This window comes from Paraburkholderia guartelaensis (genome assembly GCF_004353905.1).
GTDB classification, from domain to species: domain Bacteria; phylum Pseudomonadota; class Gammaproteobacteria; order Burkholderiales; family Burkholderiaceae; genus Paraburkholderia; species Paraburkholderia guartelaensis.
Window position 1 is genome coordinate 57,672 of record NZ_SMOD01000002.1, and the last position, 57,329, is coordinate 115,000.

55 protein-coding genes and 1 pseudogene (2 of these 56 cut by a window edge) are annotated in these 57,329 nt (G+C 60.8%); 18 read left to right on the top strand and 38 right to left on the bottom strand.

Translation table 11 applies throughout. From position 1 onward, the window contains the following. On the bottom strand, positions 1-253 hold the start of the coding sequence (fdnG, locus tag E1N52_RS02460) for a formate dehydrogenase-N subunit alpha (RefSeq protein ID WP_165979319.1). It extends 2,816 nt beyond the left edge of the window; 253 of the gene's 3,069 nt are visible here — the first part of the coding sequence; it begins with the start codon at positions 251-253; its stop codon lies beyond the left edge, outside the window. 240 nt (positions 254-493) lie between these two features. Here fdnG and E1N52_RS02470 point away from each other — a divergent pair, with 240 nt between their 5' ends. Then, complete coding sequence (locus E1N52_RS02470) at positions 494-1,426, top strand: helix-turn-helix domain-containing protein (protein WP_133179875.1); 933 nt, start codon at positions 494-496, stop codon at positions 1,424-1,426. 26 nt (positions 1,427-1,452) lie between these two features. Here E1N52_RS02470 and E1N52_RS02475 read toward each other — a convergent pair whose 3' ends face one another. The 5 genes from E1N52_RS02475 to E1N52_RS02495 form a co-directional block, all read right to left on the bottom strand. Next, positions 1,453-4,338, bottom strand: a complete 2,886-nt coding sequence (locus E1N52_RS02475; protein ID WP_133179877.1) for an ATP-binding protein — start codon at positions 4,336-4,338, stop codon at positions 1,453-1,455. Positions 4,339-4,389: 51 nt separating this feature from the next. After that, complete coding sequence (locus E1N52_RS02480) at positions 4,390-6,111, bottom strand: FAD-dependent oxidoreductase (RefSeq protein ID WP_133179879.1); 1,722 nt, start codon at positions 6,109-6,111, stop codon at positions 4,390-4,392. A 25-nt stretch (positions 6,112-6,136) separates the two neighbouring features. Beyond that, entirely contained in the window at positions 6,137-6,556 is a 420-nt protein-coding gene (locus E1N52_RS02485; protein WP_133179881.1) for a GlcG/HbpS family heme-binding protein, read from the bottom strand. Positions 6,557-6,691: 135 nt separating this feature from the next. Next, complete coding sequence (locus tag E1N52_RS02490; RefSeq protein WP_133179883.1) at positions 6,692-8,155, bottom strand: mechanosensitive ion channel family protein; 1,464 nt, start codon at positions 8,153-8,155, stop codon at positions 6,692-6,694. A 14-nt stretch (positions 8,156-8,169) separates the two neighbouring features. After that, entirely contained in the window at positions 8,170-9,075 is a 906-nt protein-coding gene (locus E1N52_RS02495; RefSeq protein ID WP_133179885.1) for a LysR family transcriptional regulator, read from the bottom strand. 575 nt (positions 9,076-9,650) lie between these two features. On the opposite strand from E1N52_RS02495, the gene E1N52_RS02500 reads away from it, so the two are divergent. After that, positions 9,651-10,736: an NADH:flavin oxidoreductase/NADH oxidase gene (locus tag E1N52_RS02500; RefSeq protein ID WP_205965562.1), complete on the top strand. Its 1,086-nt coding sequence runs from the start codon at positions 9,651-9,653 to the stop codon at positions 10,734-10,736. Between the two features lie 15 nt (positions 10,737-10,751). Here the strand turns inward: E1N52_RS02500 and E1N52_RS02505 are convergent, their stop codons facing one another. Both E1N52_RS02505 and E1N52_RS02510 read right to left on the bottom strand, forming a co-directional pair. Further along, entirely contained in the window at positions 10,752-11,051 is a 300-nt protein-coding gene (locus E1N52_RS02505; protein WP_133179889.1) for a putative quinol monooxygenase, read from the bottom strand. A gap of 44 nt (positions 11,052-11,095) precedes the next feature. After that, positions 11,096-11,878 carry an enoyl-CoA hydratase/isomerase family protein gene (locus tag E1N52_RS02510; RefSeq protein ID WP_133179890.1) on the bottom strand — a complete coding sequence of 261 codons (783 nt, stop codon included), beginning with the start codon at positions 11,876-11,878 and terminating at the stop codon, positions 11,096-11,098. Between the two features lie 328 nt (positions 11,879-12,206). On the opposite strand from E1N52_RS02510, the gene E1N52_RS02515 reads away from it, so the two are divergent. Then, on the top strand, positions 12,207-12,557 hold the full coding sequence (locus E1N52_RS02515) for a BON domain-containing protein (RefSeq protein ID WP_133179892.1): 351 nt from the start codon (positions 12,207-12,209) through the stop codon (positions 12,555-12,557). Positions 12,558-12,872: 315 nt separating this feature from the next. Here E1N52_RS02515 and E1N52_RS02520 read toward each other — a convergent pair whose 3' ends face one another. From E1N52_RS02520 to E1N52_RS02535, 4 genes are all read right to left on the bottom strand, one after another. Next, entirely contained in the window at positions 12,873-13,547 is a 675-nt protein-coding gene (locus E1N52_RS02520) for a response regulator transcription factor (protein WP_246088928.1), read from the bottom strand. A 156-nt stretch (positions 13,548-13,703) separates the two neighbouring features. Next, positions 13,704-14,123 (bottom strand): SRPBCC family protein, encoded by a 420-nt coding sequence (locus E1N52_RS02525; RefSeq protein WP_133179894.1) that lies wholly within the window; start codon positions 14,121-14,123, stop codon positions 13,704-13,706. A 9-nt stretch (positions 14,124-14,132) separates the two neighbouring features. After that, positions 14,133-15,149 (bottom strand): aldo/keto reductase, encoded by a 1,017-nt coding sequence (locus E1N52_RS02530; protein WP_133179895.1) that lies wholly within the window; start codon positions 15,147-15,149, stop codon positions 14,133-14,135. A gap of 187 nt (positions 15,150-15,336) precedes the next feature. Then, positions 15,337-16,017, bottom strand: coding sequence for a response regulator transcription factor (locus E1N52_RS02535; RefSeq protein WP_425467992.1), 681 nt, complete (start codon positions 16,015-16,017; stop codon positions 15,337-15,339). Positions 16,018-16,262: 245 nt separating this feature from the next. Between E1N52_RS02535 and E1N52_RS02540 the strand changes: the two genes are divergently transcribed. Beyond that, positions 16,263-16,652 (top strand): response regulator transcription factor, encoded by a 390-nt coding sequence (locus E1N52_RS02540; protein ID WP_133179899.1) that lies wholly within the window; start codon positions 16,263-16,265, stop codon positions 16,650-16,652. A 30-nt stretch (positions 16,653-16,682) separates the two neighbouring features. On the opposite strand, the gene E1N52_RS02545 is transcribed toward E1N52_RS02540, so the two are convergent. Next, positions 16,683-17,903 (bottom strand): MFS transporter, encoded by a 1,221-nt coding sequence (locus E1N52_RS02545; RefSeq protein WP_133179900.1) that lies wholly within the window; start codon positions 17,901-17,903, stop codon positions 16,683-16,685. 269 nt (positions 17,904-18,172) lie between these two features. On the opposite strand from E1N52_RS02545, the gene E1N52_RS02550 reads away from it, so the two are divergent. Then, positions 18,173-18,646 (top strand): hypothetical protein, encoded by a 474-nt coding sequence (locus E1N52_RS02550; RefSeq protein ID WP_133179902.1) that lies wholly within the window; start codon positions 18,173-18,175, stop codon positions 18,644-18,646. Positions 18,647-18,674: 28 nt separating this feature from the next. Here E1N52_RS02550 and E1N52_RS02555 read toward each other — a convergent pair whose 3' ends face one another. Next, positions 18,675-19,469, bottom strand: coding sequence for an SDR family NAD(P)-dependent oxidoreductase (locus E1N52_RS02555; RefSeq protein ID WP_133179904.1), 795 nt, complete (start codon positions 19,467-19,469; stop codon positions 18,675-18,677). Between the two features lie 212 nt (positions 19,470-19,681). On the opposite strand from E1N52_RS02555, the gene E1N52_RS02560 reads away from it, so the two are divergent. After that, complete coding sequence (locus E1N52_RS02560) at positions 19,682-19,876, top strand: hypothetical protein (protein ID WP_133179906.1); 195 nt, start codon at positions 19,682-19,684, stop codon at positions 19,874-19,876. 13 nt (positions 19,877-19,889) lie between these two features. Beyond that, positions 19,890-20,174, top strand: a complete 285-nt coding sequence (locus E1N52_RS02565; protein ID WP_133179908.1) for a DUF4148 domain-containing protein — start codon at positions 19,890-19,892, stop codon at positions 20,172-20,174. Here the strand turns inward: E1N52_RS02565 and E1N52_RS02570 are convergent. The 9 genes from E1N52_RS02570 to E1N52_RS02610 all read right to left on the bottom strand — a co-directional run bounded on the left by E1N52_RS02570 (position 20,159) and on the right by E1N52_RS02610 (position 28,803). Next, entirely contained in the window at positions 20,159-21,865 is a 1,707-nt protein-coding gene (locus E1N52_RS02570) for an ATP-binding protein (RefSeq protein ID WP_165979320.1), read from the bottom strand. The two genes, E1N52_RS02565 and E1N52_RS02570, sit on opposite strands and share 16 nt — an antisense overlap. Positions 21,866-22,016: 151 nt before the next feature. Then, positions 22,017-22,340 carry a Rieske (2Fe-2S) protein gene (locus tag E1N52_RS02575; RefSeq protein WP_133179912.1) on the bottom strand — a complete coding sequence of 108 codons (324 nt, stop codon included), beginning with the start codon at positions 22,338-22,340 and terminating at the stop codon, positions 22,017-22,019. Continuing rightward, positions 22,340-24,367 carry an AraC family transcriptional regulator N-terminal domain-containing protein gene (locus tag E1N52_RS02580; protein ID WP_133179913.1) on the bottom strand — a complete coding sequence of 676 codons (2,028 nt, stop codon included), beginning with the start codon at positions 24,365-24,367 and terminating at the stop codon, positions 22,340-22,342. Before E1N52_RS02580 ends, E1N52_RS02575 begins: the two co-directional genes overlap by 1 nt. A gap of 45 nt (positions 24,368-24,412) precedes the next feature. Next, complete coding sequence (locus tag E1N52_RS02585) at positions 24,413-24,700, bottom strand: MmoB/DmpM family protein (RefSeq protein ID WP_133179915.1); 288 nt, start codon at positions 24,698-24,700, stop codon at positions 24,413-24,415. A gap of 12 nt (positions 24,701-24,712) precedes the next feature. Next, the gene (locus E1N52_RS02590; protein ID WP_133179917.1) at positions 24,713-25,003 is read right to left on the bottom strand and encodes a toluene-4-monooxygenase system B family protein; all 291 of its coding nucleotides are present in this window, start codon (positions 25,001-25,003) and stop codon (positions 24,713-24,715) included. Between the two features lies 1 nt (position 25,004). Beyond that, positions 25,005-26,510, bottom strand: a complete 1,506-nt coding sequence (locus tag E1N52_RS02595; RefSeq protein ID WP_133179919.1) for a ferritin family protein — start codon at positions 26,508-26,510, stop codon at positions 25,005-25,007. Positions 26,511-26,559: 49 nt separating this feature from the next. Next, complete coding sequence (locus E1N52_RS02600) at positions 26,560-27,042, bottom strand: nuclear transport factor 2 family protein (RefSeq protein WP_133179921.1); 483 nt, start codon at positions 27,040-27,042, stop codon at positions 26,560-26,562. 37 nt (positions 27,043-27,079) lie between these two features. After that, positions 27,080-27,520, bottom strand: coding sequence for a nuclear transport factor 2 family protein (locus E1N52_RS02605; protein ID WP_133179923.1), 441 nt, complete (start codon positions 27,518-27,520; stop codon positions 27,080-27,082). Then, a complete protein-coding gene (locus E1N52_RS02610; RefSeq protein WP_133179925.1) occupies positions 27,517-28,803 on the bottom strand; it encodes a type 1 glutamine amidotransferase domain-containing protein in 1,287 nt (428 codons plus the stop codon). The genes E1N52_RS02605 and E1N52_RS02610 overlap by 4 nt, the downstream gene beginning before the upstream one ends. Positions 28,804-28,880: 77 nt before the next feature. Here E1N52_RS02610 and E1N52_RS02615 point away from each other — a divergent pair, with 77 nt between their 5' ends. Continuing rightward, the gene (locus E1N52_RS02615) at positions 28,881-31,745 is read left to right on the top strand and encodes an ATP-binding protein (RefSeq protein ID WP_165979321.1); all 2,865 of its coding nucleotides are present in this window, start codon (positions 28,881-28,883) and stop codon (positions 31,743-31,745) included. Positions 31,746-31,789: 44 nt separating this feature from the next. Here the strand turns inward: E1N52_RS02615 and E1N52_RS02620 are convergent, their stop codons facing one another. Continuing rightward, a complete protein-coding gene (locus E1N52_RS02620) occupies positions 31,790-32,203 on the bottom strand; it encodes a GFA family protein (RefSeq protein WP_133179928.1) in 414 nt (137 codons plus the stop codon). Between the two features lie 78 nt (positions 32,204-32,281). Beyond that, on the bottom strand, positions 32,282-32,707 hold the full coding sequence (locus tag E1N52_RS02625) for an OsmC family protein (protein ID WP_133179930.1): 426 nt from the start codon (positions 32,705-32,707) through the stop codon (positions 32,282-32,284). 203 nt (positions 32,708-32,910) lie between these two features. Here E1N52_RS02625 and hpnN point away from each other — a divergent pair, with 203 nt between their 5' ends. Next, the gene (hpnN, locus tag E1N52_RS02630) at positions 32,911-35,523 is read left to right on the top strand and encodes a hopanoid transporter HpnN (protein WP_133179932.1); all 2,613 of its coding nucleotides are present in this window, start codon (positions 32,911-32,913) and stop codon (positions 35,521-35,523) included. 44 nt (positions 35,524-35,567) lie between these two features. Here the strand turns inward: hpnN and E1N52_RS02635 are convergent, their stop codons facing one another. Beyond that, positions 35,568-36,092: a DsbA family protein gene (locus tag E1N52_RS02635; protein WP_133179934.1), complete on the bottom strand. Its 525-nt coding sequence runs from the start codon at positions 36,090-36,092 to the stop codon at positions 35,568-35,570. A 388-nt stretch (positions 36,093-36,480) separates the two neighbouring features. Between E1N52_RS02635 and dinB the strand changes: the two genes are divergently transcribed. Next, positions 36,481-37,626: a DNA polymerase IV gene (dinB, locus tag E1N52_RS02640; RefSeq protein WP_133179936.1), complete on the top strand. Its 1,146-nt coding sequence runs from the start codon at positions 36,481-36,483 to the stop codon at positions 37,624-37,626. A 204-nt stretch (positions 37,627-37,830) separates the two neighbouring features. Continuing rightward, complete coding sequence (locus tag E1N52_RS02645; protein WP_246088930.1) at positions 37,831-38,730, top strand: helix-turn-helix domain-containing protein; 900 nt, start codon at positions 37,831-37,833, stop codon at positions 38,728-38,730. 2 nt (positions 38,731-38,732) lie between these two features. On the opposite strand, the gene E1N52_RS02650 is transcribed toward E1N52_RS02645, so the two are convergent. The 4 genes from E1N52_RS02650 to E1N52_RS02665 all read right to left on the bottom strand — a co-directional run bounded on the left by E1N52_RS02650 (position 38,733) and on the right by E1N52_RS02665 (position 43,564). Beyond that, positions 38,733-39,947 carry an MFS transporter gene (locus E1N52_RS02650; RefSeq protein ID WP_246088931.1) on the bottom strand — a complete coding sequence of 405 codons (1,215 nt, stop codon included), beginning with the start codon at positions 39,945-39,947 and terminating at the stop codon, positions 38,733-38,735. A gap of 190 nt (positions 39,948-40,137) precedes the next feature. Then, positions 40,138-40,941, bottom strand: a complete 804-nt coding sequence (gene scpB, locus E1N52_RS02655; protein ID WP_133179942.1) for a methylmalonyl-CoA decarboxylase — start codon at positions 40,939-40,941, stop codon at positions 40,138-40,140. A gap of 4 nt (positions 40,942-40,945) precedes the next feature. Next, the gene (locus tag E1N52_RS02660; RefSeq protein ID WP_133179944.1) at positions 40,946-42,205 is read right to left on the bottom strand and encodes a CaiB/BaiF CoA transferase family protein; all 1,260 of its coding nucleotides are present in this window, start codon (positions 42,203-42,205) and stop codon (positions 40,946-40,948) included. A gap of 39 nt (positions 42,206-42,244) precedes the next feature. Continuing rightward, positions 42,245-43,564, bottom strand: a complete 1,320-nt coding sequence (locus E1N52_RS02665; RefSeq protein ID WP_133179946.1) for an MFS transporter — start codon at positions 43,562-43,564, stop codon at positions 42,245-42,247. 153 nt (positions 43,565-43,717) lie between these two features. Between E1N52_RS02665 and E1N52_RS02670 the strand changes: the two genes are divergently transcribed. Then, positions 43,718-44,668, top strand: coding sequence for a LysR substrate-binding domain-containing protein (locus tag E1N52_RS02670; protein WP_133179948.1), 951 nt, complete (start codon positions 43,718-43,720; stop codon positions 44,666-44,668). 16 nt (positions 44,669-44,684) lie between these two features. On the opposite strand, the gene E1N52_RS02675 is transcribed toward E1N52_RS02670, so the two are convergent. Beyond that, on the bottom strand, positions 44,685-46,460 hold the full coding sequence (locus E1N52_RS02675; protein WP_133179949.1) for a phospholipase D-like domain-containing protein: 1,776 nt from the start codon (positions 46,458-46,460) through the stop codon (positions 44,685-44,687). Positions 46,461-46,583: 123 nt separating this feature from the next. Beyond that, entirely contained in the window at positions 46,584-47,327 is a 744-nt protein-coding gene (locus E1N52_RS02680; RefSeq protein ID WP_133179951.1) for a FadR/GntR family transcriptional regulator, read from the bottom strand. Between the two features lie 327 nt (positions 47,328-47,654). On the opposite strand from E1N52_RS02680, the gene lhpI reads away from it, so the two are divergent. The 6 genes and pseudogenes from lhpI (at position 47,655) to E1N52_RS02710 (ending at position 52,057) form a co-directional block, all read left to right on the top strand. Further along, a complete protein-coding gene (gene lhpI / locus E1N52_RS02685; RefSeq protein ID WP_133180521.1) occupies positions 47,655-48,572 on the top strand; it encodes a bifunctional Delta(1)-pyrroline-2-carboxylate/Delta(1)-piperideine-2-carboxylate reductase in 918 nt (305 codons plus the stop codon). Between the two features lie 82 nt (positions 48,573-48,654). Continuing rightward, positions 48,655-49,775 (top strand): annotated as a pseudogene (locus E1N52_RS02690) (branched-chain amino acid ABC transporter substrate-binding protein). 20 nt (positions 49,776-49,795) lie between these two features. After that, positions 49,796-50,803, top strand: coding sequence for a trans-3-hydroxy-L-proline dehydratase (gene lhpH / locus E1N52_RS02695; protein WP_133179953.1), 1,008 nt, complete (start codon positions 49,796-49,798; stop codon positions 50,801-50,803). 194 nt (positions 50,804-50,997) lie between these two features. Next, the gene (locus E1N52_RS02700) at positions 50,998-51,303 is read left to right on the top strand and encodes a hypothetical protein (protein WP_133179955.1); all 306 of its coding nucleotides are present in this window, start codon (positions 50,998-51,000) and stop codon (positions 51,301-51,303) included. Between the two features lie 38 nt (positions 51,304-51,341). Continuing rightward, on the top strand, positions 51,342-51,593 hold the full coding sequence (locus E1N52_RS02705) for a hypothetical protein (protein WP_133179957.1): 252 nt from the start codon (positions 51,342-51,344) through the stop codon (positions 51,591-51,593). A gap of 122 nt (positions 51,594-51,715) precedes the next feature. Next, positions 51,716-52,057 (top strand): H-NS family nucleoid-associated regulatory protein, encoded by a 342-nt coding sequence (locus tag E1N52_RS02710; RefSeq protein ID WP_133180523.1) that lies wholly within the window; start codon positions 51,716-51,718, stop codon positions 52,055-52,057. A 42-nt stretch (positions 52,058-52,099) separates the two neighbouring features. Here the strand turns inward: E1N52_RS02710 and E1N52_RS02715 are convergent, their stop codons facing one another. From E1N52_RS02715 to E1N52_RS02740, 6 genes are all read right to left on the bottom strand, one after another. Beyond that, entirely contained in the window at positions 52,100-52,738 is a 639-nt protein-coding gene (locus tag E1N52_RS02715; protein WP_133179959.1) for an NUDIX hydrolase, read from the bottom strand. 10 nt (positions 52,739-52,748) lie between these two features. Continuing rightward, positions 52,749-53,474 carry a haloacid dehalogenase type II gene (locus E1N52_RS02720; protein WP_133179961.1) on the bottom strand — a complete coding sequence of 242 codons (726 nt, stop codon included), beginning with the start codon at positions 53,472-53,474 and terminating at the stop codon, positions 52,749-52,751. A gap of 63 nt (positions 53,475-53,537) precedes the next feature. Next, positions 53,538-54,245: a GntR family transcriptional regulator gene (locus E1N52_RS02725; protein WP_205965558.1), complete on the bottom strand. Its 708-nt coding sequence runs from the start codon at positions 54,243-54,245 to the stop codon at positions 53,538-53,540. A 72-nt stretch (positions 54,246-54,317) separates the two neighbouring features. Continuing rightward, entirely contained in the window at positions 54,318-55,349 is a 1,032-nt protein-coding gene (locus tag E1N52_RS02730; protein ID WP_133179963.1) for a proline racemase family protein, read from the bottom strand. A gap of 12 nt (positions 55,350-55,361) precedes the next feature. Next, positions 55,362-56,843 (bottom strand): aldehyde dehydrogenase family protein, encoded by a 1,482-nt coding sequence (locus E1N52_RS02735; RefSeq protein WP_133179965.1) that lies wholly within the window; start codon positions 56,841-56,843, stop codon positions 55,362-55,364. A 56-nt stretch (positions 56,844-56,899) separates the two neighbouring features. After that, positions 56,900-57,329, bottom strand: the 3' portion of a protein-coding gene (locus E1N52_RS02740) for an NAD(P)/FAD-dependent oxidoreductase (RefSeq protein ID WP_133179967.1). It continues 860 nt past the right edge of the window; 430 of the gene's 1,290 nt are visible here — the last part of the coding sequence; the start codon falls outside the window, past its right edge; it ends in the stop codon at positions 56,900-56,902.

The window sequence follows — 57,329 nt, forward strand, 5'->3', positions numbered from 1 at the left end:
GGTCGGGGTCGCCTTCGATATGGATGATGCTGCCCTTGGCGTTTTTGGCGTTGTCGCCAAGCGAGTACATCAATATCCCACAGCCGACCGAACAGTACGTGCAGGTGTTTCTCACCTCCGTGGTGCGCATGAGTTTGTATTGGCGCACCTCCGCCAGCGCGGTGGCGGGCGAAAACCCGGTGAGTGCGAGGCTCGAACTCGCCAGCGTGGTTGCAGTGAGCTTGAGGAACTGGCGACGGGTCAGGTTATCCATGAAGACTCCCGCGAGGGTCTGCTCGTGGCCGCACAAGGGCACGACACAAGCCATTGTTCCCGATACCCGTCACCACGTATTTTCTGAACGCACGCTTTTTTTATTTCGATGCTTTCCTATACCTTCGTTTAATACCGCGGAGGTTCCACTGCGCCGGCCCATACCCCCGTAGACTACCCGCGCCGATCGCCACGCGATATCTTGCAGACAGGTTCCCGCACGGACACGGAGGGTAGATCCATGAACGCGCCACTTCTCATCGGTCAATATGCGAGGTCATCGGAAGCCGTACCGTATGAACCGGATCGCGGCTTCGAGCTACCCGAAGTGCTGCGCTGGACGAGCGGAACGCCCAAGGCATGGGGTACGCGCATCGACAGCCGTTGCATTCTCGTCGCGCTTTGCCTGAATCAGTCGCTGCTGACGCTGACGATAGACGGCGCCTCATTTCATGACGGCGTCGTCGATCGGGGCGCGGCGCTCGTGATACCCGCCGGCTCCCAGATCGATGCGCGTTTCGCCACGCCGAGCGACTTCCTGCATGTCCATGTGCCCCCACACTGGCTCACCGAATGGCTCGACAACGACGACGTGCCGGATATCGATTCCATGTTGTCCGAGCCGCAGCATCTTCGCGATCCGGTGGTATTCAAGCTGACCGGCACGCTGTTGCGCGCGATTCACGGCAAATCCTCCACGAGCACGCTTTACGCAGACGGCATCACGTTATCCATTCTCGCGCGCCTGCTCGAAATCATGGCGCTGCGCGCCACGATCAAGCCCGCTCGCGCGCCCTCGGTCTCGCCGCTCGAGGCGTGGCGCGTGAAGATGGCAATCGACTTCATCGATCAGCGTATCGACCAGAGCATGACGTCGGCCGAACTGGGCGCGGCGGTCGGTCTGTCGCCCATGCACTTTGCAGCACGCTTTCGCGCCGCAACGGGCACCTCGCCCCATACGTTCATTCTTCGCAGGCGCATCGAGCACGCCCAGACGCTCCTCGCCACCACAAAGTCCACGGTTGCCGATATTGCCTTTAGCGTGGGATTCCGCACGCAAGCGCACTTCACCACCGTGTTTCGCCGCCATGTCGACGATACACCGCATCGCTGGCGCGGCAAGCACGGGGCGACCGTGCGCCTGGGAGTTCGTGACCTTGCAAAAGTCGCATGACGGGCCACGCCCGGCACGCTAAAGCGCTACACGTGCGTTCTGCGCAGGCTATCGAGCTTCGCTTTCGCCGCCTCGAGGTCCGCCGTCTCGAATCCTTCGGTGAATTGCTCATAGACCGAAACCAGCACGGCTTGTGCGTGGTGCGTCTTGCCAAGCCTGTGACTCAGTCGAGCGAGGCTCGTCGCCGCGCGCAGCGCCCAGGAAAGGGCACCTTGCTGACAGGAAAGTTCGATTGCCTGCTGATAAAGGCTCTCAGCGAGGCCCAGCATATCGAGGGCGTCGATCTCTTCGAGTATTTCACCCTTGATACGCAGCAGTTCCGGCACGCACCACAACTCGTCGTGCGCCATCGCCCAATTCAGTGTGTCTTCGATGACCGTGTGCGCCTCTGCGTTGCGCCCAAACGCTCGCAGCCCGCGCGCGTAGATTCCCGCGTACATCGAATAGCGCAGACCGATATGCTCGCGCTTGAACTGCGCGAGCCCGGCACGCAGTATCGGGAGACCGGACGGCTCGCCGCACTCGATCAGCACGGCCCCGTGCAGGCAACATGCCATCGCGTCGAAAATGACGAGCCCATGCTTTGCCAGATGGTCCTGCAACAGCTTGAGATGGGCTTGCGCGGCCACCAGGTCGCCCACCTGAAGCGCGATCGGCACCGATGCAAGCGCGAGCACGTAGCCGAGCGTCAACGGATGGCCGCTGGCCTGCGCGTCGCTTCTTGCTTCGTGTTCCGTTCGCAGCGCCTGATCGGCCAGGCCCTGAAGCCACAATACATTGGACAGGATGGTTCGGGAGCCGTTACGCCAGTCGACGTGAACCGGCGAGAGTTGCGGCCGCTGAAGCGGCGCGAGGTGGCGGCTCAGCACGCGCTCGAGCAGTTCGCGCGTTTCAGCCTGCTTGCCCATGTGATGCCACGTGAACGCGGTGAGCCTGTCGCCATCCGAAAGCGCGACGACGTTGCCCGACGACGACGCCGCTGCGTGAAAATTCTCGAGCAGCGCATCGGCTGCGCGGTTCCTGCCTGCATAAACCAGCGCGCAACAGCCGGCAAATAATGCGCGCAATTGATATTCCTTGTCGTCGAGCGCTTGCGCAATGGCCAATGCCGTTCTCCAGGCAACGTCGACGTCGGGAATCAAGCCGCACGTGTACATGGCCGCTGCGGCCAGCGCCGAATGCAACTTCATGCGATAGCGGTCCAATGCGGGCGACCCGCCGTCGATGCTCGACAACGCCTGCTGTACGCGCTTGCGGCACTCCTCGAGCGACGACAGGCGCAGCCACGCCGGAATGGCCGATACCGTGAGCGCCGCGCCAAGCTCCGCCTCTGTGCGTGCCGCAAACGCCCAGTCGAGCGCCGCACGCACATCGTCGATCGCGCGCAAATGCTCCTCCACCCAGCGGCGCTCCGGCAGCGTGCTCCATTGATCTTCGGCGCGTGCGTACATGTCGAGGAAATGTCCGGCGTGACGGCGCGCGACCGCGTCCAGTTCGCCCGCATCGGCAAGCTTGCGGCGCGCGTAGTCGCGCGTCGAGTCGAGCAGCCGGTAGTGCACGGTTTCGCCGCGCACGTCCGCCGTCACCATCGACTTCGCTACGAGGCTCGCCATCGCGTCGATCGCGCTCCGGCTGGAAATGCCGTCTCCGGTCGCCACCGCTTCGGCCGAGCGCAGCACGAAGCTGCCCGCGAATATCCCCACGCGGCGCAAGACGACGCGTTCGACCTCGGGCAGCAATTGATGACTCCAGTCCAGCATCGCCGCCAACGTTCGGTGCCGCTCGGGCGCCGTGCGCCGCCCCTGCCCGAGCGCGAAAAAGCGGTCGTTGAGCAGGTCCAGCAGTTCACGCACGCCGAATGCATCGAGACGCGTGGCCGCGAGTTCGATCGCCAGTGCAATACCGTCGAGCCGCCGGCAAATTTCGCCGACCACGGGCGCGTCGTCGTCGTTGAGCTCGAAGTCGCCGCGCCTCGCGCTCGCACGCTCCATGAACAGCTGCACCGCCGGATAGCGCAGCGCAACGTCTGCGGTCAGCCCCTCAGTGGCAAGCGGGCTCGCCAGCGGGTCGAGGCGATACACGTGCTCGCCGGCAGCCGCCAGAGGCTCGCGGCTGGTAGCGAGCACCAGCACCCGCGGCGAGGCGCATACGATGCGCTCGACGATGGCGCAAGCGGCTTCGATGACGTGCTCGCAACTGTCGAGCACGACGAGCTGTGGGCGCTCGCGCAGCGCGAAATAGCTCGCCAGCGCCGAGGCGACATCATTCGAATGCACGGCCAGCCCCAAGGCCGCGGCAACGACATTGGGCACGAGTTGCGCGTCGGCAATCGTGGAGAGATCGACGAACCAGACTTCGTGTTCACCCGCTTCGAGCAATTGCCGCGCGACGGCCAGCGCCACCGTCGTCTTGCCGATGCCGCCCGGACCGGCAACGGTCACGAGCCGCGAGTGGAGCAATGGCTTAAGAAGTGCTTGAATATCGGATGCACGCCCGAGGGGGCGCACGAGCGCCAGCGGAATCGTATCGCCGCGGCGAGCCCGCTCGCCCCCCTGCGTTTCATCCCGCGCCGCCAATACCCGCTTCACCGGTGCGACGAAGCGATACCCGCGGCCCACCACCGTGGCCAGATAACGTTGATCGTGCGGGGCTTCGCCAAGCGCCTTTCGCAACGCCGTGATTTGCACCTTGAGGTTGCTTTCCTCGACCACGGTGTTCGGCCAGGCACGCGCCATCAATTCCTGTTTCGTGACGAGTTCGCCGCAACGCTCCACGAGCACGACGAGGATCTCCAGCGCGCGATTGCCCACACGCACCGCACAGCCGCCATTGAACAGCATCCGCTGCGCGGGTATGAGCTGGAAAGAGCCGAACAGAAAGGCTTCGCCCGCGGCATCCGGATGATTGGCCACCACGCTTCACCTGATAACTGGCTGACACCAGCCAATATACCAGCAGCATGATCACACCACCCGGCGGATGGCCTCCTGCGCGCGCGATTGCCGTTCGGGCAGTACACCGTGGACTTGCGGCACCACGCCTGCTCCCTCGCCGACCGCGGCGGACACGCGCTTGATCGATCCCGAGCGTACGTCGCCGATCGCAAACACGCCGCTCACGCTCGTCTCCAATGTGTGACTGCCATCGTCGCGCTCGCCGTGCGCCTCTGCGCCCGTCAACACGAAGCCCTTGGCATCGGTCTTGATGCTGCAATCATCAAGCCATTGGGTATTCGGCTGTACGCCGGTAAAGAGAAAGAGATGCCGGATGTTGAATGAGAGTTCACCCTGCGCGCCTTCGCACCGGACCCCGGCGAGCCCGCCGTCGTCCTCCGTGAGTGACGTCACTTGCGTGTCCGTATAGAGCGTCACGTTGGGTAGCCGGGCGATCCGGTCGATCAGATACTGCGACATATGCTCCACGAGACTGTGATCACGCACGATGAGATGCACGTGCCGCGCACGAGACGCCAGATACACCACACCTTGCCCGGAAGAGTTACCGCCGCCCACGACCACGACTTCCAGCCCCTGGCACAATTTCGCCTCGACCGGCGACGAGCCGAAGAACACACCCCGTCCCGTCAAACGCTCCAGACCTTCTATGTCCGGTCTCGAGTAGACAGCGCCGCAGGCAATCACTATGGTATGCGAAGCAATTCGCTGGCCGCTGTCGAGTTGCACTGCAAGCGGCACGCAATCGCAGCAAAGCGATTTAACGCTCGTCGGTATCGAAATATGGACGCCGAACTTCTGTGCCTGCATGAAGGCCCGGCCGGTCAACGCTTCTCCGGAAATGCCGGCCGGAAAGCCCAGATAGTTTTCGATCCGTGCACTCGTGCCCGCCTGCCCACCGGGGCCCCAGCTGTCGAACATCGCCACCGACAAGCCCTCAGAGGCCGCGTACACGGCCGCAGCAAGCCCGGCAGGCCCGGCGCCGACGATGAGCACGTCGTAGACATGCCCGGGATCGAAATCGGGCAGCCAGCCAAGACGCGTTGCAAGCTCGCTCTGGTCCGGTGCGCGCAGCACCGTCCCGTCCGGACAGACGACGATCGGGAAATCAGCCTCGGTTGCCGAGAGGCGTTGCAGCAGCGTCACGGTTTCGGGATCTTCGCGCGCGTCGATCAGCGAATACGGATACGAGTTTCGTCTGAGCAAATCCTGTAGCGCGATCAGACGGGCGTCGGTCGAATCGCCGATCAGCACGGGGCCGCTGCCGCGCTCGATCAAGCCGACGCGCCGCAGGATAAGCGCGCGCATGATCTTCTCGCCCAGCTCGGCCTCCATGACGAGCAGCCGGCGTAGATCCGCGGACTGAATCACGATGGCTGTCGTATCTTCGATGACGACGCCGTCACCGAGGCACGGATGGTCGAACAGTTGGGCGATCTCCCCCATGAATTGCCGCGCACGATACTCGAAGGTGCGATGGACGCGCCCCATCGCATCGCGCCGGATCACACGCACATGGCCTTCGAGCATGACGACGAGGCCGGGCGCAATATGCCCCATCGAGAACATCAGTTCGCCGGCCCGCCACTGCATCACCGTTCCGAACGCTCGCGCTCTTTCTATTTCGCGCTCCGGCAGCAGCGGAAACATCTGTTCCTGCGGGCTAGAAAGCACCGATATCGGCGCGTCCGTTTCAGTCGAGCGGGTCATTTCCGGCTGATCGTTTTCCATGGATGCCTCAATTCGACATGAGCGTTCAGAAGTCGAGCGCGGCGAGCGCCGCCTCGGCAACCTCGATGTCCTGCTCGACGGTTCCCGCGCTCGTGCCCACCGCGCCAATGACGTTCCCCTTGAAAACAATCGGAATCCCGCCGCCAAAGATCACCACCTTTCCGGCGTTGGATTCCTGGATGCCGTAGAGCGGCTTTCCCGACTGGGCGAGCGTTGCCAGCCTGGAGGTCGCTGTGTCGAAGATCCGGGCAGTCGCTGCCTTGTCGATCGCAAGATCGATGCTGCCGATCAGCGCGCCGTCCTGGCGAAGAAACGCGATGAGATGCCCGCCCGCGTCGACCACTGCGATGTTGTACGCAATGCCAAGGCTCGTGGCTCGCGCTTCCGCGGCGCAAACCATCTTCTTCGCATCTTCCAGCGTGAGGCTATCGTAGGATCGTGGCATGTCGGCCCTCGGTTTTCCGTTCCGTGTCATGTGATGCTCTGCTAACGATAATCAAACAGACTAATTCACGCCGAATTCCATGCAAGTTCGCAAAAGACGTTGCAACCGGAAAACGTCGATGCCGCTTGGCGCCACTCAAAACGTCAGGTCATGCAACTCGCGGACTCTGTCGATCAGCCACTGAAAGAACGACTCTTCCGACTGAGCGGCAGGCTTCGACGTGCCCATCTTGTCGAGCGTCTGTTGACGTCGCGAAAGCAATCCGCACATCGACTGGACGATATGCGGGTAGTTCTTGAAGACGGGCGTCAGCGCGTCCTTTTTCGCGCGATAAATCACGCCATTCGTGAGGGCCGTGACCGTCACGCGTGCCGGCAAGCCTGCAAGCAGGCCATCTTCGCCGCACGTTTCGCCCGGCCCGAACCGCGCAACCTCGATCTGTTCAGCGCCCTTGCTGGCAACCGCGGAGAGCACGCCGGAATCGACGATCGTGAGCGCGTCGGACACGCTGCCCGATGTAATCAGCACCTCGCCGGCTTCGTATGCGTGGCAGGACAGCGCTTGTGCAAGCCGTGCGAGTTCGTCGAGCGGCAATGCGGCGAACAGTTGAACGCGGCGCAGCACGTCAATCCGCCCATCGCCCGAGCCCGCAGCCAGGTCGTACGGGCGCGGATCGCCGGGCGCTCTGAGATCGACGCCCGCCGCTGCGAGGTGGCGATAGCAAAGATCGTAGAGTTCGTTGGCCACTGCGCCTTTCTTGCCCATGTCGTCCACGAAGGCGGTCACTTCGTAGGAGAGCGACTGGACGCTTGCCCCCTTCACGACCACGGACGGCGCCGGCTCGGCGAGCACCGCGCGCACGCCCTCGAGCGCGAGGCGCAGCGCATCGAGCACGACACCTGGCCGCGCCTCGGGCGTGATTTCGAGCGTGATGGTCAGCCCGTGCAGCGCCGCAGGGCGGCTGCTGTTGGTGATCTTCGCCTTCGCGGCCACGGCGTTCGGCACGATGATGACGTCGCCCTGGCCGGTCAGCAGATGCGTCGCGCGCCAGTTCATCTCCAACACCTTGCCTTCCACACCGTCAATCGAAACCCAGTTGCCGACTTCATAGGGCTCGGTGGTATTGATCACGATGCCCGCAAACACATCGCTGAGCGTACTCTGGATTGCGAGGCCCAGAACGATCGCAAGCGCACCTGACGTGGCAACGAGACCGCGTACCGGTAGTTCGAGAACGAAAGCCAGCGAGGCGACCACGGCGGCAAGAAATGCAACAGCGCCGAATACATCTTCGAAAAGGCGTTGACGGCGCCACGTCTTCGGCAGAAGCAGAGTGTCGAGCACGATGCTCAAGAGGCGCGCGCCGGTCAGCCACCAGATGATCTCGAGCACCGCGCCAGCCACATACAGCGCGCGTGAGCCGAAGAACGGCGGCTCGGAAAAAGGACTCAGCCCCGAACTGAACAGCAACGCACTCAACGCGCCGTAGATGCACAGCCGCGTGAGCAGTCTCGCGACTTCGTTGCGCGGCATGGCGCTGCGCCACACTACGACGTCGATGGCCACCAGTGCGAAGCCGAAGATCAGCGGATTGTCCACACGGACTCCATGGCTCAGTCGAGCGAAATGAGCGTGTTTTTCAGGCGTGATTGAATGAAGTCGAGAAAGCACTGAATGCGGATTGAGAGCGTCAGATTCCGGTAGAACACGGCGTGCACGGGTTGCAGTTCGTTGTCCAGGGTGTCGAACGTCAGCTTCATAAGGCGGCCCGCGGCAATATCCTGTGCGGTCATGAAGTTGGCGAGGCAGGCGATGCCCTGCCCCGCCAGCGCCAGTTGGCGTATCGTCTCTCCGCTCGAGGCGCTCAAGGCGGGGCGCACTTGCAGGCATTTCCCATCTGCGCTGCGCATGGGCCAGACATTGCGGCACTCGCGTTCCGTGAAGCCGATCAGCAAATGGCCAACCAGGCCTTGCACACTCGCTGGTTTGCCGTGGCGAACGATGTATTCGGGGCTAGCCACCACCTGCATTTGAACCGCGCCCAACGGACGCGCGCGCAACGTCGAATCGCTCAATGCGCCCATACGAATCGCAATATCGGTGCTCTCGGCCAACAGGTCGATATCGAATTCGCTCGTATTGAGCTGAAGTTCGATGTCCGGATACATACCGCGAAATTCCCCGACGTGCGGCACGATCGCATGCAGCATGAACGCCGAAGCGGCATTGATGCGCAGCCTTCCCACCGGCGCCTGCAAACGCCATGTGAGACGCTCTTCGAGGTCTTCCATACGGTGCAGAATTTCTCTTGCATGGCCGAGGTAAAACGCGCCTTCCTCGGTGAGATGCATGCGGCGTGTCGTGCGGTTGAGCAGGGTCGCGCCGACTTTCTCTTCGAGCTTCGACAGCGAGCGGCTGACCGCCGACGGTGCAAGGCCAAGGCTTTGCGACGCCGCCGTAATCGAGCCCGACTCGACAACGCTGACGAAGACGGTGAGATCCTCAGAGGTGGCTTTCATTGGAATGACATGCAGGCTGCGCCATGACCTGTCGAACCTGTTGCACGCGGCAAATACGAACGCTATTGCAGGCAAACGTCCCGATAATCGACTGTGCGCCGATAAACATTTCGACCAAGCCACGGGACGAAGGTAAATTCCATATACGCATCGCTGCAGACGATGATCCAGTTGTGTAAAGTCACCTGCTCAGACTGATACATGTTCACTGACTCCGAAAGACCCGCCGCGAGAGCCGCATATCGGCGCTCTCCACGACGATTTCAGAGTAGTCGTCCGCTGCAAGCAAGTCCACGCTACCATGGCATACGTCAATCGCCGCCCTCCGTACAGTCACTATACGTTCGTATGGGAAGCATCTTCGCGAGCAGCGAACGAAACGACCCACGTCGCCTCAGGCTCGAAAAGCGCGAATCCGGCAACGCATTAAACCTTGGTATAAGCTTTATACGGTTTGCGCGAACGCATCGAACCCATCGTAGGGCTAGGCGGCTGCCATGCGCCGCATTATCCTGGTCCCTGCCTGATTCACGTCTACGCGTACGGAGGCCATCTTGGCGAACCCTGCCTTGTTTATGCCGCTGAGAGTTGGCAATCTCGAGTTGGCAAACCGCATCATCATCGCGCCGATGTGCCAGTACTCAGCAAAGCACGGGTGCATGAACGATTGGCATGTCGTGCATCTGGGCCACCTGGCCATCTCCGGCGCGGCGCTGCTCACCATCGAAGCGACGGCCGTTGTGCCCGAAGGCCGTATCACCTACGCGGACGTGGGGCTCTACGACGACAAGACGGAAGCCGCGATGCGGCGCACGCTCGACGCGATCCGTCATTGCTCGGACATTCCCGTTGGCATACAACTGAGCCATGCGGGGCGTAAAGCATCAACGGAGGTGCCGTGGAAAAAGCCCGGCCAGTTTCCGCCGGATCACGCGCTCGGCTGGCAAACGGAAGCGCCCTCGCCGGTGGCCTATGCAGAAAACTACGTCCCGCCCGTCGAACTCGATCATGAGGGGCTGCGCCGTGTGCGTAACGCCTTTGTCGCCGCGACGCAACGTGCACATCGCATCGGCATCGATCTGATTCAGTTGCATATCGGTCACGGCTATCTTCTGCATCAGTTTCTTTCGCCGCTCTCCAATCGGCGCACTGACGAATATGGCGGTTCGCTCGAAAACCGCATGAGATTTCCGCTCGAAGTATTCGACGAAGTTCGTGAAGTCTTTCCGGGCAACAAGCCCGTCACTGTCCGTATATCGGGCACCGATTGGGTCGAAGGCGGCTGGGATATCGAGCAGACCATCGCATTTGCCGAGGCGCTCGAAGCGCGCGGATGTGACGCCATACACGTAACGAGCGGCGGCTTGCACCCCGACCAGAAGATACCAGTAGGACCCAATTACCAGGTGCCGCTCGCGCGTGCCGTCAAAGCAGCCGTTTCGATGCCGGTGGTCGCGGTTGGATTGATCACGGGCTTCGAGCAAGCTGACGCGATCGTAGCGACGGGAGACGCCGATTTCATCGCCCTGGCACGAGCGATACTCTATGACCCGCGCTGGCCCTGGCACGCCGCAGCAGACCTCGGCGCACATGTGCGCGCGCCGAAGCCCTATTTGCGCTCGCAGCCTCGCCGCTTCAGAGACCTCTTTGAAAGCGAGTGAGCGCAAGCAATATCGTTAACTGGCGGCTTCGACGGCGCTCAGCACTTTGACGTCGGGCGTCGAAAGCAGCCAGTTCACGACCTTGGCCCGATAGTTCTGATAGTGCGCGCTCGCCCTGTGCGCATCCATTGCGGCAGGACCGTCGTAGGTCTCGAATAAATGGAAGCTCGTTGGTCCTTCCGAAATGCGATAGAGGTCGTAGCGCAAGTTGCCAGGCTCCTTGCGAGACGCGCTCACCATCCTGAGCAGTTCTTCTTCCACGTCCTTGACATGCTCCTGCTTGGGGACGATGCTTGCGAAAACGCTGATATTCATAAGTCAGATCCCGTGAATCATTGAGCCAATGCGGCAAGCGTCCATCAGTTCTCGCCGAGCGCTTCCATTCTTTGCCGATAGTCGCCGGGATTGCGCACCCTTGCGTTGATATGTCCTTCCAGCGTGATCCCCATCGATAGCGACGCGTCGTCGACGGCATTCAGCAGGCGCTTTGCCGCGCGCTGCGCCGATGGCGAGCACGCGAGCAGTTCGCCCACCATTTCGTCGGTCGCGCTCTCCAGATCGCTATCGGGCACGAACTCGGTCGCGATGCCCCAGTCATAAGCCTGCGGTCCGGGTATCTGCCGCGAACGCATCACGATGTCCTTGGTACGGCTCGTTCCCACCATTTTTTGAAGCCGCGCCGAACCTCCCGATCCAGGCAGCTGGCCAAGTCTTTGTTCCGACAACGCATACAGCGTCGTTTCCGTTGCAAGACGAAAATCGCAGGCCAGCGACAGCTCGAATCCTACCCCGAAGCAGTAGCCGCGATTCGCGGCGATCACGGGCTTGCCGCAGCGCGCGGGCGCGGAGACGCTCCACGCCAGCCGCGATATGCGTTCCGCAGAGGCATCGACGAGCCCACTGATATCACCGCCCGCTGAAAAGTGCTCGCCTGCCGAGCGCAGCACGATCACTCGAATCCGGGGATCTTCGTCCAGCGCCTCGAAAACCACACGCAGTTGTTCGCGTTGTTCCAGGTTCACGATATTGAGTGGAGGCCGGTGCAACACAATATCGGCTCGAGCATTCGATTCCGAGAATTCCAGCCGAAAACCATCGAGCTTGCTGAGCAAGATTTGCGCCGGGTGAACGATCTGGATCATGAATCTGCCTCTCGCGTCTGCATGTCGAATCGTTTGAATAGACCGCATCCATCGCGAATGGATGGGGGGCAAGCCGAATGGTCAACTGAGGGCCGGGTGCTGAGCCCAATATGCCACCCGCGCACCTGGACAGGAAGTTAAAAGTGGTAAAGCGTCGTAGTATCGCGGTCGGCTCGCACCAGTGCGAACGAAAGTGATGCGCCGCTTAAAATGCGGTGCGATTGGGAAAGACTTCGGGAAACGAAGCAGCTGAAAATGCTCCCGGAGGGCGACGTTCAGACGCGATTCTCACGAAGCGTGGCCCCTCTTTCTCCCAAGGAGCACAGCGATGTTCTCACGCAAGCTTTTGCCCATCGTGGCGTTGACGGTCACTTCCGCTCTGGCTATCGCCCCGTCATTTGCTCAAACCGATGCCTCGGCACCGACATCGACCACGGTCAGCAAAAAAACCGTCCGGGCCCAGAATCGCCAACTCGAAAACCAGGTGAGGCGCACGCTCACGAAGACCAAAGACCTCGATGCGGGCGGCATCATCGTCGTCGCGCGCAGCGGCAAGGTCACGCTGGACGGAACCGTACCGGACGAGGATCAGATCCAGCTGGCCGGCACGGCTGCCGCTGGCGTGCCCGGCGTGTCGAACGTGACCAACAACGTACGTATGCGCGAAGCCGGTCACTGAAGCGCGTCGTGTGGGGCCGGGTGGCGGCTGGATGCGCCGCCTGGTTCGCACGCGGCACATGGCGCAATGGCATCATGAAAATCGCATTCGTGATATCGGCTTCTCTCGCGACACTTGTTGTGGGCGCCACGCCCGCATTTGCGAGCGGATATGGGCCAGCGCCGTTTTATCGGCCCGATGTGAGCAGCTATACGCCGCATTGGCGGCATGCCCGGCAGAAGCCAGGCGATAACGCGCCGCGAGAGGAGGACAAAGCGACAGACTCAGTCGGGCAACCGCCAAGCGATCCGGCACCCAGTGCTCCGGCCAGGCCCGTCAATTAGCGCCGAGCAGATCGTGCGACGTCCCGATTCCGAGCATCTCCGCCTTGGAGAGGAATTCGCTGAGGGTTTTGGTTCCGAGGCGTCGCATTCCCTCGCCGCGATAGATCTTCACCGTGATTTCGGTGATGCCAAGCTCTTCGGCGATCTCACGATTCGATGCGCCACAGGCCACGCAATGCATGACCTGTCTCTGCCGCGGCGTCAATTCGAGCCAGCGGCTCTTGATGTCCTGTGCCGCAGCAGCATCCTCGATCCGTCGCCGATCGAGATCGACGGCTTCCGCTATCGCTTCGAGCAGATCCTGGTCGCGAAAGGGTTTAGTCAGGAAATTGACCGCGCCGGCCTTCATCGCTTTCACCGTCATCACGATGTCGCCATGACCTGTGATGAAAATGACGGGATGCGCAATACCGCGCTGCGAAAGTGCTTGCTGAACCATCAGTCCGCTCGCGCCGCGCAGGCGGACATCCAGCACGATACACGCGGGGCTGCGAATGGTGCCGCTTTCGAATGCATCGATCAGCGCCTCGCCGCGCGAGAACGCGCTTGCCTTCATTCCCACCGACCGGAGCAGTTGCTCCAGCGACTCTCTGACATCGTCGTCGTCGTCGACCAGGAAGACAGTTGGCGCCTCACCGCTGTGGGTGACAGCATGCTTATCGCTCACTGAAGTGCCCCAAAGGATTCGACAGAGCTAATATATACCGGCGCTTTCGCCACCGCCATGCAAACCCATTAGCGCGATCGAATCAGCGATGCGCCACACCAACTAAAATATGGCGCATCGGTATGAGGATAGTTATTTAGAAGATACTCGCCGCAATCATGTTTTCTTTGCCAGCTGTGCTTTGAGCGCGTCAAGTCCGTCTTCATAGATTTTCGCGAAAAGGCGCGACGCTTCCTGCTCCGTCACACCGGCCGGCACGAATCTGCCCGACCACTCGACGCGGCACGCCGTTGCGCCCTTCTCCACTACGCTCAGTGTCGAAACATAATCGGTCACCGGAAATGGCGCTTTCATGATTGCATAGCTGTAGCTACGCGAAGCTTCGCTGAACGAAAGCATGCGCTCGACAATCGGATCACCATCTGGATTGGAGAGATGACGCACACGGCCGCCATCGGTTATTTCGCTCTTCGGAATATAGGGCAACCAATCGGGTAAGGAACCGAACCCGCCTATCAATTGCCAGACCTTTGCGGCCGGCAACGCGACATCGAGCGCTGCGAAAGCTTCCGCCATGATGTCCCCCTACTTGCTGTCGATGGGTAATGGCGCCAGCCGCGATACCAGGCCCTGCTCCCGCATTTCATGCCAGAAGTCGTTGGGAATGGAGACCTTCAGTGCGGCGACATCTTCCGCGATACGCTCGGGCCTGCTCGCGCCCGGTATGACCGCGGCCGTGGCGGGATGCGCAAGCACGAACTGCAAGGCCGCTGCCTTGATTGGAATCGCGTAGCGATCCGCGAGCGCCTGGATTCGCGCGACCTTTGCGAGGATTTCCGGTGAAGCCTTCTGATATTCGAAATGCGCACCGCCGGCCAGCACGCCCGAGCTATACGGGCCACCCACGACAATATCGACCTTTTTCTCGAGCGCGGCGGGCATCAAGCGCTGCAGCGCGACTTCGTGATCCAGAAGCGTATAGCGCCCCGCGACCAGCATGCCATTGGGCTTCGCATCCGAGAGCCCGAGCGTCAGCTCGATCGGTTCGACGCGATTCACACCGAGGCCCCAGCCCTTGATCACGCCCTCGTCGAGCAACTTCGACAACGCGCGAAATGCGCCGGTGTGCGCCACTTCGAATTCCTTGAGCCACGCATCTCCATGAAAGTCCTGCGCGATATCGTGCACCCAAACGAAATCGATGCGATCGACCTGGAGCCGCTTCATGCTGTCTTCGAGCGATTGCATGGTGCCGCGCTCGGAGTAATCGTAAAGAATCTTGTTCGGCAGCGCGAACTCGAACAGTCCGCCCTTTTCGCCAAAATCCCGCTTACCGGTTTCGACTTCATCGAGAATCAGACGGCCAACTTTGGTGCTGAGAATATAGTCGTCGCGTTTGTGCTTCGACAGAGCTTTGCCAATACGCAACTCGGAAAGTCCCGCGCCGTAAAACGGTGCGGTATCGAAATAGCGTACCCCTTGCTGCCACGCCGATTCAACCGTTTCCAGCGCTTCTTCCTCGGGAATATTGCGGAACATGTTCCCGAGCGGGGCGGCGCCAAATCCCAGCGGACCGTTCAACAAACTGCTTCGAATACTCATGTCTGGCTCCCAGTGGTATGAGTCTCCCTTGTAGTTGTCCGAACGATACCGCCGGGTCGCTCGCAATACCAGCCATACAACCGGCTGCGCCGTGACGCGGAAAGCGCTGCGGTCTAATACTTTGGTTTAAGGCTGAAAATTGCTTCTCGCGCGCGTGAGTCGGCGCAATGAACGAGCCAACAGTGCACTATGAGCGGCGGCGTGTTGGCGTGCGCGGCACCACGCCGAGCATTTGCGCCTGGCGGACCAGATCGACCACCGAATGAATGCCCATCTTGCGCATGACCTGCCCACGGTGCAACTTCACCGTGATCTCGCTGACATGCATTTCCTCGGCGATTTGTTTGTTCAGCAGGCCTGCCAGCACGAACTCCAGCACCTCGTGCTCTTTCGGTGTGAGCGCTTCGAAACGTTGGCGCAGTTCGGCCAGAGCGGAATCCGAAGAGAGGCGTTCCGCATCGCGCATGAGCGCCTGGGCCACGGCATCGAGCATGTCCTGCTCACGAAACGGCTTCGTGAAAAAGTCCACCGCTCCCGCTTTCATCGCCTTGACCGACATCTCGACGTCGGCATAACCGGAAATGAAAAGAATGGGAATATGCGGTGCGATTTTCGCTATCGACCGCTGGAACGCGAGCCCGTTTTCTCCCTTCAGCCTCACATCGAGAATGAGGCAGCTCGGCACGTCATCGCGCGCAAAATTCACGAACGCGTGCGGCGAATCGAAAAGCTCGACACGATGCCCAACCGAGCGAAGCAGGCCGCCTAGCGCGAGTCTCATTTCCTCGTCGTCGTCGATCACATAGACAACCGATGGCCCTGGCGTGCCACTGTTATCCGCTGTAGTCGACCTGGCCATGATAGTCATCCGGCTTCCCTCAGGCGTCACGACGCTCGCGTGTCACGGCAGGCGGTGGCACCGCTCACCGCACGCTGCATTCGTAAGAAAACGATTAAGGACTGACGACTCTACCCCGATTCCATTGTAGCAGCGCGCCAAAAACCACAGACTGACCGGAAGGCCGCCGGCATTATACGAACGTATGGTTATCGAAAGTCGTTCGTCGGACTAGCCTACGAGGCAGATCTTCTGTTTCCCACTGGGGACACACCGTGACGCCTGTCGCCCTTGTTTCAATAGTCGAAGACGACGAAGCCATGCGGATGGCGACGGCGAGCGCCATCCGTTCGATGGGTTGGGAAGTCCTGACGTTCGAATCTGCGCTCGCGTTTCTCGATTCAGGCGTGGTTAGCCAAACACACTGTCTTATCAGCGACGTCAGTATGCCGGGCATGTCGGGCATCGAAATGCACGCCAGCCTGCTGGCCAACGGCTATGCGCCTCCCACCATCTTCCTCACGGGCTATCCCAGCGCACGCGACGAAGCCGTTGTCCTCGCCAACGGCGCGCTGGCCTACCTGCCCAAACCCACGGACTTCGATATCGTCGCAAGGAACGTCAAATATGCGCTTGATAAAGCGAGGTCTCCACGCGCAGATTGAAACGGCGCGTCTTGTTTAGTTCACCTTCATTCAACCCATCATGCGAGCGCGGAACGTCGCCGCGAAAACCAGCAGCCCCGCGAGCGTCAAGGCAAACCCGGCCCAAGCTGCGGACAGCAGGCCCCACCCGGCTCCGATCGCCAGCGCCCCGGCCCAGGCGCCAAGCGCATTCGCGACGTTCAGCGACGCGAGATTCATTGCCCCCATCAGCGTCGCGGCTTCAGGCGCGAGTGCCGTGAGACGAACCTGGATGGTCGGAATGGCGCCCATCATGGTCGCGCCGACACCAAACAGCGAAAGCATCAGCACCCACACCGAATGGCCGAACAGCGCCAGCAGCGCCAATACGACGAGCGCGGAACCAAAGCCCAGTATCAGGCCCATTGCATCGTGCTTGTCGGCAATGTGTCCTCCCGCGGCATTGCCGAGCGTCATGCCGATACCGAAGAGCGCCAGCGCAACCGGAATCGCCGACGCGTTCAGCCTCACAACGTCGGTCACGAACGGACCAATAAACGTGTAGACCGCAAAAATACTGCCGACACCCAGCGCGGCGACGCTCATCATGACCCAGACCGACGGCTTGCGCAGCGCGGCGAGTTCCTGCTTCAACGGGCCGCCGTTCAACGCCTCGTTCTCCGGTACCCAGGCCCACAACGCGGCAAGCGCGAGCAGCGCCAGCACGCCGACGGCGATATAGGTTTCACGCCAGCCGAGTGTCTGCCCGAGAAAGGTCGCGAGCGGCGAGCCGAAGATCGTCGCTATCGTCAGCCCCGTCATCACGAATGCAAACGCTTTGCCCGACGCACCGGGCCCAACGATATAAGACGCCAGAAAAGCGCCGGCGCCGAAATACGCGCCTTGTGGCAACCCGCTGATGAACCGGGCGACTGCGAGCATGCCGATATGGGTCGCCGCGGCGGAAAGCAGATTGCCCGCGGCGAACACCGCCATCAGGACCAGCAGCAGCGTGCGCCGGTTCAGTCTTGCCGCCGCCAACGTCAACACCGGGGCGCCAATGACCACGCCAAACGCATAGGCCGTCACCGCATGGGTTGCGCGCGGAATACTGATATCGAGGTCGGACGCGAATAGCTGCAGAATGCCCATGCTCGCGAACTCGGAGGTGCCAATGCAAAAGCTCCCGAGCGCAAGGGCGAACAACGTGCGGCCGCGTTTCTCTGCCTCCGATTCTTTCGTGCAATGGATTTCAACGGCTTCGCACTCCGCCGCGTACGCTTTTTCATGCATGGCAAATCCCACGTCCGATCGCCGGCATGCGGCCTCTATCGCCGCGTCGCAGTTCTTCAAAAGCTTAGAAACCGCGCCGGTGAAATGACAGTAAATTTCGGTTAAAAAAGGTAGCTCCGCTGCGTCGGGCGCAGCACCCGCTTCCAGGCCGCAGGTCGCCCGTTTTTCTGCGCAATTTGCGCGTTCATCGAGAAAGAACACTTGCCACACCGCCTCCATACTGGCTTCGCGTAGTCGATCGTGTTCTACCGTAAGTCGTTGAGGTCGTCATGAAAGCCGAAGACAGTTATTTCTCACAGGTGGATTTCCCGCACTCTTTTGCCGACATCGATACGAGCGAAACCGCACCGCCCGCGCCAGTTTCACTGGGAACGATGTCGAAGGCGTCGATCGTCATGGTCTGGCTGTGGGCGCTCTTCGAAACCCGCTGGGAACTCGCAGGCGAGACGGAAATTCTTCCTGTCATGGCAGTGCTCGTCGCCAAGGTGATCCTCACCGTCATCGTGATCTGGACATTGCGGCGCGCCCATCTTGCGCTCGCCGTGTTCACGTTTTGCTGCGCCGTGAGCATCATCGTCATCACCATGGCGCTGCCGCGCATGTATTCGCTCTCGCCGTGGTTCTTTTGCCTCTCGCTGGTTGAAACCGTCCTCAAAACGGCGGCGCTGGTCTCGCTCGCATTCGACTACCTCGGGCCGGACAGCACGGACGAGGAAGCCGAGCCGCCCTGGCGGATGAGGTAGGCCCGGCTAATCCCCTCTCGCGAGCGCATCAGGCTATCGTGTCGACGATTCCGCCTTCCACTTTCAGTGCGGCACCCGTCGTGGCCGAAGCCTGCTGCGAGCAGACGTAGATCACCATATTGGCCACTTCTTCGGTCGTCGCGGCGCGCCGGATAATCGACGAACCCCGCGTATTGGTGACAAATTCGTTGAGCACCTGATCCGGCGTCTTGCCTTGTGCTTTCGCGCTCTCGGCGACCATATCGAGTGCGCCTTCGGAGAGAGTCGGCCCGGGCAATACTGCGTTCACAGTCACGCCGCTATTTGCGGCGAACTTTGCGACGCCGCGTGAAATGCTCAATTGGGCCGTTTTCGTGAAACCGTATGCGAGCATGTCGGGTGGAATCGCCAGTCCCGATTCGGACGAAATGAACACGATTCTGCCCCAGTGCCGGCGCATCATGCCATCGAGATAGGCGCGCGTCATGCGCACGCCGGACATCACGTTGACCTGAAAGTAACGCTCCCATTCCGCGTCCGCCGTGCTCAGAATATCGCCGGGCCCGAAGAACCCAAGGTTGTTCACGAGAATGTCCGCTTCGGGCACCTGCTCGACGAACGCAGTCACGCCTTCCAGCGTGCCGAGATCGCACGCCACGCCGCGCACATTCGCGCCCGGCACGCCGGCTTTGATACGCTCGATGGCGTTGTCCACTGCGTCCTGCTTGCGTCCATTCACGATCGTCTGCGCGCCGGATGCCGCGAGCCCCGTTGCAATAGCGAGCCCGATACCGGAACTGGACCCGGTGACCACTGCTCTCTTTCCACTCAACTCGATATTCATCTCGATCTCCATGAAAACATCGGCGCGAAACGCGCGTTGACTGCATACGCGAACCGTGTGCTCGATATTAAGACGCGCCATTCGATTTGTCAGAGAGGGGGTACGCGCCGATTCGGGCAAAGCTGCAATTCCCAGCGCATTTCGGAAAGCCGCGACTGACAGGCAGTGCGAATATGACCTTGCCGTGATTCAAGCCAGTCAAGGAGGCGAACATGAAGCTCTTGAAAGCAACCATTCTTTTTGCCGTGCTGATGCCTGCGCTTTCTCAGGCGCAATCCAGTATGCCGACAAACGACTCAGCCCAAAGCGGGTCTCCAGGTATGCAACAAATGCAGAACGGAAATACATCAGGCAACAGCGAATGTGTGGGTCCGCACAGCTACTGCAATCTGTTCAGTGGGAGTTAGCGGGTTCAGCGATATGGATTTGCGCATTCTCACGGTGATCGTCGTCGCGCTGGGACTATCGCCGGCCATTTCCCTCGCGCAGGAGACGCCGGGACCATGCACGCGAGCCGAGGTGCTGCAGCATCTCTATGACCTGGAAAGCGAAGGCTTCTGGCCTACCCAGGCGTCGGAACTTCGCTTCCCTCTGAACATCGAGGCGGCCGAGGCGCGGCTCGCAGCCAGGCAAGCGGCCCAGACACGAGAGAACGGCGATCCGCCATCGCAATCCCCCGCGAACCAGAGTCATTGCTTTCGCTGAGTATTCGCGCGCGACTTCTTGCGCGGTTGCAAGCCGGATTTTGCCTGGGACGGAGCAAACAAACCGGGAAGCCGTTCGGCGTAGCGCCGTGTGATCGCCTCCAGCTCACCGCCGTCAGCGAGTTTTTGCAGCGCATAGGCGCGTGTGGTATTGAGCAAACGATATCGTGTAATCGAGCCGCTCACGTCGGCTGATAAAAGCGATTTTTCGACGAGCTGGGCCACGCCGCCAATGACATCGCTCGTGGTGATCTCTCCATCTTCTGCGAGAGCGCTCGCAGCTTCGAGCGTAAACGGGCTCGCGAACAACGAAAGGCGTCGCAGTATCGTACGCTCCACTCTCGGCAACAGCTCGTAGCTCCATTCGAGCGCAGCTGCGAGCGTGCGATGGCGCAACAGCGTCGTGCGTCGGCTCTGACTCAATAGCCGTCGGCTGTCGTCGAGCAGCAAGGACAACCCAAAAAGACCGAATGCATCGAAGCGCGTTGCGACCAGCTCAATCGCGAGAGGCAGGCCGTCCAGGCTCCGGCAAATTTCTCCAACGATCGGCGCGTTCTCGTCGCTGAGCGCGAATCCTTGCTGTCCCGTCGCGGCGCGATCGGCGAAAAGCTGGACTGCCGGGAACGTCAACGCCTCCGACGCCGTGAGTCCGATCGCATCGGGTGGACTTGCCAACGGCAGCAGCCGGTGCAGATATTCGCCACTCGCGCGCAGCGATTGACGGCTCGTCGCCATGATGGCGACATTCGGTGCACCGCGCATCACCTGTTCCACGAACAACGCTGCCTCGTCTATCACGTGTTCGCAGGTGTCGAGCACGATCAGCATCTGCCGCTCGCGAAGATGCGCCAGAATCGCCGGGCGTTTATCTGCACTGCGAATGATAAGGCCGAGCGCGGTCGCAACGGTGGCGCTGAAAGCGCCCGGGTCCGCTACCGAGCCGAGATCGACAAAGCTCACGCCGTGTGCATAGTTTTGGCGCGCGCCTTGCGCCGTGCACAGCGCCACTGCTGTCTTGCCGATGCCGCCGGGGCCGACCACCGTCACGAGGCGTTGGCGCGACAATGCATCGCCAAGCCTCTCGATCGCGTCTGCGCGGCCAATCGTGTTGGTCGGGATTGCCGGAAGACGGCTGGCAGCCTGCGCCGCTCCGTTTCGCCGCGCCGACACCTTTTGCTCGACGTACTCGACCGGCGCCACGAAGATGTAACCGCGCCCGCTGATCGTGGCGAGATAGCGATTTCCGCGCAAGCCGTCTCCAAGCGCCCGGCGAAGCGCTGCGATATGGACCTTGAGATTGCTTTCGTCCACCACGGCGTCAGGCCACGCGCGCGCAATCAGGTCGCTCTTGCTGACCAACTCGCCCGCATTCTCGACCAGCGCGGTGAGAAGGAGCAGCGCGCGGCTGCCGATATGCACGGGCACGCCATCTTCGAGCAGCAGTTGCTGCCCAGGAATCAAGCGGAACGGTCCGAAAGAAAAGGACCCCGTGGCACCCGGCGAGCGGGTTGAGTCGGCCGCGCGTGGATTCATGGCCGCAAAGCGCCAGAGGTTGGCCGGCAACGCATAACGCCCTCCCGATTCGCAATTGAGCACGCGCCCGCAGCACGGATCGATGACGTCTCTCCGCCCGCCTGGCTTGCCTTCATTGAAGGCAAGCGTCGCCGGTGCGTACAGCGCCTCGGCTTCCATTTGCAGGAATGCACGCGAATCTCGCAGGATTCGACGCCATGGCGGTTGAATGCCGGTCAAGCCGTACCAGGACAGCGCTGGATTCGGCAGGAACCGATTACACGCGGGGCGCGGACGCATGCGCCGCGTCGGGGTGATTGAACTGAAGAATTTACGAGTCGCCAGATGCGACCAGGATGCGGCCGCCCACGATCCGCACCCGATGCGGGTTCAATTGCTGGCCGGTGGGATTGATCCCGCGGCCGCTATGTGCGCAAAACTCCCATCGGTGATTCGGGCACACGATGACGCCATTGGCGAATTCGCCGTCGCTAAGCCGGCCACCCATGTGCGGGCACCGGTTTTCATACGCGCAAACCGTGCCATCGATATTGATCATCAGCAGCGGCCCGAGCGCGGACTCCACCGCGACCATCTCGCCGATCCAGAGGTCGTCCGAGTCCATGACGTCGATCCAGGACAGGTCCTGCGCCATTACGTCCTCGTTTCAGTCGTCTCCATCACATTGAGCGTCGGCTTGCCGCGAAACTGATTCGCGTACTGGCTCGGCGCCTCGCCAAAATAGCTCGTAAAAGCCTTCACGAAATGCGATGGACTCGCATAGCCCGTGCGAGCAGCGGCTTCGCTCACGCCCCAGCCCTCGCGAATCATCAACACGCGTGCGCGCTCGAGCCTTAATTGCTTGAGGAAGTGATACGGCGAGACACCGATGATTTCCTTGAACGAATGCGCGAGTGTTGACGTGCTCGCGCCGACCGCACGGGCGATATCGTCGATGGTGATCGACTTGTTGAATTCGGCCTGCATATAGCGAATCGCAGCGAACACCTTGCGCGACGTTTTCCCGTACAGCGCTGCGGTAACGAGGCGCGGCGCCTGATCCTGACGCAGCAGCCGGAACACGATCTCACGCAGAAATAGCGGGCCGAGCAGGCGGCGTTCACTATCGTCGTCGAGCGACTTCAGAAAGCGGATGACCGCGTCACGCAGATCGCCGTCGAATTTCGACACGTAGGCTTCTTCTTCCTCGTCATCCGCGCCTGCCTGCGCTTCCAGCCCCGGCAGACTTTCGATCAGCACCTCGGCGACTGCCGCCGCCGGAATCTGCAGGATCATCGACAGAAACGGTTGCGCGGGAGAGCCTTCGAGAATCTCGGCCTGCAAGCGCGTCGCCCGATTGATCAAAAAATAGTTTGCGGGGTCGAAAAAGTATCTGCGTCCGTTGATCGTCACGCGTTTGCGTCCTTGCACGACGATACAAAATGCGAGCGAGGCCGTTTGGTCCCAGTGCGGCGCCACCGGGCTTTCGAAGCGATAGAAAGTGAGTCCCGTCCATCGGCACGGATTGGCGCCAGGCGACACGGCGTATTTCTCGAACAGTGCGATCAGCGGGTCGCTGAGCAGGGGCGCCATATATTGCGGCGCGGCCTGCGGTTTCGCGGTGCTTTTCGCTGCAACAACGGTTTTCTCCACCTCTTCGGTAATGCCGGCCGCCTCGAGGGACGCCGCAATGGCATTGCGGGCCGCCTCGAGCGTCTTCAACTCTTCCTGCCCCGGCGACGACACGCTGGTGAGCAATGTCGCGAGGCCGCCGGCGGCATCCTCGGCGCGGGCGCGCCACTTTTTGACCCAACGCGCGAAACTGCCGACGTTATCCGGATTGCGCGCGATCGCAAAACGCGCAAGCGCGCAACTCCAGCGCGCGGCGCGAGCCGAGTCGCGGGCCAGGTTCGTGAGGAGCAGCCAGGTCAAGTCGTCGCGATTCTTGCGGGCAACGTTCGCGAGTTGCGCCAGCAGCACTTCATCGAGCGCCGGGCGCAACACGAGATTCACCGCGGTCAGGCACTCGGCCCAATCGTAGGTGATCAGCGCGGTCTCCAGTGCCTTCCTCGCGGGCTGCCAGCCCAGATCTGCCTCCCAAATACGCCGCGCTTCGACCAGCACATGCACGTCGGGACGGGCGAGTTGCAACTGGCGCGTGCGGTACGCAATCAGCGAGCCGCGCCGCAACAGGTCGCCGGCCGCGAACGCCGCGCAATTCGTGATGTACGACGAAGGCGCGATCGTGCCCAGATAGGCTTGCGTCATCTGCAGCCCGTGAACCGGATAACGGGTTGGTATGAGCACATGCGCCAGCGTGTCGATCCAGCGGGCCGAGATGTCACTGTCATGCGCCGTGCGCTCGTATTGGTCGAGCACACCCTTCATGACGCTTTCCTGTTCATCCTGGGTCGTGACGTACTTGCGGTACGTCATTTCGTCCGGGTCGCGGAACTCGTTCCACTCCGCAACCTGCACCGGCGACTTGTCGCGATACGTCAAGTACCACATGTTGGCCGGCGTTGTTGGATTCAACTCGAAGGCGGCCGTACGGCGCTTGCGCAGCGTGTAATTCACTTCGTGCGTGACGATTTCATATTCGCTCGGCACGCGGCGAATCTCGCCGAATACGCTCCATGTGCGCAGCGGTTTCGCTTTCGCCTTCGAGGCGGAGTCGTCCATTATCAGCGTCCTTATGTTCAGCGCCCTGGCGTTACACGTCTAGCATCAGACCGTGTACTGCCATGTCACCTCGTCCGACGTCGTCTCGATGCGCCCGGCAAACGAAGCGAGCATCTGCTCCAGTTCACGCATCTGGTAAGGCCTTCCGACCTGCCGCTCGATCGAATCCCGGCTCACGCGAAGAAAACCTTCCGCCTGCACCCGTATGTACGCGCCGCGGTCGACCAGCTCGATTTCGCGACCCGGGTTGTCGTCCACGATGGCGCGCACCACGGCATCGACGTCATCGACCATGCGCAGCACGGGTCCCACGAGGTTTGCAGAGCGCGTCATGTTCCGCTCCGCTCATTCCGCGTAACGTACAGTCAGGCATTGCAGCGCATCGATACCGGCACCCGAAACCGTCTCGCTCATCGGCAATGCGACGCCGTTGAAATAGACGACCATCGGCGCTTCTCTTCGCGGGACACGGATACCGACCGACTGTGCGGCGACCTTCTCAGCGACCTCCGCGATCGTGTCCGTATCCCGCACGAAAACGAGCTGGGTGACGATGTCGCCGATGAACAGCGCGTTGATCGCAAGGGTGGTGGGCTGCGCATCGCTGGTTGCGCTGCTTGTGCGGGTTGCGTTCATATCAAGCCTGCTCCGCGGTTTTAGCATCACGATACGAGTGCGCCCACGCGTAATTCTTTGCATCCTTCCCCATCACCTCGGGCGTGAGGCCCATGTAATCGAGAACGCCTGTGAGCGTTTGCGGCTGCACTTCTCCACCCAGAAGCCGTTCGACCACGGTCTTCTGGTGAATGGTGTCCTTGTCTTCCCACCAGATCTGCCGGCACGGTTTCGAGCAGAAGTGATAGGTGTAGCCATTGTGTTCGAGGGGATAGCTGCGCACCGGATACCGGTCGTTATTGGGCGCGCCCGCGGTCCCGATAGGCAGGTGACAGCAGTTGCATAGCCAGGGAAGCGTTTTCGGCAGCGTTTTCTCTTCCTGCCCGCTATTGATGTTCGCAATGATCGTGTCCCAGCCAGGGCCGAATTCCTTTTCCCAGCGCGGGTACTTTTCCCGCAGCCATGCCCGCTCGTCTTCACTCACGCCGCCCTGCGGCTTCCACCAGACTGTGGGACGCCAGAACCAGATTCCCATCTGGAGCGAGTGGTGCCATATGTCGAGTCCGTCGATGAATTCCTGCCAGAACCAGGGCCGCTTCAGACCGTATTCCTGCAAGGTGCGCTGATACTGATTGACGACCCACTCTTCCATGAACTCTTTGTATGAGAGTTTCCGGTGCTCGAGCGGTGTGTAGTAATCCATGCAAATTCCGCTGATCACCGCGAAAAGGCGCGCGCTGATCCAGAACGTCTTGTCGATCAGCCACTGCGCCCGTTTCGGATCGTGCCGCATCAGTATTTCTATCGTCGGATGGCCCTGTTGCGCGTGGCGCGCCTCGTCCGTCTGCACGGACGAAATCATGTTTGCAAAATTAATGTCGGCGGAACTGAGCGCATCTGCCGCCAGACCGATGAACTGAACGTTGGTAAATGCCGTTTCGAACGTGAACGGCAATTGAATGGCGATATCCACCGCACTCGGATTCACCATCATGCCGTCGAATGCCGCGCGCCCCGCTACGGCCACCCATTCGTCCGTGTGATACGCCTTGAGCGCCCAGTCGTATTGCTGGTCGCGGCTGATGAATTCGTGGGCGAACAGCAAGTCGAGCTGAGCATGACGAATTTCATCGAGCGCACCGAACATCGCCATCTGCCGCCACGCAGGAGCCAAACCAAAGCGCGCCATACGCAATTCCGCGAGCACGGCCAGGTATTCGATCAGCGAGACCGCGCCGTAGTGAATCTTCGAAACCGACTTCCAGCCCTCGTCGAGTTGCTCGAAGATCGATGAGCGCCGCAATGCCGACTTCACGGCATAGGCCGAAGCTTCTTTCTCACGCTGCGTCGCAACGTACTCCGGATAGGTGATCTTGTACGGTTCGTCCCACTGCTTCCAGGCGTCGACCGGCACCTTTCCGGTGCCGGACAGCCATTCGGGGAAAACAGCATCCTGGTCGACGTACGAGAGCGTCCATTCGACATCGCGATAAACGTCGTACCAATCTTCACGCCTGAGTGAAGTCATCAATATCTCCTGCGCCGTTGCCCCCGAAACTGCTTGCCGGGAGCATTAGTCAGTCACATTCGAGCCGTCCGAGTTGTCGATACCAGTCAGCGGTGTCCCAATAGGCGACGATGTCGTCGATCAGACCTTCGCGATTGACGTGGAAGAGAAAGAGATGCACCAGATCGTAGTGCTTGCCGCTATTCGCAAGCGTACCGAACGCTTTGGCCTGGGTCCCGGAGATCGTGACCTCAACCGCGACGTTGCCCTCGTCGTCGTTGCCAATCCATTGCACGTCGTTGGTCAGGTCGGGAAAGGCGTCGATCAACGACGACCACCATGTTTTGCCGATTCCACGCACCTTGCCGTCGCCACGCACCACACGTTGCTTGCGCATGACCTCGGCCGGCACATAGCGAAAATTCGCGTTGTCCACACACGCGTCGACCATCCCTTCGACGTCCTGGCGGCGATACGCTTCGAAAAAACGGAGCACCGCGCGGTTAGCGCGCTCGCCGGTGGTGATCGCACGGCCTTCCGGGACTTCAAGCATCGATGTCTCCTTGTCTGATTCGACAACGCGCCATGACTCAGAATGACGTGGTGATCGTTACGCGGTCCAGGCGCCGTACGGCCAGTCGCCGGTATAGCTGGTTTTGGCACCAGAATAGCTTGACCGCCTCGATGCGATCGCTACGCGTATGCAGCAGCCACGCTTCGTCGAGATCGATATGTTTTTCCTGATTGATCACGCCGAGAAATTCTCCCGCCTGCGTGCCATCGAATGTCGTCTCCACGGCCACGACATCTTCATGCGTTGCGAACATGCGCCGCGTGCTCAACGTCAAGTCCGGAAATGCGGAAAACCAGTTCTCGAAGAATCTGCGCCCTTCAGCGTGAATGGGGCCTTCCAGCTCAAGTGGAACGATGTGAATGGAGCAATGCGGAGAGCAGGATATGAGCGCACCGTCGACATCATGTCGGGCAAGACTGCCAATGAATGCATGGGCGACTTCGAGGGCGATGTTCATGCCGCACTCCCTTGCAGGACACCGAGTTTGCGCAACACTGCTTCCGCACAGGCTTCATCGGACATCTGGTTCTGCGCCGTCAGCAAATGGCGGTCAACGACCACATGAGATACCCACGGGGGCGCTTCGTCATAAACGACGCCCCGATTCTTCAACTCGCTTTCAAGAAACCACGGAGGCCGTTGCAGTCCGACAATCGCCTGGTCTTCTTCCTCATTGCTGAATGCCGCCACCCGATATCCGTCGAAAAGCCACCCGCCATCGGGTCCGTTGCCAACCGAAAGCAAAGCGGCGGGTCCATGGCAGAGCAGCGCGATCAGGCGCCGCCTGGAATGTGCGAGGCGCAGCACGCGTTCGACATCGCGGTTGTCCGGCAGATCGACGATCGCGCCGTGTCCGCCAGGAATGAATACCGCGTCGAACGAAAGAATCTCCTCGTCCGACAAGCTGCCGAGATCGTACGGGGCGTTCAGCGCGCGATCGTTTGCCAGCGAATGCGCGCAGGTTTGCGCGAGACGTTCGCTATCGTGCTTCACCGAATCGGCCAGAACTTGCGCCCGCGCAGGCGGTACGATCGCGCTGATTTTCGGCCGCGAGGCGAGCGCTTCGAGAAAGCCGATATCGTGTTTCCAGCTTTCCTTTGCCGCCGCTTCTACGTTGGCGCGTGCCAACCCGTGTTCGATATTCGCAAACGTCAACGCCTCATAGACGCGCCGCGATGCAATCAAGTCGAGTTCCGTAAAGTGATGCAGCGTAAAGCGAATCCCTTCCGGATCGTCGGCGAACGATCTTACGATTGCTGCGAGAAAGTCCCTGTCCGTGTCAGGATAGTGAAAGCGGGGCTCCAGGCTAAAGGGGTCTGCAATTCCGGGCCGCCCGTCCACCGTGTGGATTCGCACGTCCACACCGGCAGCGCGAAAACGCCTTAGCGGTGTATAGACTTCATCGGCCCAGTAGCCCGTAGGCAACGAGTCGCCGCCGTCTAGCGGAAGCTCGCGTGCGCTGGAAACGATCATCAGGATGCGCCGCATATTGGGCCTCCTCCTCGACTGATTTATAGTCTGCGAGGAAATATCCTGCAATGCGGCTGCGCCAACCGCCCATTCCTGCAACGCGAGGGCCACGGAACCGCGCGGCGGGGCTGTTCGAAACGTATGAAAAATCGAAACTTGCGAACACGGCCTTCGCCGGTCGATAGAATGACGCTCGCAAAGGGAGTTGATCGAGGAATTGCAAACACGGGCATCTGCGCGAGCGGTTTCCGGTGGCGATTCCGATGCCACTTCGGGGCTCAATCATGCATGGATCGCCGATCAGCCGAACGCTGAGCGATGAGGCACACCCAGGCACCGAATCCGGAGTGGCTTACCGGTTCGGCTCGTTCCGCCTGATTCCGTCGCAGAACACACTGCACGATGGTGACGCGCGCGTGCTGATTGGCGGTCGAGCGCTCGACTTGCTGACCGCGCTCGTCGAACGCCGGGGAGAACTCATCACCAAGAAAGAGCTCATCGCGCGCGCGTGGCCGAAGCATGTCGTGGAGGAAGGCAATCTCAAGGTGAATATCGCGGCCTTACGCAAAGTGTTGGGAGACGAGCCCCAGGGCCAGCGCTTTATCGCGACGGTGGTCGGCCGCGGCTATCAATTCGTTGCACCCGTCGAGCGCGAAACGATGTCGGGCGCCGTAACACCGCCGCAAGCGCGTCCCCCGGTTTCGCACAACATTCCCGCCGCTCTCGTTCGACCAATCGGACGCGCGAAGACGATCCACGATCTCCTGACGCGGCTCTCGCGCGTGCGGCTACTGACGTTGGCAGGCCCCGGCGGAATAGGCAAAACGACGGTCGCGCTGGCCGTTGCCCGCGAAATGGTCGCGCTGGGCGAACATGACGTCTGGTTCGTCAACCTTTCGCGGCTATCGGATGCGCGCTTCGTGCCTCATGCCGTCGCCAGCACGATTGGTCTTGTCGTTCACTCGGACGACATACTGCATGCACTGTCCAATTACCTCCGGCTTCGGAATCGTCCCCAGCTCATCGTGCTCGACAGCTGCGAACAGATCGTCGAGGCGGCGGCGATCATCGCCGAGCATATGATCGCGGCGGGCCCGCAAATCCATGTTCTCGCGACCAGCCGTGAGCCGCTGCACGCCGTTGGCGAATATGTGTACCGGCTCGAAGCGCTCGAAAGCCCTCCCGACTCGGCACCTATGACGATCGACTCCGCGCGTCAATACCCCGCCGTCGAGCTTTTTATCGAGCGCGCCATTGCCGCGCGCAGCGACTTTGTGCCGTCCGATGAAAATGCGCCCGTGATCGCGCAAATCTGCCGGCGACTCGACGGCATTGCGCTGGCAATCGAGCTTGCGGCAACGCGTTTGGATGCCTTCTGCATCCGTGAGCTGCTCAGCTTGCTCGACGACCGTTTTACTGCGCTCGCGCAGGGGCGACGCACGGCGCCGGAGCGGCAGAGAACCTTGCTCGCCACACTCGACTGGAGTCATCAGTTGTTGCCCGAAGTCGAACGCGTCGTGCTGCGCCGGTTGGGCATATTTCCAGGCGTCTTTTCGCTGGGGTCGGCGGCTGCTGTTGCAGGCGACGAAAACCTGCCTTACGCCAGTGTGGTCGATGCGGTGGCAAGCCTCGTGACGAAGTCGATGCTCTCGGCCAACGTCGCCGACGATGCCTTGCGATATCGTCTTCTCGACACGACCCGCGAATACGCGAGACGCAAGCTTGCAGATGCGAATGAGCTGAACATGGTCTCCCGTCGCCACGCTGAGCATTTTCATGACTTGTACGCGCGTGTCACAGACTACTGGAACCGGCCGCCCGATACACGATGGCTGGGCAATCACCTGCCCACGATCGACGACGTTAGAGCCGCGCTGAACTGGGCGTTCTCCGCTCAGGGAGACACATCGCTTGGCATTGCGCTCACCGTTGCCGCTATCCCTGCGTGGATCCGGCTTTCCTCGCTGGACGAATGCCGCAGCCGAATCGAGCACGCACTTCATCGGGCGGATGCCCGGTCGCCCGAACTCGACAGACAGCGGATGAAGCTCTACACGGCGCTTGCCGCCTCTGCGCTCTATACACGCGGAATGGTTTCGCAAGTCGACGCTGCATGCACTGCTGCCCTGGCGATTGCGGAACAGCTTGACGATGAGGAATACCAATTACGTTCGTTGTTTGCAGCCTGCTGTGGCCTGGTCTATTCCGGCAGGCACCGTGCCGCCGACGAACTGCTGCAGAAGTTCCGCTCGATTGCGAACGGAACACAGAATGAGACCGCGATGTCGGAAGGCAGCCGCCTCACAGCGTTTGCGTGGCATCACATGGGCAAACAAGCCGAGGCTCGGCGCTTGCTCGAGCGCGTGCTCGAGTGGTACGACTCACCCCATCATCGCTCTCAACTCTCCGCCAACCATGTGAGTGGACGCGAGGGAACCCGCTCGTTGATGGCAAGCGTACTGTGGACGCTGGGATGCCCGGAGCGAGCGCTGACCGAGGCGCGCCGGGCGCTCGTCGATGCACAAGAAAGCGGCCATACCTTGACGATTGGGTATGTGCTCGTGTTTGCCTTCGTTCCGCTCGCGCTTTCCGCAGGAGATCTCGCCTCGGCCGAAGACGCGCTGATTGCTTTGCAAGACACCGTTGCGAAGCACGGACTGGCGCTCTTCGAGGCGATGGCACGTGGTCTTCATGGTGCGTTTCTGGTCGAGAAAGGGAATGCTGCCGGACTCCCGATCCTCTTCGAAGCGTTGGCGCAACTCGAGCGCGAGCATATCGGAATGCGCTATCCGATGTTTGCGGGGATGTATGCCCGGGGCCTGTTGCGTTTTGGCGATCACGCACGCGCGCTAGCGGCGATCGAGGATGCGTTGGCGTGGTCAGAGGCGCACGAGGAACTGTGGTGCATATCGGAGTTGGTAAGGATCAAGGGCGAAATACTCGCGACGCACGACGAACTCGATCCGCACGGTGTATCCGAAGCGCTTTACGTCCACGCGATCGAAATCGCGCAGCAGCAAGGCGCGCTGTTCCTCGAACTACGCGCGGCGAAGAGCCTCGCCCGCCTCAAACTCAGGCAAGGAAAAACCGCGCAGGTGGAGTCCGTGCTTTCGCCGGTTTACGACAGATTCACCGAAAGGTGCGAAATCGTTGACTTAAAGGAATCGCGGGAATTGCTTGCCAGTGTTCACGTAGCTTCCCGGAAATTCTAATGACAAGGTCTTCCGCTCGATCTGCTGCGCGCAATGGGGCGCACTCACGTCGGCATGTTCGGGAATTGCGGAACATCCAGATGATTGAGCCATTTGTACCGGCGCTTCGTGTACATCTCCAGCACCGGATGAATACCATCGGGATTGTCCAGGCTGCCGATCATGACGAACACCGTACCTGGAAACGCGCCTGAATTGTTCGAAAAGAGCCGAGATCCACACTCCGGACAGAAATTGCGATCTATCCTCTTACCGGAGTCCGCTATGTAAGAGAACGAGCGCGGCTGTCCACTGAGCAGCGTGAAATCGTCTGCAGGAATGCCGAAGAAAGTCGCCATGACCCCGCCACTTGCCTTCTGGCAATCCAGGCAATAGCAATCGGCAATAAACGTAGGATCGGCACTGAACTCGAACTTGACGGCTCCGCACGCACATCGACCCGCGTATTTCTTCGGCATGGCCTGTTACCTCATCAGTCAGGGAAGCGGGGATCGCATCCTGCAGTAGTCCATTTCAAGCGGTGAGCCGCGAAATCATCAAGTCTCGAGCTTCGCGTCCATCGTGATGGTCGCGTTCAAAACCTTCGACACCGGACAACCGGCCTTCGCATCTGCGGCGGCCTTGTCGAACACGGCCTTGTCACCGCCGGGGATTTTCACCACCACGTCGAGGTGCGAAGCGGTCACCGCGAAGCCGCCATTAATCATGTCGAGCGTGACCGTCGCCGTCGTGGAGATTCGTTCGGGCTTCACGTTGGCTTTACCGAGTTCAGCCGATAGCGCCATCGAAAAGCACCCCGCGTGTGCAGCCGCGATCAACTCTTCAGGATTGGTGCCGATACCATTTTCAAAGCGGGTCGAGAACGAATACTGTGTGTCCTTGAGTACGCCGCTATCCGTGGATATCGAGCCATTACCGTCTCTCAGGCCTCCTTCCCAGACCGCCGATGCCTTGCGCTTCATTCTGTCCTCCTGGCTTCTCGTACTCGAAACGATTACGCCAGCCAACGGTAATTCAATTCGGCTGCACCGTACCGCGACTCGTGCGTGTACGAAAATCGTCCGATTGCGACATCGACGTGTCAGCACCGCCTCGACTACCGACCGGCACGCTGCGGATAACTACGCTACACTGGCATACCGATCGCGCTTAAACCTTCGCCATCATGTCGTCGGTTGTCCGTCTCGTTTCGTGGTCCATCCGTCACCGGATCAGCGTGATCGCGTTATCGCTCGTCCTTGTGCTGCTGAGCGGTTATTACGTCTTCCATCACTTCGAGATCAACACCGCTACGGACCGGCTGTTGACTGTCGACAAGCGGTGGGACGCCTTGTCCAAGTCGTTGGATCGCGCGTTCCCGCAACGAGGGGGCTCCATTCTCGTCGTGGTCGAATCGAATGCGCCGGAATTCGCCGATACCGCCGCCAGCGAGCTTGCCAGTGCATTACGGAAGGACACGGACCGGTTCGTTGCGGTGACACAGCCAGGTGCCGGCCCATTCTTCGAACACAACGGGTTGCTTTTTCTCCCTTTGCGCGACGTACAGTCAACAACGTCGCAGTTGACACAAGCGCGCCCATTGCTCAACGCGCTCGCCCATGACCCCAGTCTGACCGGTCTCGCCAACTTGCTGACGACGACCCTGCTTTTGCCGCTGCAAATCGGGCAGATCAAGCTCAGTCAGATGAGTCCCCTTCTCGATCAAAGCGCGAATGTCGTAGACCGCGTGCTAGCGAACCAGCCCGCCGCTTTCTCATGGCGTTCGTTGATCGATCCCCATGCGAAGTCACCCGCGCACGCGTTCGTACTCGTGCAGCCCGTGCTGAATTACGCTTCGCTGAGGGCAGGCGGCAACGCATCCGCATTGATACGCGACACGGCGGCCTCGCTGCATCTCGATGCGAGATATGGCGCACGCGTGCGCCTTACCGGCGAACAGCCGCTCGCCGATGACGAATTCGCATCGGTTCAGGACGGTGCAGCATTCAACGGCGCCGTGACACTGCTTGTCGTACTCGGCATTCTCTGGTTTGCGCTTCGGTCCGCCAAACTGGTGCTTGCCGTGTCCATCTGCCTCGTGGTGGGGTTGCTTATCACTGCAGCTTTGGGTCTGGTGATGGTGGGCGCTTTCAACATGATCTCTGTCGCGTTCATGGTGCTATTCGTCGGCCTGGGCGTCGACTTCGGTGTGCAGTTCACAGTGAGGTTTCGGGAAGAGCACTACAAGGACGGTCGTATTCCCGCCGCATTGGTGAATACGGCAAATACGCTAGGCGAGCGCTTGCGCCTCGCCGCCCTTGCGGTTGCCGTGAGCTTCTTTTCGTTCATTCCGACTGCGTATCGCGGTGTGTCGGAACTGGGCAAGATCGCGGGGGTGGGAATGATCGTCGCCTGTCTCACTAGTGTGACGCTCTTGCCCGCGCTCATCGGCGTGTTACAGCCAGGAAGGGAAAAAGCATCGCCCGGCTTCAGGCACCTTGCCGAAGCCGACGACTTCCTCGACAGGCATCGCAAAGCCATGTTGGCGCTGGCAGCAGTTGCCATTCTCGGCGCATCACCGTTGTTGCTGCACCTGCGCTTCGATTTCAATCCATTGCATCTCAAGGATCCGCATACGGAATCGATGGCAACACTGCTCGCACTGAAAGACTCGCCCGAAATAGGCATCAACAATGTGCGCGTCATGGCGAATTCCTTGACCGAAGCCGATGCGATCGCCGCTCGCCTGTCAAAGCTGCCACAAGTGGGCCGAACGGTCACGCTAACCACGTTCATCCCGGCAGACCAGCCAGAGAAACTCGCCGTGATTGCAAGCGCGGCCCGCGTATTGGAGCCTGTGCTGACACAGCCCACCGCGCCGCCGGCTAGCGACGCCGTTCGCGTCGACGCTTTGCGCCGGGCGGCGAACCAGTTGTCGCTTGCGGCGGAGGATCATCCCGGGCCTGGCGCCACAGAAGCGACGCGACTTTCACAAGCGCTGACCCGCCTCGCAAACGCCCCGAGCGCGACACGCGATCGTGCCGACCATGCCATGACGGCACCGTTGAAGATCGCGCTCGCGCAGTTGGCGGCGCTTCTCGATCCTGCTGAGATCACCCGCGCCAATTTGCCCACAGGGATAACGAGAGACTGGGTTGCCGCCGACGGCCAGGCCATCGTGGAGATTTCCCCCAATGTGCCAAGCGGTATCGACCCAAACGATGACGCGTTGTTGAGAGGCTTCGCCAACGCCGTGAGCGCGGCGGAGCCGAATGCGATCGGAGGGCCGATTTCGATTTTGTACTCGGCCAATCTTGTCATCAAGGCATTCCTTCAGGCTAGTGCGTACGCACTGGTAGCGATCGTCGTCATCTTATGGTTTGCGCTGCGCAGGGTCGGCGACATCCTTCGAACCGTTGTGCCCTTGCTCGTTTCCGCGCTGTTGACACTCGAATTCTCCGTAGCGCTCGGACTGGAACTGAACTTCGCGAACATCATTGCGCTGCCGCTCATGCTTGGCGTCGGCGTTGCGTTCAAGATCTACTATGTGATCGCCTGGCGAAATGGCGCGACACGGCTGCTGGAATCCAGTCTGACTTACGCAGTTGTATTCAGCGCGGCGACAACCGGCGCAGCGTTCGGTAGCTTGTGGTTTTCACATCATCCCGGAACGTCGAGCCTCGGGGCTTTGCTCGCACTGTCGCTTGTGTCTACGCTTATTGGCGCAGTGATATTTCAACCCGTGTTGATGGGACGGCCTCGCGCTGCGCAGTTCAAAACGATGGCGTCGGCTGACTGAAATCGCTCTCATCCAGAACGTGAAAGCTGACATCGCCGCGATGGCTAGCGTTTCGCCGCTTCCCGCAAAGCTTCGAGCAAGCTTTGGGCGTCGTGCTCTCCACCGTAGAGATGGCCATTGATAAACAGTGTGGGGGTCCCGTGCACCCCACTCCGTATCCCACTCGCGAAGTCGCTCTGGATACGCTCGTCGTAACGGCCACCGAACGCAGCAGTCAAACTGTCTGCAGGAAGACTCAGTTCGGCGGCGTATCGCGCGATGCTTTGATCCTCCAGAGACCGCTGATTCTCGTACAAGATATTGTGAGCATCCCAAAACTTGCCAGCGGCGGCAGCGGCTTCCGAAAACTCCGCTGCATGGAGGGCATGGGCGTGCAATTCAGTCAACGGAAAGTGCCGGAAGACAAATCGCAATTTTTCTCCCATCACGCGCTGGACCGCCGTGATGACAGCGTGCATCGCTCCGCAATAGGGGCATTCGAAATCGCCGTATTCGACTAGTGTGACGGGCGCATCGATCGCGCCTTGCGAGTGGTCGAGCGGTCCAACAGATGGCGTAAGTTTGCTCATGGACTGTCCTGTTGCAGGCTGCAATCGGCTGCTTCGCAGCCAGTAAGTTCTGGCGGCACTTGTTGCAACGAGCTTAGGTCGATTCACGTCACCCGAAAACTATCTGATGGGTTAAACGCATCGCTCACGAGACGCCAGGAGCTAGACCTTGGTATAGGGTGCCCGTTGAGTGACCAGTCTTCCCGACAGTTGATCGCCCCCCGCTGCCGCGGCTTAATCCGGTCCTTATTTCGGATGTTCCGCCAGACCTCGTCCCAAATATCTTCGAGATCAGACCCAGGATCCTCTCAAAAATACTGTATAAATACACAGTTCCGTTGAATATCCGCAAGACGCAACGTGTCGCTGTCGTGCGGATCCATGAAAAGCCATTTTTGAGCACCACGGCATGCCAGATGATCGGCGCATAGCCCACATCGACATGGACGCATTCTTTGCGTCCTGTGAACTGTCGCAGTATCCCGAACTACGTGGCGAGGCCATGGTGGTTGCCGGGCGCCGCTCGGATGCGCCGCGGACAAACCCGGACGGCACACGTGAGTTCTCCCGGCTACGTGACTATGTCGGCAGAGGCGTGCTGACCACCGCGACCTACGAAGCGCGCGCACTCGGCGTTCATTCGGGAATGCCCGCAATGAAGGCCGCCCGCTTAGCGCCAGATGCGATTCTCCTTCCCGTGAACTTCGATCTCTACCGGTCGTACTCGCGGTTATTCAAAGATGCTGTTCGGTCAATCAGTTCGAACATAGAAGACGTTGGCATCGACGAAGTTTACGCAGACGTTTCACACACGGACGGCGATTCCGAAGCAATCGCGCGCAAATTGAAGGCTGCAGTCTTCGAAGCAACCAATCTCACGTGCTCTGTCGGCATCGCGCCGAACAAGCTGCTGGCGAAGCTGTGCTCCGATATGCAAAAGCCAGACGGCATCACGATCCTGAAGCTCGAGGACGTGCGATCGAAGATTTGGCCAATGGCCGCAAGCAAGATCAACGGCGTCGGCCCCAAGGCGGCCGCCAGGCTCGCGTCTTTGGGAATAACGACCATCGGTGAGATCGCCTCGCGCGACGAGAGCTGGCTCGTGGAGCACTTTGGACGAAGCTACGGGGCGTGGCTTCGCAGAGTCTCTCACGGGCTCGATGACAGGCCTGTGGTGACATATAGCGAGCCCGTCTCGATGAGCCGCGAAACCACATTCGAGCGGGACCTGCACGCGGTACGTCACCGGCAGGAACTGGGCGCCGCTTTTACCCGCCTCTGCGAACAGGTTGCGCTCGATCTCCAGCGCAAGGGCTATCTGGCCAGGAAGATCGGCATCAAGCTGCGCTTCAATGACTTCAAGACAGTAACGCGTGACGTCACGCTTTCTGAGCCTATTGCCGACGCGAAAGCGTTGCGGCGCGCGGCAACTGAGTGCCTGAAAAGAGTCGAGCTTGTTAAATCCATCAGACTATTGGGAGTCAAGGCCGGCAACCTCCAACCCGTCGGAGAAGCTTCTGATAAAGAGTCTCCTCAATTCACGCTGGATTTCTAGTACGCGAGCCTGATTTTCGGTTAGATTCTCAAAGCAACTAACCCAGAAGACTTTCAGACACTTTTCAGTCAAGAACTTCTTCGCATGAGTTCCCGCGTATTCACGGTCGATGCCTCCAGTCCGTTTGAACACGGCATGAATCACAATCATTTCAGCGTACGGGGTGAACCGCCGCATCGTCGGTTGCTCGCCTGGCGGGACCGGGTGGGTCATCTTATTGACGTGCTGCCCTCGCGATCCGGCCTCGAGAAGCCGTTTCAGGCTTCAATCGACCGCTATCAGGTGGGCGAGCTTGTCTTGACTGACTGCCGCTCGGATCTGATCATGCTCGAGCGCTCTCAGGCGCGGATCTCGACTGACCGGGTACGCGACTTCGTCTTTCATGTGTTTCTGGAGGGCGCGGTTGAGAACGTCTCCGTGCGCACCTCGCAGCGCGATACCGCGACCTCGCCCGCCAGCATCCTTGCACTCGATATGAACCAGCCCGTTCGCATGCAACGCCAGGCATGCAGGGTGATCGCGTTTTTCGTGCCCGGCGAGTTGATTCAGAAAGTCTTCCCTGATCCAGAGGCCATCCACGGCCGTATGCTCAATGCATCGATGCCGCTCGTGCCGTTGATCATCGAGCACGTTACGACGCTTAGCGGGAGCATCGCAAGCATGAGCGCCGCCGAGGTGGACGGCGCAATACGCGCGGCGGCGGAACTTCTCGTCGCTGCGTTTGGACGCGAGGCGGGCCTGAGCGGCGACACGCGCGCCGCAGCGCGGGCGGCCATGTTCGGCCAGGTACGGCAATATGTTCAGGCGCACCTGAGCGAAAGTGATCTCTCGCCCGAAAGCGTGCTCAATGCGCTTGAACTTCCGCGCCCGACGCTCTATCGCCTGTTCCAGCACGAAGGCGGGCTTGGGGCCTATATCCGAAACTTGCGGCTACGCCGCGCGGCCGATGAACTAATCCGGTATCCGCACGTCACGGTGATCGAGATTGCCTACGGACTCGGCTTCAAAAGCGCCTCTGATTTCACGCGCGCTTTCCGGCGCGCCTACGATATGGCGCCTCAGGATTTTCGGGCGCTGGCTAGCAAGCGGACTCAGTCGAGGTGATTTCAGGCTTCGACGCGCCGCTCCCGGAAGACCGAAAGCGCACAGAAGCTCACCACACACGCCGGCGCCACATACCAGGCTGCCGACATGGGATCGCCGGTCCATTTGATCAGACCTGTCACGATGAATTGAGCCGTACCGCCGAACAAGGCGACATGGAGCGCATGTGAAACGGCCATGCCGCTGGCGCGCACCCGCGCAGGAAGCGCTTCGAGCACGAGCAGGGCAGTCGCGCCGGCGCCCAGCCCCACCATCGTGCTAATGAGGCCGACTCCGAACAGAATTGGCAGCGCGCTGTTCGCATGCGTAATCATCGCAAAGACCGGATAGACGAGCAGCGCCGTGCAGCCGGAGGCAATGAGCGCCAGCGGTTTGCGGCGCGGCAGGCTGTCGATGAGACGGCCGGCCAGCGGCGGAACGATAACCAGCACCAGCGCAGACAACGCGGAAGCCATAAATCCGGTGACGGCTGGCATGTGCATCACGCGAGTCGCGTAGCTCGGCATGAAGTAGACGATCGCGTAGACCGGTATGGTTTGGCCCATCATCATCAGCATCGCCAGCGGAATCGTCGCCCCATGCTCGCGCCACAATTCGGCGAGCGGCGTGCCCGCACGTCTGCCGGTGCGGGTGAAAACCGGATCGTCGCGAAGCCGCAGGCGAACATAGAGGCCGACCGGCGCGATCAGGAGACCGATCAGGAACGGGATTCGCCAGCCCCACGAAGCCAGCGCATCCGGCGACACCGTACTGGTGATTAGCACACCCAGGGTTGCGCCGAGCAACGCGGCCGCGCCCTGGCTTGCGAGCTGCCAGCTGACCAGGTAGCCGCGGCGCGACACGGGCCCGGCTTCCAGCACAAAGGCAGCCGCAACGCCGATATCGCCGCCGACGGCAAAACCCTGCAACGATCGACCGGCAATGACAATGAGCGGCGCAATCACGCCGATGCTGGCAAACGATGGGCACAGCGCAAGCGCGGCGGTTCCCAGCGCCATCATCCAGCTGCTCATCGCCATCGCTGCGCGGCGTCCCACGCGGTCCGCGTACGTGCCGATGACCATCGCGCCAACCGGCCGCATGAAAAAGCCGACGCCGAAGGTGCCGACAGCCCACAGCAACGACGTCATCGGATCGCTCGCCGGGAAGAACCGGTCTCCGATCATCACCGCGAAAAATCCGAACACGGTGAAATCGAACATTTCGAGCCCGGTCACGAGCGATGCCGCGACGACGGTCTTCAGAAGTTCACGGGGATGCTCCTGATCGCCGGAAGGCTGATCGCACGTCGCGAAGTGAGGCGTGAACATTCTATTTGTAAGGTGATCAGTACGGGCGCATAGGTTTCACGCTGGCAATGCATTCTTGCTGCGTGATGCGTTGCACGATACCACGTTACCAGGACACTTATCGACCGCGAAACTCCGGTGCACGTCGCTGCGCGAATGCCTCCAACCCTTCCCTCATGTCGTCGCCGGCGCACGCTGCCCTGCGAAGCTCCGCGATTCTCTCCATCGCATCGACAGGCACCGGTACGATGTCTTCGAGAATGCGCAATTGCTCCTTGACCGCGGAGATTGCCAACGGCGCTTTGGTCGCAATCTCGCTAGCCATCTGCAGCGCAACCGCTTCGACGTCGGCTGGCTGAACCACGCGATTGAGCACGCCGTGGCGCGCGGCCTCCTCGGCTTCGAGCGGCCGTGCGCAGAAGAACATCTCCTTCAGGATATGGATCGGCAGGTTGTTGATGAACCGGAGCAAACCGCTCGTGCTGTATGGAAGACCGATGTTCGCCGGCGTCATGGCAAGCCGGACCGTCGTATCGGCCACGACAAGGTCGCAACTCATCACGAGGTCGACTGCCCCACCCCATACGGAACCCGACACCATTGCCATAACCACGCCCGGATACGCGCGCACCTGACGTAGAACGCGCTCCAGGGGCTTACCCCAGGCGATCGGGTCGTGGTCGGCTTCGAGTTCACCGAGGTCGTGGCCCGCGCTCCAGACCTTTTCGCCCACGCCGCTCGTCAAGATCACTACGGGCACGCGCTTCGATGCAAGCGCCGTCAGTTGTTCCTCGAGTGCGCCCAGCAATTCCGCATTCAAGGCGTGGTGTCTGGAAGCGTTGCGGAAAACCACCTTTCCAATGCGTCCTTCAATGATTTCCGTGGTGACCTTCACGCATTCTTCCGGTGCATTCGCACTCATTTCGTTACTCCACATGTTGCGTCAGATCGCGCTGCGACGCTTGCGCCGGCGCGCGGGGAATTTGATAAAGCACACCGGCGGAGAGTAGCTCATAGAGTTCCGATTCGCTAAAGCCAGTTTCGCGCAAGACTTCTACCGAGTGCTCACCCAGCGCAGGCGGCGCATGGCGTGTCGCCTCACGAGCAGCCGGCTCGCCCTCCTTCGACGCATTGAACACGGGAGTCGGGACCTGGCGCACTTCTCCGAGGATACGATGCTGCACCGCCTCGACCAGACCGCAGTACTGAACCTGTGGATCGGCGAACACTTCCTCGAGCGTGTTGATGGGGCCGGCGGGCAATCCGGCATCGACGAATAATGCCGTCCACTCGCGTTTTCCCCTCGTTTTCAGCCGGCTCTCGATGATTTCCTTCAACTCGCCGCGATTGGCCACGCGGGATTCGTTGGTCGCAAACCGCGGGTCGCCCGGCAATTGCGGAAGGTCGAGAAGCTGGCACAGGCGACGCCACATCTCCGTCGTGATCGGAGCGATATTGAGCGGCCCGTCTGCAGTCTCGAACACTCCGTATGGGGCAATGACCGAGTGCGCATTGCCTGTGCGTGCCGGAACATCGCCAAGGCTCAGATAGCGTTGCGCATGCACGCTCAGCAGCCCGACCAGACTCGCGAGCAGCGAGGTGCTGACATGCTGGCCCTGCCCGGTCCGCTCGCGTTCGAAGAGCGCGGAAATCACCGCAATAGTCAGCCAAAGGCCGGAACTGAGGTCGCCGATCGCCGTGCCCGTGCGAGTCGGCTCGCTTTGCGGAAATCCCGTGAGACTCATGAGACCCGAATAGCCTTGCGCGATCTGGTCGAAGCCCGGCCAATCCTTGAGCGGGCCGGAGTCGCCAAACCCGCTGATGCTCGCCATGACGAGGCGTGGATTGCGCTCACGCAACACGTCGTACCCCAGGCCCATTTTCTCCATGGTGCCAGGCTTGAAGTTCTCGAGCACAACGTCGGCCTCTTCGATCATGCGCTTGACTGCGTCCAGCCCACGCGGATCTCGCATATCGATGCAGAGCGCCCGCTTGTTCCGGTTACACGATAAGTAGTACGTACTAACGCCGCGGTCGAACGGTCCCCAGGCGCGGCTCATGTCGCCATCAGGACCGGATTCGACCTTGATGACGTCAGCACCGAGGTCGGCCAGCACCATTGCGCAAAACGGGCCCGAGAGCGCGCGCGTCAAATCGATGACCCTGATATTCTCCAACGCTTTCATACGATGTCTCCAGTTACCGCTTTTGTGTTCCAGTCAAGGTTACTCCGGAAGGCGCGCGTGGCGTGTCTCGGTCGCGAAAGGCAGGATGAGAATGCCTAGACCGAAGGCCGCCGCCGTCCAGGCGACCGGCGTACCTAGCGAGCCTTGCCAACTGATCGCGGCAGCAAGGACGAAATTGACCCCTGCGCCAATGAATCGGCCCACCGATGCATTGAAGGCAAATGCAGTCGCGCGAATGCGCGTCGGGTACTGTTCCGGCAGCCACAGCGAGAAAATCGCGAAGTTGCCGCCGAAGAATCCCAGCAAGGCGAGAGACGCCATGAACAGGCGCAGCCCGTCCGGCAGATAGAAGGCCCATCCGAACGCCAGCACGATAGAGCCCGCCATCCCTGCGAAATACAAACCGAGCGCCGTTCTGCGCCCCATTCTTTCCGCAAGATACGGCGCAACCAGACAGCCGATAATCGTGCCAATGGCCAGAATGGCCGCCCCCACCGAAGCAAGGTGAATCGCATCGACCTTACTCAGCCCGGCACGCGTCGCGAGGGTAACGACGGCACTCGCCTCATACACGGAGCCGGCCCACAGCCCCACGATCGCCACGCCGACGAGCGCGGCGCTGGTGATCGTGCGCCGCCGAAATTCAGGAGCGAATATCAGCCGCAACGGCGACACCGCGTGTTGCGCAGTCGCAGAATGGCGCGCGGCTTCCCGGTCCCACTTTCCGGGTTCCTTCACCTTGAATACGGTGAAGATCGCAAGCAGCGCCGGCGCCAGACCGCAAAGGAACATCGCGCGCCATCCGTATTGAGCACCGACGGTGTAGTTGAGCCACGCGGCAATAAAGAACCCCAGGTAGTAGCCGGTTTGCAGGTAGCCCGCGCCCATCTTCCGGCGGTCCTCCGGCCAACTCTCTGCGATGTAGGTGCCTGCAAGCGCCCATTCGCCGCCGACGCCGATGCCTGCAATCAGACGGAACACGCCGAGTTCCCACACGTTGTGCGCGAAGGCCGCGGCACCGGTGAAAATCGAGTAAATCAGAATACTGGCCGCGAGAGTTCGCACGCGCCCGTAACGGTCGGCGAGCGGCCCCCAGATGAACGACAAGCCCCAGCCGATAAGGAACAAGGCAAACAGAATCGAGCCATACATGCCGAGATTGCCAGGCGTTGGCTCGATGCCGGAAAGGGGAAGCAGTTCTGTGAGCGCGGGAACAAGCACCAGTGCATAGATGACGGAGTCCACACCGTCGAGAACCCAACCGAGGTAAACAGCCCAGAAGCCTCCTATCTGCTCCCGTGAAAGCGGCGTGCGCCGCGCCCTTACTTCGTTTGAGGCGGTCACAAGGGTTTTCTGCATGCTCGTCTCCGTTTGTATTCGCCGTCCGGGCTTAAATGTGTGTCGTTCGGCGGCGGTTATGTAAGGCGAGTATAAGAAGCGGCACCATCCATGAAAAATATGATATTCCTCTCGCACGAGAACAATTTCTTATGGCGAGACAGGAGAGTCGGCGTGGACCTGAGGCAATTGCGGTACTTCGTGAAGGTCGTGGAATACGGCAACGTGACGCGCGCCAGCGAGGCGCTTCACGTCGCCCAGCCAGCCGTCAGCCAGCAAATCCGTAATCTGGAAAGCGAACTCGGCACCCGGCTGCTCGAACGAAGCACCCAGGGTGTTGCGCCAACGGCGTCCGGAAAAACGCTGCATCGCCATGCACTGGAACTGCTGCGGCAGGCCGACCGCACTGGCGAACTCTTGCGCCAAGACGCCGAATCCCCTGAGGGCAAGGTTTCGGTCGGGCTGCCTTCGAGCACATCACGTGTGCTCGCCATCCCGCTCGCGCAGGCTGTGCGAGAGCGCTATCCGGGAATCGTGATCGAACTCATCGAGGCGCCCACCGCCGATTTGCACAACCTGATTGCAAGTGGACGCGTAGACCTGGCCATCGTCGCGGATGCCGTCGAGACTCATGGCGTTCAGGCCGAACACCTGTTGACCGAGGCCCTGTATCTGATCGCGTGGCCCGAGTTCGAGCTTCCTCGAGAGCCGATTACGCTGAGCGCGCTCGCGACGATGCCAATGGTGCTGCCGAGTGCGCCAAACACCATTCGCAGCCGCGTCGAGTGGGCGCTGCGCGAAAAGGGCCTCGCATGCAAGATCCTGTTCGAGGCCAGTTCGACGGCGCTGCTATTCGCAGCGGTGATGGCAAAGCTCGGCGTGACCGTTCTCCCCTGGACTGCCGCTCACGTCGAGCTGGACGAGGGCAAACTGAAGCTCGCGCAGCTCGATCACAGCCGCTTTCGGCGCGACCTCTCTCTTTGCTGGAAAGACACGCCGCTCGTGAGCAACGCCGTCCTCAAGGTTAAAGATACGATGCGCGAACTCGTGGCAACACTGAGCGCGCGTCCCGAATGGGCGGCCGGCAACGCGCAACGCCCGCGGCGTGCGAGGCGTGCGCGGTGACGGCGCGGCGCAAGCATCAGTTGGCTGGATTCGATGCCAACGCAATCCGTGCCTTCTCTTCCGGACTATTCGCCTTGTAATACTTGTCGGCCCACTTGCGGTCGGGCTGCAGCAACAGCCGTTGAACGGTTCTATGCTGCTGCTCCTCGATGCCAACGGCGCGAGCGCGATAGTGCTCGTATAGCCGCATGAATTCGGCGAGGTAAATAGCGGCAATTCGCTTGTCTTTTATTTCGAGCAGGTTCTCGTCGTTGAAATGCTCGGAGTTATTGCTCATGTTGGCCGAGCCTGTGTAGACAATCGGATTGTCTCCCTCGGCGTCGATGACAATGAACTTATGGTGGATGATGACGGGCGCGTAACTGGGCGCGACTTCGCCGGGAAAGAGGCGGAGTTCGGGTTCGAATCCTTCGGGCACGGTCGCCGGCGAAAAGTACGATGCGTCGATGACGTCGCGGTTTTCCTTGCTTCGATGATAAAGCGCGAGGTTTGCCAGCGCAGTCGTACTCACCGCTTCTCCTGCGTTTTGCGCCGCTTGCGCATTCTCAGCGGACTTTTCGCTAATGTTGTTGACGAGGCCGAACATCATCAGCCCCTTGTCGCCGGCGGCAAAGCAGGCGTCGCGAAGCGGCTCGTCTGTCGGCATGAAGAGGCAGAAGAGAACGGAATGCTGCGCCTTTCCTATCGCTTCGACGATGGTATCGATCTGGGTACGTCTGGTTTTCGTTTCCGGAGAGAAGCAAACGCGCACGGCTGCGCTTCCCACCGTCACGGAATCCGACCAGCCATTCGTGAGTTCGGCGGTCTGGTTGATCGGCGGATTGCTGGCGATGGCTTTCGTTCTGTCGTCGTACAGTTTCGCGAGGTCAGCAGAATCGAACAGGTGAAGCACGTTGGCCTGTTCCGTGATGCCTTCCGTCGTGAAATTTGCCGAACCCGCAACGACGAATGCCGGGTTGCCTTGTCGATCGCCCCTATCCGTCACGATGAGCTTGTCGTGCATGATATGCGTCTTGTCACGCGGGCAGAACGTCACGACGCTGCTCAGTTCATCGACCGCGGGTTGATTGGGCGATGGCGCGGGCGCTTTGCCTTTTTCGCGAACCAGGTGCGAGTCGTAGACGACGGCGACATTCGATTTGCCGTGAGCGCTTCCAAAATCCTTGAACGCCGGGATCGCCCAAAGCGAGTCGGTCAAGTGATAGACGGCTGCTGCAGCGTGCGAAGCGTCCTCGAATATTTCCTTGAACACGAGCTGCATATCGTTGGCGAGCCACGTACGAAGTTCGAGCGCCTGTGCGGCCGGCGGCGCGGTATGCGGATCGATTCCCATGGCCTTCACCTGTCGTGCAAAAGCCTGTGAGCTCACCACCGCACGATTGAACCAGGTACCCACGCTGTCTTCGATATGCGCCGGAAGCGTGACCTCGCACGAACTTGCTTCTGCATTCAGCAGACTCAAATTGTCAGGTGTACCGACTACCGGATAAACGGTGTATTTGAACTGCTTGCCTCTGTCGGCTTCCTCGATGCGCGCGTCCCACCACATGAATTTTTGAATCGGCGCGATGTTCGAAGGCGCATCGGGCTTCCCGTCCGGCACCGGCCCCTTGAACGTGATTCGGTTGGGGAGCCAACTGCTTGCCTCATGGGAATTTCCGACCGGGCTCGTGAAACCCGGGGTTCGCTCTATGGCGAAACCCAGGAAGTCGGCACGTGTCGCACCTTCTGGCCAGTCGAGCGCGAGTAAAACCAACGTCGGGGAGAGATAGCTGCGAACCTTGGTCGACATCCTTCACCTCTGCTGTGTTAGCCAAAAGCATCAGTGTCGACCAGGAGTTTGTTGAAACAATGAACGAACTATGTTGCCTGGATGTCGTTTCGATGACGCTGCCCACAGCCGCGACAAACACACTTATTGCGGCGTGATATCCCTTTGCACGCGATGAATATGCTGCTCGACATAGAACGCGGCCGCATCGGCGTCTCCACAGACAATGGCTTCGTAAATCAGCCGATGCTCGGCAACGTACAGCCGAATGCGAGCCGGGTCATAAATCCCATCGTCCTTGAGCCGCTTCCATAGCGACTGGTCCATGGTCGATGCGATTTCTTCCGCGAGCTTCGCCAGCAACACATCCCCTGTCATCACCGCCAGCTGACGATGAAATAGCCTGTCGCTGTTGTTCCACAGCGCCCGCTCTTCGGGCGTCGCCACGTCCGTCAACGTCTCCATCTGGTCCAGATAGTGCTCGGCCAGCCGGTCTCGCTGTTTGCGCGCTGCCGCTCGCCTTGCAATCGCGGGCTCGAGAATCAGGCGCACGTCGAGCGTAGCCGACGGACTGAAGTCCGACGTGGATGCCTCGGTCCCGGTTTCCTCGCTCGGCGCCGCGGCAAGAATCTGGTTGGCTGCCGAAGCCACGTAAGTACCCGAGTTGCGCTTCGTGATCACCAGGCCCTCGTTCTGCAATTGCCCGATGGCTTCGCGCACGGCAGGACGCCCAACGCCAAAGAGCGTGGCCAGTTCGCGCTCCGACGGCAGCCGCGCATCCGGCATGAATCGGCCGCTGCGGATCTCGGCCCGGATCTTTTCCGACACCTGCTCGTAAATCTGCAGTGGCCGAAAGTTGCCTTCAAGTTCGAAGCGAGCGGAAGCCATCGTGAGTTCTCGGTGCGTCGTGAGGTGGTTCTCAAATATACCACTTTCGCGTCCACTTTCCGGTGGCCGTAGGGCCTTGGCTCCCTGTGTGCGCGGGAAAACCGGGAAATCCCGAACCAATTCCCCGCTCGTGGCGCACTCTCACGTGACCTTTTGGTCTATTTAAAGTCCACAACACCGCCAATTCGTCACAAATTGGCTTGCCATCCACCCACTAGTGGTATAGATTCGTTCCACGCCGAGCCCGAGAAATTGGCCGAACCGGAGCCAGAAACCGGCCTGGCCCAATGCATCCGCTTTTCGATACCCAGAACCCAAGGCTACCGAATGACCTCAAGCGACATCCGAAATTTCGACGCCGCCGCGACGGCTTCGCTGCTTGACTACCGCCTCCTCGTACAAGTACTGGCCGAGACCATCGTCGAATACAGCGCGGGCAAGGTCGTAAGCCCTGAGCGCATGGCCATCCCTATGCAGCAAGGCGGCTTGATGTTGTCCGTGCCGGCGAGCGCGCCAGACATCGCGATCCACAAGCTGGTCAATGTCTGCCCGACCAACGCCGGTCGGCAGTTGCCGACCATTCACGGTCAGGTCGTTGCATGCGATGCGTTCACGGGCGAAATGCGCTTCGTGCTCGACGGACCGACCGTCACGGGGCGCCGCACGGCGGCTGTCACGGCACTCGGCATCCGGACCCTGCATCAAACGCCACCCAGGGAAATCGTGATCATCGGAACCGGCAAACAGGCTGCCAATCATGCGGAAGCGCTCGCAGCCATCTTCCCGGAGGCGCAACTGCGAGCAAAGGGCCGCTCGAAGGCCGACGCGAACGCATTCGTTGCGCGCAACCGCGCTGTCGCGCCGAATCTCACGGCACTCGCAGACGAAGCGATTCCGGATACCGCAGATGTCGTCATCACGCTGACGACCAGCAAAACGCCGGTGTACACGGAGCCTGCACGCGCGGGCCGCCTGGTCGTGGGCGTCGGCGCGTTCACGCCCGATGCGGCGGAGATTTCCAGCCATACCGTCGACGGCAGCGCTCTGGTGGTCGATGACCCCGTCGGCGCAAAACACGAAGCCGGAGACCTCATCCAGGCCAACGTAGATTGGAACGCCGTTTCCGCACTGGCCAAAGCCCTGGCTGGAGAATTCCACTCGACGAAACCCATTCTCTTCAAAAGCGTAGGCTGTGCAGCATGGGACCTGGCGGCATGCCGGGTCGCTCGCGACGCCCTGCGCTAAACGTCGTTCGTGACGGCGCCTCGCCGTCACAGCAGCAGTGCAAGATCGCTTTCGCCTCGAAGTCCAATAATCTGGAGACATCATGCGCCATCTCGCCACCACCCTCGCCGTCCTCACGGCCGCCGGCTTCGCCCTCACCGCTCACGCTCAAACTGTCGTCACCATCGGTCCTCCGCGCCGCTTACGGGCCCGCAGGCGCCGAACGGCAAGGACAACGAAAATGGCGCTCGCCTCGCCATCGACGAACTGAACAAGAGCGGCGTGACGGTCGACGGCAAGAAGGTGACCTTCAAACTGGATTCGGAAGACGACCAGGCGGACCCGAAGGTCGGCGTCCAGGTCGCGCAAAAGCTCGTCGACAGCGGCGTGGTTGCCGTCATGGGCCCGTACAACTCCGGCGTGGCGATTCCGGCATCGCGTGTCTATAACACCGCCGGTATTCCGATCCTCCCCGTTGCATCGAATCCGGCGCTGACGAAGCAAGGCTTCAAGAACATCTTCCGTATCGGCGCAAGCGATGAGCAGTTGGGCGGCACGATGGGCCAGTTCGCAGCCAAGACGTTGAACGCGAAAACCGCAGCGGTGATCGACGACCGCACGGCGTATGGGCAAGGGGTGGCGGAGCAGTTCATCAAAGAAGCGAAAGCGAACGGCATCCAGATCGTCGACCGGGAGTTCACCAACTCGTCGGCGACCGACTTCCTGGGCATCCTTACCACCATCAAGGCGAAGAACCCCGACGTCATCTTCTTCGGCGGATACGCGGCTCAGGGCGCCCCCATGGCCAAGCAGATGCGCGCACGCGGACTGCGCGCGAAGTTGCTGGGCGGCGACGGCATCTGCTCGGCCGACATGGGCAAGGTTGCGGGCGAAGCCGCGTCGATCGTCTATTGCGCGCAGGGCGGTGTGGCGCTCGACAAGACTGCGGCGGGCCGTGACTTCCTGAAGAAGTACAAGGACACCTACCACACCGACACGCAGGTCTATGCCGTCAACTACTACGACGGCGTGAAACTGCTCGCCGACGCGATGGTCAAGGCCGGCACCACCACCGATAAGGCAAAGCTCGTCGCCCAGTTGGCGAAGACCGACTACAAGGGCGTCGCGGGCACTTACTCGTTCGATGCAAACGGCGACCTCGTGGGCGCGCCGACGACCGTCTACATCATCAAGGACGGCCTGCCGGTTCCGTACGGTCAGTGAGCCAATAACGTAAAGACATCATGAAGACTACTCGCACCATAACGACCGTCGAAGTGCATACCGGCGGCGAAGCGTTCCGGATCGTCACCAGCGGATTGCCTCGCCTGCCCGGCGACACGATCGTGAAGCGTCGTGCGTGGCTGAAGGAAAACGCCGACGAAATCCGCACCGCGTTGATGTTCGAGCCGCGCGGTCACGCCGATATGTACGGCGGCTATCTGACCGAACCGGTCAGCCCGACCGCCGACTTCGGCATCATCTTCCTGCACAACGAGGGCTATAGCGACCACTGCGGACACGGCGTGATCGCGCTGTCTACCGCAGCGGTCGAGCTTGGCTGGGTGCAACGCAAGGTTCCGGAAACGCGTGTCGGCATCGACGCTCCCTGTGGCTTCATCGAAGCCTTTGTTCAGTGGGATGGCGAACACGCGGGCAACGTGCGATTCGTGAACGTCCCATCGTTCATCTGGAAGCGCGATGTGACCGTCGAGACGCCGTCCTTTGGTACCGTGAAGGGCGACATCGCTTTCGGCGGCGCGTTTTATTTCTATACCGACGGTCAGCCGCATGGCCTCGCCGTGCGCGAGTCGTCGGTCGAGGAACTCATCCGCTTCGGCGCGGAAGTGAAGGAAGCCGCGAACAAGGCCTACCCTGTCGAGCATCCCGAGATTCCCGAAATCAACCACATCTACGGGACCATCATCGCCAACGCACCGCGCCACGAAGGCTCGACGCAAGCCAATTGCTGCGTATTCGCAGACCGCGAAGTGGACCGCTCACCGACCGGCTCCGGCACAGGGGGACGCGTCGCCCAGTTGTACCTGCGTGGCGAACTGGGCAAAGACGAGACCCTCGTGAACGAGTCGATTATCGGCACGGTTTTCAAGGGACGCGTGCTCAGCGAAACGACAGTCGGCGACTTCGAGGCAGTGATACCGGAAGTCGAAGGCAACGCGTTCGTGTGCGGCTTCGCGACCTGGATCGTGGACGAGCGCGACCCGCTGACTTACGGATTCCTTGTCCGGTAGCCCCTTCCTCCTCGTGGTACCTGTTGGCGCGGAACGCTGTGAATAGGCGTCCGCGCTTTTTTTACGTATCGCAACACTCGAAATAACGCGCCGTTACGAAACTCGCACCGCCGTTGCACCTGTGTCCGGGCCCGCCGCCTACACTCCGAACCGTGCTTACCAGAAACGCACGACAGGTGCGGAGGAGTAGTGAAATGAAAAGGACGATTCTCGGCGTGGTATTGGGCGCGGCCGCACTGGCTGCTTCGAGCGCAGCGTTTGCGCACGTCGATCTGGCCGTGGGTGTCGCCCTCCCTGGCGCCGCCTACGCACCGGCTGAGCCGGTGTACGTCGCTCCGCCGCCTGCTGCCTACGCGCCTCCTCCGGTCGCAGTGGCCTGGCGCGGCGACGACGACTGGCGCGCGCGTCAGTGGCGGGAACACGAATGGCGGGAACACGAGCGGCGCGAACACCAATGGCGGGAGCGCGAGTGGCACGATAATGGCCGCTGGGGCTATTGAGCCGAATCCAAAGCTCAAATTTCACACAAGTGATTATCATGAACGTCAATAATCGAATCAGGATGCTTGCCGCGGCGGCCACTTTAGGCCTCGCGGCAGCCGGAACCGCACATGCCGCCGGCTGCCTCAAAGGCGCTGTCGTGGGTGGTGTCGCCGGACATTATGCGGGCCACCACGCCGTTGCTGGCGCCGTTGGCGGCTGCATCGTGGGACATCACGTTGCGAAAAAGCATGCGGAGGAACGGGCCGCACAACATGAGGCCGAACGCGCCCAGAAGCTCAACACCTGATTCCCGCCGTACCTTTCGCGACAGCCGCCAGGGACGCCTATTCAAGCTGTGATATCCTGGCGGCACGCGACTTGCGCTATATTCTGCTCAAGAGCTGCATTCAGAGCGAAGCACAACTAGAAATGGACGAAAGAAAACGCGAAAGCATCGTGGCCTATCTGCGGCGTCGGATGGCCGAATATGGTATCGAACCCGAAGATATTGCTGCGTCAATTGCGGCAGACGCCGCCCAAATGCGCGCTGCACGTTACCGGGATGCGGCTGGCCACACGTGGGACGGCAAAGGCGACGCCCCGCGGTGGGTGGTGCAGGCGACGAGCGCGGGGCAGTCGCTCGAGCATTTTGCAGTCCGCGAGACGGCTGAACAGGAGCCGGTGAAAACCCCAAGCGTGGACTGGCGACAGGACCCGTTTGCCGGCAGCCGCCTGGCAAAAGTCAGAACAGAGCACTCCGGCGCCGCCTGAAAGCATGACCGTTAGGCGCCGCCCCGGCGTCAAGGCAAAACTTCAGTCGAATTCGACGTCACTGTTATTGCGCAGCGCATCCAGTCGTCGAATTTGTTCCGGCAGTATCCGGCCTTGCGACAAGGCTGGAAGGTTATCGATATCAAAGAACTGAACGGCGTCGGTTTCGGCTCCGGCTATTTCCCCCGCGCGCACGATTTCCCCAAGGAAAACCAGTTTCCAGATGTGAAACACAGAAGGCGGATGCCCGTGCTTGAGCATGTCCCACACGGCCAATAGCCGAACGATGTTCACCGTGTAGCCACTTTCTTCACGCGCCTCTTTTGCCGCGTTCTCCGCGGGCGAAACGCCTACGTCGGCCCAGCCGCCGGGCAGAGACCACAAACCGTCCACGGCCTCGCGCACGAGAAGGATTTGACCGGACGGATTGAAGACAGCGCATCTGACATCGAGTTTAGGATTCGCGTATCCCGTTTCGAACGCAAAGAGCGCGGCGACATCGCTCGTTTGCATGTACGCCATTTCCGCGAGCTGCTGATGCGCGATGCTGGCGATTTCCGTGTACCGTTCCGTGTCGAACGGGCTCGTCGCGTAGTGCAAACCCGTTTGCGCAAGTGCCAGTAGCCGGCGCGCCTGCGCAAGGCGCGCTCTCAGCGATTCGTGTTCGGCAGGCGTGGGCATCAATACCGCCTCATTTCTTCGCCACGGCGTCCTGATGCGCCTTCGCAAAGTCTGCCATGCTGTTGAAGCGGAAGGCGACGTTCGGCTGCCATCCGGGATTCATGGTCGCGCCAAAGCCCGGCTGCGAATGACGGCGGTAGATCCAGCACGACGCCAGACCAAACTCACTGGCTGGCTTGTGGTCGTGGAATAGACTTTCGGCTGTATGAAGGATCTTTTCCTTCTTGATGCCACGCTCACCCAGCTTCTCGAGCATGTATTCGAAGTTTCGCGGCGATGGCTTGTACGAGCCGATATCTTCGGCCGTGAAAATGGCGTCGAACGCGACCTGCAACCTTGCGTTGCTGTAGCTGAAGGTCTCGTTATCGACGTTGGAGAGTATGACCAGCTTGTAGTGCTGTTTCAGGTACTGCAGCGCGGCTACGGTGTCCTCGAATGCCGGCCAGTTCCGCACCGACCGTCCGTACTCCATGCACTCCTCGTGCGTGAAAGGCAGTCCCCATTCCTCGGCCAGTCGCTTGTAGACGATCGGTAGCAGTTCCTGGTATCGCTTGGCCGGTGTGTACTTCTGCTGCGACGACTCGTGTCGCGCATGGGCTTCCAGAACCTGGTCTCTCGACAACGGCGGCGTGGACCGTTCGATCAGGGGCTTAAGGCCAGCGAAGATGCCGCTTTCCCAATCGATCAACGTGCCGTAGCAGTCAAAAGTCAGCGTGTCGAAGTCGGTCAATTCCACGGTTACTCCTTTCGGAAGTGCATGGCGGCGATCACAGTGTCCAGGCCGCTTCGACGCCGCGAATCAAACGATGGCGATCGATTCCGTCATGTTCTGGCGCATGTAATCGAGGAAACGCTTCTGGAAAAGCATCGTGTGCTCGTGTGCGAGCTTCTCGGCCAGATCGGCGTCTTTCCGCGCAATGGCGTCGATGATCTCGCTATGGTCATTACCCAGCTTGGTCGCGTGAGGCGAGGTCACCGTGTAGTCGAAGTGCAGATGCGTCAGACGTTGCCCCTCGCCCAGCAGCCGTTCGTAATACCCCACGAAATAGGGATTGCTTGCCGCATGCGCAATGGCCATGTGCAGTTGCTTGTTCCTCTCGGTCAACGCCTCGGCATCCCCGCTCTCGACCGCTTTCATATACGCGGCGTCGGCTTTCTTGAGAATCGCGAGGTCCTCTTGCGTCCGGTGCAGCGCGGCGAGCCGGGTCACCGCGCGCTGAATGAGGTCGAGCGCCGATACGTACTTCGGAAATTCTTCGATTTCCAGCGGCGTTACGAGCGTCGTGCGATTCGGGAGGATCGTGACGAGCCCCTCGCTGATGAGCCGTGCGAGCGCGTCACGAACAGGCGAGCGCGAGAGGCCGAATTGCTCCGCGAGCGAGACCTCGTCCAGCGGCGCACCAGGCTTGAGTTGCAGCGTCAGGATCTGTCTGCGCAGCTCTTCGTAGATGTATCGTCCGCCATGGCGGCGGACACCCGCCTCTGCCTCGTTGGTCGCTTTGCTCATGGTCTTCCCGCCGTCGTCGTGGGCCCGGTAAAGCGGGCGTGCTTTGGAGTTTAACATTGCCCGCCCTCCGCCTCAGACCTTCGGAAATCCCGCGCCCCACGTATCGCTGAGCATGAATCCGGCCGCCAGCGGGTCGTCCGGGTCGACGCCGATCTGCTGGATGCCGTACACCCACGCGCGTCCCTGAACACGCGGCAAAACGGCGGCCCGGCCGCCCACTTCCGTCTTGCCGAGCAACTCCACGGAGAATTCGCCCCCAATTGTCGAGCGCGACTTCAACTTCGTGCCGACGTCAGCCAGACCGCGGGCGGCGAGTGTCGCGAGGTTCGCCGAACTTCCGGTGCCGCACGGCGAGCGGTCGACGCGGCCGGGAGGCAAAGTCGTGCAGGTCTGATACAGCTCGTCGCTCACGCGGTTGCGGAACATGACATAGGCGACTTCGTTGATTTGCGGGTACAGAGGATGCGCAATCTCGATCTGCTGGTTGATCACGTCTTTGAGCGATACGCCCAGTTCCGCAAGCGCGCGTGCGTTCTCCGGGGCAATGGTCAGCCCGACCTGCCCGACGTCGATGAGCGCGTAATAGACACCGCCAAATGCGATATCGGCGCGAATCGTCCCGAACTGCGCAGTGTCGATGCCGAAGTCGAGCCGCTCGACGAACGACGGCACCATGTCGAGTGCGACGCCCGCGCAGCGGCCATCCCGGCACGTTGCGCGAGCCGTGACGAGACCGGCAGGCGTGTCGAGCACAACGGTCGTTTCGGGCTCCTGCATTTCGACCATGCCGAGTTCGAGCAACGCCGTCACGACGCAAATGGCATTGCTTCCGGACATCGGATGGGCTTTGTCCGCCTGCAGCACGATAAAGCCCGCTTGAGCTTCGGGCCGCGTCGGCGGCAGCAGCAGATTGACCGACATCTGCAGGCAACCGCGCGGTTCGAGCACGACGAGCCTGCGCAGGCTGTCGTCCACCTCGTTGATGTAATTCATCTTGTCGAGCATGGTCTCACCGGGGATGCCCACGACGCCCCCGGTGATGACCTTGCCGATCTCGCCTTCGCAGTGCACATCCACGAGTTGAAGTGTCTTTTTCCAGCGCATGTTCGATCTACCTTACTTGATGTACCAGCCCCACGGCTTGTCGCTGCCGTATCGCGTGATCTGCTTGGTTTCGAGGTAGTTGTTCAAACCCCACTCGCCCAGTTCGCGTCCGATGCCGCTCTGCTTGTAGCCGCCCCACGGCGCCTCCGTGAACGTGGGCTGCGAGCAGTTGATCCATACGATACCTGCCCGCAGTTTGCGCGCCACGCGCTCGCACCGCTCGCTGTCGCGCGACATCACAGCCGCGCCCAGGCCAAAGCGCGAATCGTTGGCAGAACGTACGGCTTCCATCTCGTCGTCAAAGGGTCGGACACAAACGACCGGGCCAAAAATCTCTTCATTCCAGACCCAGCTGGTCTCGGGCACGTCGGCGAAAACAACGGGCTCCATGAAATATCCCTTCTCGAGATGGTTTGGCCGTCCACCGCCGGCCACGAGCCGCGCTCCCTCTTCCACGCCACGCTCGACCGCTTTGCGCACATTGTCGTACTGGCCCTTGCTGACAAGCGGCCCGAGCAGCACGCCATCCTGCAAGCCGCTGCCGATGGTGATTTTCTGCGTTTCCGCTTTCAGGCGATCGAGCAGCTTTGCGTAGATGCCGCGCTGCACCAGCACGCGCGACGTGGCCGAGCACACCTCGCCCTGATTCCAGAATATGCCGAACATGATCCATTCGACAGCCGCGTCGATATCGCTGTCGTCGAAGACGATGAACGGCGACTTGCCGCCCAGCTCGAGACTGACGTTCTTGATGTCGCGCGCCGCGGCCTGCATGATGCGGCTGCCGGTCGGCACGCTGCCGGTAAAGGCGAGCTTGTCGACGTCGGGATGTTCGCTCAGCGGTGCGCCGGCGTCCTGGCCCAACCCGGTGATGACGTTCAGTACGCCCGGCGGCAGGTCCGCCGCTGCCGCAATATCCGCAAGCTCGAGCGCCGTAAGCGGAGTCAGTTCGGAGGGCTTGAGCACCATCGTGCAACCTGCCGCCAGCGCGGGCGCCACCTTCCACGCGGCCATCAGCAGCGGAAAATTCCAGGGAATGATGGCGCCAGCCACGCCAATGGGTTCTTTGCGTGCAACCGAGCTGAAGCGGTCATCGGGGAGCGCGATCGTCGTTTCGGCGTGCTCGTCGAGTTTTTCCGCAAGGCCCGCGTAGAAGTCGAAACAGCCTGCCGCATCGCCCAGATCCCACAGCGCCTCCGGCAGCGGCTTGCCGTTGTCGCGCACTTCGATTTCGCCCAATTCCTGCAGTCGGTCGCGAATGCCTTTGCCGATACGGCGCAGGACTGCTGCGCGCTCGGCGCCGCTCATGCGCGGCCATGGGCCTTCGTCGAACGCCTTGCGCGCGGCCTTGACGGCAAGATCGACGTCTTCTGCCGTTGCGGCTGCAACTTTCGCAATGACTTGCTCGGTGCATGGATCGATCGTTTCGAAGCTGCCGTTGTGTAAAGGCGCGACCCAGCGACCGTCGATGAAGAGCTTTTCGTACGATTTCATATTCAATCCGATATTGGTTTGCGCAATGTGATCAGCGTGGCGTCGAACGCTCCCCGCTAGAACCGGTACGCGCTGAACGGCGCGAGATCCTGCCTGGTCGGGCGGCCCGCAACCATGTCGGCGATCAATCTTCCTGTCGTCGCACCGAGCGTGAGCCCAAGCTGCCCATGGCCAAAAGCCATGAAGACGTTATCGAGCCTGCGAGAGCGATCGATGACCGGCTTCGTGTCCGGCAGGAAGGGACGATAGCCCACGCCATATTCGACGTTCGCGGTGCGTAGTTCGGGCAGCACGCGCTTCGCTTTCTCAAGGATGATGTCGGCCCGTTTGAAGTTGGGCGCGGCGCCCTTCCCGGCGAATTCGATGGTCCCGCCAATCTGCAGGCCTCGCGTCATCGGCGTGAAGCAAAATCCGCCGTCGGCGTAGATGGTCGAGTGGCGGATCTCCACGCCGGGGTCGGCAACCACCACCTGGTACCCCGCAATG

Coding starts and splice junctions, on each gene's coding strand:
- E1N52_RS02710 (WP_133180523.1), top strand. CDS start 51,716: ATGGACGAAAGAAAACGCGAAAGCATCGTGGCCTATCTGCGGCGTCGG.
- E1N52_RS02730 (WP_133179963.1), bottom strand. CDS start 55,349: ATGCGCTGGAAAAAGACACTTCAACTCGTGGATGTGCACTGCGAAGGC.
- E1N52_RS02635 (WP_133179934.1), bottom strand. CDS start 36,092: ATGAGCAAACTTACGCCATCTGTTGGACCGCTCGACCACTCGCAAGGC.
- E1N52_RS02725 (WP_205965558.1), bottom strand. CDS start 54,245: ATGAGCAAAGCGACCAACGAGGCAGAGGCGGGTGTCCGCCGCCATGGC.
- E1N52_RS02680 (WP_133179951.1), bottom strand. CDS start 47,327: ATGGCTTCCGCTCGCTTCGAACTTGAAGGCAACTTTCGGCCACTGCAG.
- E1N52_RS02625 (WP_133179930.1), bottom strand. CDS start 32,707: ATGAAGCGCAAGGCATCGGCGGTCTGGGAAGGAGGCCTGAGAGACGGT.
- E1N52_RS02530 (WP_133179895.1), bottom strand. CDS start 15,149: ATGAGTATTCGAAGCAGTTTGTTGAACGGTCCGCTGGGATTTGGCGCC.
- E1N52_RS02665 (WP_133179946.1), bottom strand. CDS start 43,564: ATGCAGAAAACCCTTGTGACCGCCTCAAACGAAGTAAGGGCGCGGCGC.
- dinB (WP_133179936.1), top strand. CDS start 36,481: ATGCCAGATGATCGGCGCATAGCCCACATCGACATGGACGCATTCTTT.
- lhpH (WP_133179953.1), top strand. CDS start 49,796: ATGAAGACTACTCGCACCATAACGACCGTCGAAGTGCATACCGGCGGC.
- E1N52_RS02545 (WP_133179900.1), bottom strand. CDS start 17,903: ATGCATGAAAAAGCGTACGCGGCGGAGTGCGAAGCCGTTGAAATCCAT.
- E1N52_RS02500 (WP_205965562.1), top strand. CDS start 9,651: ATGCCGCTGAGAGTTGGCAATCTCGAGTTGGCAAACCGCATCATCATC.
- E1N52_RS02510 (WP_133179890.1), bottom strand. CDS start 11,878: ATGATCCAGATCGTTCACCCGGCGCAAATCTTGCTCAGCAAGCTCGAT.
- E1N52_RS02535 (WP_425467992.1), bottom strand. CDS start 16,017: ATGACTATCATGGCCAGGTCGACTACAGCGGATAACAGTGGCACGCCA.
- E1N52_RS02570 (WP_165979320.1), bottom strand. CDS start 21,865: ATGGAAGCCGAGGCGCTGTACGCACCGGCGACGCTTGCCTTCAATGAA.
- scpB (WP_133179942.1), bottom strand. CDS start 40,941: ATGAGTGCGAATGCACCGGAAGAATGCGTGAAGGTCACCACGGAAATC.
- E1N52_RS02585 (WP_133179915.1), bottom strand. CDS start 24,700: ATGACGCGCTCTGCAAACCTCGTGGGACCCGTGCTGCGCATGGTCGAT.
- E1N52_RS02470 (WP_133179875.1), top strand. CDS start 494: ATGAACGCGCCACTTCTCATCGGTCAATATGCGAGGTCATCGGAAGCC.
- E1N52_RS02480 (WP_133179879.1), bottom strand. CDS start 6,111: ATGGAAAACGATCAGCCGGAAATGACCCGCTCGACTGAAACGGACGCG.
- E1N52_RS02660 (WP_133179944.1), bottom strand. CDS start 42,205: ATGAAAGCGTTGGAGAATATCAGGGTCATCGATTTGACGCGCGCGCTC.
- E1N52_RS02700 (WP_133179955.1), top strand. CDS start 50,998: ATGAAAAGGACGATTCTCGGCGTGGTATTGGGCGCGGCCGCACTGGCT.
- E1N52_RS02485 (WP_133179881.1), bottom strand. CDS start 6,556: ATGCCACGATCCTACGATAGCCTCACGCTGGAAGATGCGAAGAAGATG.
- E1N52_RS02525 (WP_133179894.1), bottom strand. CDS start 14,123: ATGGCGGAAGCTTTCGCAGCGCTCGATGTCGCGTTGCCGGCCGCAAAG.
- E1N52_RS02575 (WP_133179912.1), bottom strand. CDS start 22,340: ATGGCGCAGGACCTGTCCTGGATCGACGTCATGGACTCGGACGACCTC.
- hpnN (WP_133179932.1), top strand. CDS start 32,911: ATGTCGTCGGTTGTCCGTCTCGTTTCGTGGTCCATCCGTCACCGGATC.
- lhpI (WP_133180521.1), top strand. CDS start 47,655: ATGACCTCAAGCGACATCCGAAATTTCGACGCCGCCGCGACGGCTTCG.
- E1N52_RS02515 (WP_133179892.1), top strand. CDS start 12,207: ATGTTCTCACGCAAGCTTTTGCCCATCGTGGCGTTGACGGTCACTTCC.
- E1N52_RS02595 (WP_133179919.1), bottom strand. CDS start 26,510: ATGACTTCACTCAGGCGTGAAGATTGGTACGACGTTTATCGCGATGTC.
- E1N52_RS02590 (WP_133179917.1), bottom strand. CDS start 25,003: ATGAACGCAACCCGCACAAGCAGCGCAACCAGCGATGCGCAGCCCACC.
- E1N52_RS02565 (WP_133179908.1), top strand. CDS start 19,890: ATGGATTTGCGCATTCTCACGGTGATCGTCGTCGCGCTGGGACTATCG.
- E1N52_RS02600 (WP_133179921.1), bottom strand. CDS start 27,042: ATGCTTGAAGTCCCGGAAGGCCGTGCGATCACCACCGGCGAGCGCGCT.
- E1N52_RS02505 (WP_133179889.1), bottom strand. CDS start 11,051: ATGAATATCAGCGTTTTCGCAAGCATCGTCCCCAAGCAGGAGCATGTC.
- E1N52_RS02605 (WP_133179923.1), bottom strand. CDS start 27,520: ATGAACATCGCCCTCGAAGTCGCCCATGCATTCATTGGCAGTCTTGCC.
- E1N52_RS02675 (WP_133179949.1), bottom strand. CDS start 46,460: ATGTCGACCAAGGTTCGCAGCTATCTCTCCCCGACGTTGGTTTTACTC.
- E1N52_RS02555 (WP_133179904.1), bottom strand. CDS start 19,469: ATGAATATCGAGTTGAGTGGAAAGAGAGCAGTGGTCACCGGGTCCAGT.
- E1N52_RS02705 (WP_133179957.1), top strand. CDS start 51,342: ATGAACGTCAATAATCGAATCAGGATGCTTGCCGCGGCGGCCACTTTA.
- E1N52_RS02495 (WP_133179885.1), bottom strand. CDS start 9,075: ATGAAAGCCACCTCTGAGGATCTCACCGTCTTCGTCAGCGTTGTCGAG.
- E1N52_RS02715 (WP_133179959.1), bottom strand. CDS start 52,738: ATGCCCACGCCTGCCGAACACGAATCGCTGAGAGCGCGCCTTGCGCAG.
- E1N52_RS02560 (WP_133179906.1), top strand. CDS start 19,682: ATGAAGCTCTTGAAAGCAACCATTCTTTTTGCCGTGCTGATGCCTGCG.
- E1N52_RS02580 (WP_133179913.1), bottom strand. CDS start 24,367: ATGGACGACTCCGCCTCGAAGGCGAAAGCGAAACCGCTGCGCACATGG.
- E1N52_RS02620 (WP_133179928.1), bottom strand. CDS start 32,203: ATGCCGAAGAAATACGCGGGTCGATGTGCGTGCGGAGCCGTCAAGTTC.
- E1N52_RS02735 (WP_133179965.1), bottom strand. CDS start 56,843: ATGAAATCGTACGAAAAGCTCTTCATCGACGGTCGCTGGGTCGCGCCT.
- E1N52_RS02550 (WP_133179902.1), top strand. CDS start 18,173: ATGAAAGCCGAAGACAGTTATTTCTCACAGGTGGATTTCCCGCACTCT.